The organism is Streptomyces katrae (genome assembly GCF_000717655.1).
GTDB lineage: Bacteria > Actinomycetota > Actinomycetes > Streptomycetales > Streptomycetaceae > Streptomyces > Streptomyces katrae_B.
Genome location: NZ_JNZY01000009.1, coordinates 114,479 through 171,459, shown reverse-complemented (window position 1 = coordinate 171,459; position 56,981 = coordinate 114,479). Strand labels below are relative to the sequence as shown.

General features: G+C 71.8%; 48 protein-coding genes and 1 pseudogene. 22 read left to right on the top strand and 27 right to left on the bottom strand.

What is annotated here, in order from left to right:
- Nucleotides 1-33: 33 nt before the first annotated feature.
- From IF09_RS0113485 to IF09_RS40155, 4 genes are all read left to right on the top strand, one after another.
- Nucleotides 34-573: a hypothetical protein gene (locus tag IF09_RS0113485; RefSeq protein WP_158709956.1), complete on the top strand. Its 540-nt coding sequence runs from the start codon at nt 34-36 to the stop codon at nt 571-573.
- A 157-nt stretch (nt 574-730) separates the two neighbouring features.
- Nucleotides 731-1,579: a 3-hydroxyacyl-CoA dehydrogenase family protein gene (locus IF09_RS0113480; protein ID WP_030295254.1), complete on the top strand. Its 849-nt coding sequence runs from the start codon at nt 731-733 to the stop codon at nt 1,577-1,579.
- 187 nt (nt 1,580-1,766) lie between these two features.
- A complete protein-coding gene (locus tag IF09_RS0113475; protein WP_030153791.1) occupies nt 1,767-2,090 on the top strand; it encodes an STAS domain-containing protein in 324 nt (107 codons plus the stop codon).
- A gap of 192 nt (nt 2,091-2,282) precedes the next feature.
- Nucleotides 2,283-4,745 carry a hypothetical protein gene (locus IF09_RS40155; RefSeq protein WP_051832417.1) on the top strand — a complete coding sequence of 821 codons (2,463 nt, stop codon included), beginning with the start codon at nt 2,283-2,285 and terminating at the stop codon, nt 4,743-4,745.
- Nucleotides 4,746-4,770: 25 nt separating this feature from the next.
- Here the strand turns inward: IF09_RS40155 and IF09_RS41690 are convergent, their stop codons facing one another.
- Complete coding sequence (locus tag IF09_RS41690) at nt 4,771-5,394, bottom strand: DUF4190 domain-containing protein (protein WP_051832415.1); 624 nt, start codon at nt 5,392-5,394, stop codon at nt 4,771-4,773.
- Between the two features lie 372 nt (nt 5,395-5,766).
- The gene (gene nucS / locus IF09_RS0113465) at nt 5,767-6,438 is read right to left on the bottom strand and encodes an endonuclease NucS (RefSeq protein ID WP_030295252.1); all 672 of its coding nucleotides are present in this window, start codon (nt 6,436-6,438) and stop codon (nt 5,767-5,769) included.
- Nucleotides 6,439-6,658: 220 nt separating this feature from the next.
- Here nucS and IF09_RS0113460 point away from each other — a divergent pair, with 220 nt between their 5' ends.
- Nucleotides 6,659-7,051 (top strand): SCO5389 family protein, encoded by a 393-nt coding sequence (locus tag IF09_RS0113460; protein ID WP_030153794.1) that lies wholly within the window; start codon nt 6,659-6,661, stop codon nt 7,049-7,051.
- A gap of 97 nt (nt 7,052-7,148) precedes the next feature.
- Here the strand turns inward: IF09_RS0113460 and IF09_RS0113455 are convergent, their stop codons facing one another.
- A complete protein-coding gene (locus IF09_RS0113455) occupies nt 7,149-8,168 on the bottom strand; it encodes an LLM class flavin-dependent oxidoreductase (RefSeq protein ID WP_030295251.1) in 1,020 nt (339 codons plus the stop codon).
- Between the two features lie 229 nt (nt 8,169-8,397).
- On the opposite strand from IF09_RS0113455, the gene IF09_RS0113450 reads away from it, so the two are divergent.
- The gene (locus IF09_RS0113450) at nt 8,398-8,724 is read left to right on the top strand and encodes a hypothetical protein (protein WP_030295249.1); all 327 of its coding nucleotides are present in this window, start codon (nt 8,398-8,400) and stop codon (nt 8,722-8,724) included.
- A gap of 16 nt (nt 8,725-8,740) precedes the next feature.
- Here IF09_RS0113450 and IF09_RS0113445 read toward each other — a convergent pair whose 3' ends face one another.
- The 7 genes from IF09_RS0113445 to mce all read right to left on the bottom strand — a co-directional run bounded on the left by IF09_RS0113445 (nt 8,741) and on the right by mce (nt 19,138).
- Nucleotides 8,741-9,589 carry an ABC transporter permease gene (locus IF09_RS0113445; protein ID WP_030295247.1) on the bottom strand — a complete coding sequence of 283 codons (849 nt, stop codon included), beginning with the start codon at nt 9,587-9,589 and terminating at the stop codon, nt 8,741-8,743.
- Nucleotides 9,586-10,713, bottom strand: coding sequence for an ABC transporter ATP-binding protein (locus IF09_RS0113440; protein ID WP_030295246.1), 1,128 nt, complete (start codon nt 10,711-10,713; stop codon nt 9,586-9,588). Before IF09_RS0113440 ends, IF09_RS0113445 begins: the two co-directional genes overlap by 4 nt.
- Before the next feature lie 188 nt (nt 10,714-10,901).
- The gene (locus IF09_RS0113435; RefSeq protein ID WP_030295244.1) at nt 10,902-11,678 is read right to left on the bottom strand and encodes an ABC transporter permease; all 777 of its coding nucleotides are present in this window, start codon (nt 11,676-11,678) and stop codon (nt 10,902-10,904) included.
- A 2-nt stretch (nt 11,679-11,680) separates the two neighbouring features.
- A complete protein-coding gene (locus IF09_RS0113430; RefSeq protein WP_037634762.1) occupies nt 11,681-12,712 on the bottom strand; it encodes an ABC transporter ATP-binding protein in 1,032 nt (343 codons plus the stop codon).
- Nucleotides 12,713-12,848: 136 nt separating this feature from the next.
- Entirely contained in the window at nt 12,849-13,787 is a 939-nt protein-coding gene (locus IF09_RS0113425; RefSeq protein ID WP_030153801.1) for a cellulose-binding protein, read from the bottom strand.
- 193 nt (nt 13,788-13,980) lie between these two features.
- Entirely contained in the window at nt 13,981-18,516 is a 4,536-nt protein-coding gene (gene scy, locus IF09_RS0113420; RefSeq protein WP_030295241.1) for a polarized growth protein Scy, read from the bottom strand.
- Nucleotides 18,517-18,709: 193 nt separating this feature from the next.
- Nucleotides 18,710-19,138, bottom strand: coding sequence for a methylmalonyl-CoA epimerase (gene mce, locus IF09_RS0113415; protein WP_030153803.1), 429 nt, complete (start codon nt 19,136-19,138; stop codon nt 18,710-18,712).
- A 137-nt stretch (nt 19,139-19,275) separates the two neighbouring features.
- Here mce and IF09_RS0113410 point away from each other — a divergent pair, with 137 nt between their 5' ends.
- Together IF09_RS0113410 and meaB are read left to right on the top strand one after the other, a co-directional pair.
- Complete coding sequence (locus IF09_RS0113410; protein WP_030295239.1) at nt 19,276-20,472, top strand: acetyl-CoA C-acetyltransferase; 1,197 nt, start codon at nt 19,276-19,278, stop codon at nt 20,470-20,472.
- Nucleotides 20,473-20,530: 58 nt separating this feature from the next.
- On the top strand, nt 20,531-21,490 hold the full coding sequence (gene meaB, locus IF09_RS0113405) for a methylmalonyl Co-A mutase-associated GTPase MeaB (RefSeq protein ID WP_030295237.1): 960 nt from the start codon (nt 20,531-20,533) through the stop codon (nt 21,488-21,490).
- A gap of 110 nt (nt 21,491-21,600) precedes the next feature.
- Here the strand turns inward: meaB and IF09_RS48470 are convergent, their stop codons facing one another.
- From IF09_RS48470 to IF09_RS0113380, 6 genes are all read right to left on the bottom strand, one after another.
- Entirely contained in the window at nt 21,601-21,675 is a 75-nt protein-coding gene (locus IF09_RS48470) for a 50S ribosomal protein bL37 (protein WP_099895366.1), read from the bottom strand.
- Nucleotides 21,676-21,769: 94 nt separating this feature from the next.
- Entirely contained in the window at nt 21,770-22,339 is a 570-nt protein-coding gene (locus IF09_RS0113400) for a PepSY domain-containing protein (RefSeq protein ID WP_051832412.1), read from the bottom strand.
- A gap of 139 nt (nt 22,340-22,478) precedes the next feature.
- Nucleotides 22,479-22,955, bottom strand: coding sequence for a MarR family winged helix-turn-helix transcriptional regulator (locus IF09_RS0113395; protein ID WP_030295233.1), 477 nt, complete (start codon nt 22,953-22,955; stop codon nt 22,479-22,481).
- Between the two features lie 63 nt (nt 22,956-23,018).
- Nucleotides 23,019-23,834 (bottom strand): AIM24 family protein, encoded by an 816-nt coding sequence (locus tag IF09_RS0113390; protein WP_030295231.1) that lies wholly within the window; start codon nt 23,832-23,834, stop codon nt 23,019-23,021.
- Nucleotides 23,835-23,845: 11 nt separating this feature from the next.
- Nucleotides 23,846-24,496 (bottom strand): AIM24 family protein, encoded by a 651-nt coding sequence (locus IF09_RS0113385; RefSeq protein ID WP_030295230.1) that lies wholly within the window; start codon nt 24,494-24,496, stop codon nt 23,846-23,848.
- A complete protein-coding gene (locus IF09_RS0113380; RefSeq protein ID WP_078613225.1) occupies nt 24,496-25,134 on the bottom strand; it encodes an AIM24 family protein in 639 nt (212 codons plus the stop codon). The genes IF09_RS0113385 and IF09_RS0113380 overlap by 1 nt, the downstream gene beginning before the upstream one ends.
- Nucleotides 25,135-25,336: 202 nt before the next feature.
- Here IF09_RS0113380 and IF09_RS0113375 point away from each other — a divergent pair, with 202 nt between their 5' ends.
- Nucleotides 25,337-25,687, top strand: a complete 351-nt coding sequence (locus tag IF09_RS0113375; RefSeq protein ID WP_030295226.1) for a DUF3817 domain-containing protein — start codon at nt 25,337-25,339, stop codon at nt 25,685-25,687.
- Nucleotides 25,684-25,974 (top strand): MTH1187 family thiamine-binding protein, encoded by a 291-nt coding sequence (locus tag IF09_RS0113370; protein ID WP_030295224.1) that lies wholly within the window; start codon nt 25,684-25,686, stop codon nt 25,972-25,974. The genes IF09_RS0113375 and IF09_RS0113370 overlap by 4 nt, the downstream gene beginning before the upstream one ends.
- A 144-nt stretch (nt 25,975-26,118) precedes the next feature.
- On the opposite strand, the gene IF09_RS0113365 is transcribed toward IF09_RS0113370, so the two are convergent.
- Together IF09_RS0113365 and IF09_RS0113360 are read right to left on the bottom strand one after the other, a co-directional pair.
- Nucleotides 26,119-27,144, bottom strand: coding sequence for a glycoside hydrolase family 6 protein (locus IF09_RS0113365; protein WP_030295223.1), 1,026 nt, complete (start codon nt 27,142-27,144; stop codon nt 26,119-26,121).
- A gap of 128 nt (nt 27,145-27,272) precedes the next feature.
- Nucleotides 27,273-28,268 carry an ArsR/SmtB family transcription factor gene (locus IF09_RS0113360; protein ID WP_030295221.1) on the bottom strand — a complete coding sequence of 332 codons (996 nt, stop codon included), beginning with the start codon at nt 28,266-28,268 and terminating at the stop codon, nt 27,273-27,275.
- Nucleotides 28,269-28,510: 242 nt separating this feature from the next.
- Here IF09_RS0113360 and IF09_RS0113355 point away from each other — a divergent pair, with 242 nt between their 5' ends.
- From IF09_RS0113355 to IF09_RS0113340, 4 genes are all read left to right on the top strand, one after another.
- Nucleotides 28,511-29,764: an MFS transporter gene (locus IF09_RS0113355; protein ID WP_030295219.1), complete on the top strand. Its 1,254-nt coding sequence runs from the start codon at nt 28,511-28,513 to the stop codon at nt 29,762-29,764.
- A gap of 21 nt (nt 29,765-29,785) precedes the next feature.
- Nucleotides 29,786-30,295, top strand: a complete 510-nt coding sequence (locus tag IF09_RS0113350; protein ID WP_030295217.1) for a MarR family winged helix-turn-helix transcriptional regulator — start codon at nt 29,786-29,788, stop codon at nt 30,293-30,295.
- Between the two features lie 83 nt (nt 30,296-30,378).
- Nucleotides 30,379-30,708, top strand: coding sequence for a DUF3817 domain-containing protein (locus IF09_RS0113345; RefSeq protein WP_030295215.1), 330 nt, complete (start codon nt 30,379-30,381; stop codon nt 30,706-30,708).
- A gap of 87 nt (nt 30,709-30,795) precedes the next feature.
- Nucleotides 30,796-32,496 (top strand): acyl-CoA mutase large subunit family protein, encoded by a 1,701-nt coding sequence (locus IF09_RS0113340; protein ID WP_030295213.1) that lies wholly within the window; start codon nt 30,796-30,798, stop codon nt 32,494-32,496.
- Nucleotides 32,497-32,588: 92 nt separating this feature from the next.
- Here the strand turns inward: IF09_RS0113340 and IF09_RS0113335 are convergent, their stop codons facing one another.
- Complete coding sequence (locus IF09_RS0113335; protein WP_030295212.1) at nt 32,589-33,215, bottom strand: TetR/AcrR family transcriptional regulator; 627 nt, start codon at nt 33,213-33,215, stop codon at nt 32,589-32,591.
- 260 nt (nt 33,216-33,475) lie between these two features.
- On the opposite strand from IF09_RS0113335, the gene IF09_RS0113330 reads away from it, so the two are divergent.
- The 4 genes from IF09_RS0113330 to IF09_RS0113315 all read left to right on the top strand — a co-directional run bounded on the left by IF09_RS0113330 (nt 33,476) and on the right by IF09_RS0113315 (nt 37,690).
- On the top strand, nt 33,476-34,480 hold the full coding sequence (locus IF09_RS0113330; protein WP_078613224.1) for a tetratricopeptide repeat protein: 1,005 nt from the start codon (nt 33,476-33,478) through the stop codon (nt 34,478-34,480).
- 608 nt (nt 34,481-35,088) lie between these two features.
- Nucleotides 35,089-35,727 carry a DUF6230 family protein gene (locus tag IF09_RS0113325; protein WP_030295209.1) on the top strand — a complete coding sequence of 213 codons (639 nt, stop codon included), beginning with the start codon at nt 35,089-35,091 and terminating at the stop codon, nt 35,725-35,727.
- Nucleotides 35,728-35,841: 114 nt separating this feature from the next.
- Nucleotides 35,842-36,423, top strand: a complete 582-nt coding sequence (locus IF09_RS0113320) for a DUF6114 domain-containing protein (RefSeq protein WP_030295206.1) — start codon at nt 35,842-35,844, stop codon at nt 36,421-36,423.
- Nucleotides 36,413-37,690, top strand: coding sequence for a hypothetical protein (locus IF09_RS0113315; RefSeq protein ID WP_030295203.1), 1,278 nt, complete (start codon nt 36,413-36,415; stop codon nt 37,688-37,690). The genes IF09_RS0113320 and IF09_RS0113315 overlap by 11 nt, the downstream gene beginning before the upstream one ends.
- Before the next feature lie 127 nt (nt 37,691-37,817).
- Here the strand turns inward: IF09_RS0113315 and pyk are convergent, their stop codons facing one another.
- The 3 genes from pyk to pta all read right to left on the bottom strand — a co-directional run bounded on the left by pyk (nt 37,818) and on the right by pta (nt 42,689).
- A complete protein-coding gene (gene pyk, locus IF09_RS0113310; RefSeq protein ID WP_030295201.1) occupies nt 37,818-39,248 on the bottom strand; it encodes a pyruvate kinase in 1,431 nt (476 codons plus the stop codon).
- Between the two features lie 61 nt (nt 39,249-39,309).
- The gene (locus IF09_RS0113305; protein WP_030295199.1) at nt 39,310-40,527 is read right to left on the bottom strand and encodes an acetate kinase; all 1,218 of its coding nucleotides are present in this window, start codon (nt 40,525-40,527) and stop codon (nt 39,310-39,312) included.
- 77 nt (nt 40,528-40,604) lie between these two features.
- A complete protein-coding gene (gene pta, locus IF09_RS0113300) occupies nt 40,605-42,689 on the bottom strand; it encodes a phosphate acetyltransferase (protein ID WP_030295198.1) in 2,085 nt (694 codons plus the stop codon).
- A gap of 309 nt (nt 42,690-42,998) precedes the next feature.
- Here pta and IF09_RS0113295 point away from each other — a divergent pair, with 309 nt between their 5' ends.
- Nucleotides 42,999-44,024 carry an ATP-dependent 6-phosphofructokinase gene (locus IF09_RS0113295; protein ID WP_030295196.1) on the top strand — a complete coding sequence of 342 codons (1,026 nt, stop codon included), beginning with the start codon at nt 42,999-43,001 and terminating at the stop codon, nt 44,022-44,024.
- A gap of 35 nt (nt 44,025-44,059) precedes the next feature.
- On the opposite strand, the gene IF09_RS0113290 is transcribed toward IF09_RS0113295, so the two are convergent.
- Nucleotides 44,060-44,743: a helix-turn-helix domain-containing protein gene (locus IF09_RS0113290; protein WP_199920433.1), complete on the bottom strand. Its 684-nt coding sequence runs from the start codon at nt 44,741-44,743 to the stop codon at nt 44,060-44,062.
- A gap of 359 nt (nt 44,744-45,102) precedes the next feature.
- Here IF09_RS0113290 and IF09_RS40150 point away from each other — a divergent pair.
- Together IF09_RS40150 and IF09_RS0113280 are read left to right on the top strand one after the other, a co-directional pair.
- Nucleotides 45,103-45,526: pseudogene (locus IF09_RS40150) on the top strand (MerR family transcriptional regulator).
- 17 nt (nt 45,527-45,543) lie between these two features.
- The gene (locus IF09_RS0113280; RefSeq protein WP_030295193.1) at nt 45,544-45,900 is read left to right on the top strand and encodes a thioredoxin family protein; all 357 of its coding nucleotides are present in this window, start codon (nt 45,544-45,546) and stop codon (nt 45,898-45,900) included.
- On the opposite strand, the gene glgB is transcribed toward IF09_RS0113280, so the two are convergent.
- The 4 genes from glgB to IF09_RS0113260 form a co-directional block, all read right to left on the bottom strand.
- Nucleotides 45,890-48,217: a 1,4-alpha-glucan branching enzyme gene (gene glgB / locus IF09_RS0113275; RefSeq protein WP_078613222.1), complete on the bottom strand. Its 2,328-nt coding sequence runs from the start codon at nt 48,215-48,217 to the stop codon at nt 45,890-45,892. The genes IF09_RS0113280 and glgB overlap by 11 nt on opposite strands.
- The gene (locus tag IF09_RS0113270) at nt 48,214-49,737 is read right to left on the bottom strand and encodes a maltokinase N-terminal cap-like domain-containing protein (RefSeq protein ID WP_063607370.1); all 1,524 of its coding nucleotides are present in this window, start codon (nt 49,735-49,737) and stop codon (nt 48,214-48,216) included. Before IF09_RS0113270 ends, glgB begins: the two co-directional genes overlap by 4 nt.
- A gap of 153 nt (nt 49,738-49,890) precedes the next feature.
- Nucleotides 49,891-51,585 carry a maltose alpha-D-glucosyltransferase gene (treS, locus tag IF09_RS0113265; protein WP_030295188.1) on the bottom strand — a complete coding sequence of 565 codons (1,695 nt, stop codon included), beginning with the start codon at nt 51,583-51,585 and terminating at the stop codon, nt 49,891-49,893.
- On the bottom strand, nt 51,582-53,576 hold the full coding sequence (locus tag IF09_RS0113260; RefSeq protein WP_030295187.1) for an alpha-1,4-glucan--maltose-1-phosphate maltosyltransferase: 1,995 nt from the start codon (nt 53,574-53,576) through the stop codon (nt 51,582-51,584). The genes treS and IF09_RS0113260 overlap by 4 nt, the downstream gene beginning before the upstream one ends.
- 750 nt (nt 53,577-54,326) lie before the next feature.
- Between IF09_RS0113260 and glgP the strand changes: the two genes are divergently transcribed.
- Nucleotides 54,327-56,981, top strand: a complete 2,655-nt coding sequence (gene glgP / locus IF09_RS0113255; protein WP_030295186.1) for an alpha-glucan family phosphorylase — start codon at nt 54,327-54,329, stop codon at nt 56,979-56,981.

The following is a 56,981-nucleotide window of genomic DNA, read 5'->3' as shown; positions in this document are numbered from 1 at the left end:
GCGGCGCAGGGGCCGCACGGGACACCGGGAGCAGTGGAATTGGCCGATCTGTACGGGATCCGGCTGCGGGCCGAGGCGCTCCAGCAGATCGACCTCCTGGCGGGGTTCCTCGCCACCCGCTACCCGGACGACCCGGACACCCGCCGTGAATTGGCCGGGTACGCCGGGTCCGGGCGCGCGGCGGCGGCCGCCGGGGCCGTGGGCGAGGCGTTCGACCGCCTCCGCGACCTGCGCGACCACGCCGACGACTGGGCCGGTCACCCGCACCATCCGGGGGAACCGGGCGCCGCCGAGCACGATGCACTGGTCTGGGACTACGCGAAGGACCTGGTGCGCGCGGAGGCCCCGCGGGAGCTGGACGTCCCGGAGGCCGGCTTCCTCCTTTCGATGCTCCGCTACCAGCAGAGGGAGGTCTGCGCGCGGGCGGGCGTGGATGCGTCCGCCCGGGCGGACGCCCACTACCTGGCGGGCCGCGGCGCCATGGCCGTCGAGCTGGGCCATCTGCCCGCCGCGCGGCAGGAACTGGAGCGGCTGCGCGGGCTGGCCCGCCGCTTCGCGGCCGGCGACGCGTGAACTGTGGGGCCGTGCACGGGTTCTCGGCCAGACGGTGTGATGTCCGTCAGTTGAGACGTGACGCGTGTTACTTCGCGGTCACACGACCCCGCGCGAGCGCTAGTCTCCGCCGGAGAGGCTACGAAGCTGGGCCGAATTGAAGAACGTGGGGTGTGCAGTGGCTGGGAAGCTCGCCGTCATCGGTGCCGGGCTGATGGGTTCCGGAATTGCTCAGGTCTCCGCTCAGGCGGGGTGGGACGTCGTACTGCGTGATGTCACCGATGCCGCGCTGACCCGCGGTACCGACGGGATCAAGGCCTCGTACGACAAGTTCGTCTCCAAGGGCAAGATGACGGCCGAGGACGCCGAGGCCGCGCTCGCCCGCATCACGACGACCACCGACCTCGACGCCGTCGCCGACGTCGACATCGTCGTCGAGGCCGTCTTCGAGAAGCTCGAGGTCAAGCACGAGATCTTCCGCACGCTCGACAAGCTCGTACGGGACGACGCGATCCTCGCGTCCAACACCTCCGCCATCCCGATCACCAAGATCGCGGCCGTGACGGAGCGTCCGGAGCGGGTCGTCGGCGCGCACTTCTTCTCGCCCGTCCCGATGATGCAGCTCTGCGAGCTCGTCCGCGGCTACAAGACGAGCGACGAGACCCTCGCCGCCACGCGGGCGTTCGCCGAGTCCGTCGGCAAGACCTGCATCGTCGTCAACCGCGACGTCGCCGGTTTCGTGACGACCCGTCTGATCTCCGCCCTGGTCGTGGAAGCCGCGAAGCTGTACGAATCGGGCGTGGCCTCCGCCGAGGACATCGACATCGCCTGCAAGCTGGGCTTCGGCCACGCCATGGGGCCGCTCGCCACCGCCGACCTCACCGGGGTCGACATCCTGCTGCACGCCACCAGCAACATCTACACCGAGTCCCAGGACGAGAAGTTCGCACCGCCGGAGCTGATGCGCCGCATGGTGGACGCCGGTGACATCGGGCGCAAGAGCGGGCAGGGCTTCTACAAGCACTGAGCCGCCGAGCCGTCCGGGCGCCGAGTTCTTGGGCGCCAGTTCGAATATCTGCACCCGCACGGGTGAATTAGGTATCGGTTCGCTCACGGTCGGCAACTTCCCTGCCCGCACGGCAGTCAGTTGCAGTGAGAGTTGCCGACCACGGACCAGTCGGATTCCTACGTACCCAGGACTGCCGGGAGCGCATATGCACATCAGGGGCGACCACGCCGAACTCGCTGTCGGGGGCCGCCTCGACGTGCGCAGCGCGGCGGACGCCCGTACGGCCCTGCACACTGCCCTCGACGACGGCCACGGCGATCTCGTGCTCGACCTCACCGGGCTCGACTCCTGGGACGCGACCGGGCTCGGCGTGATCATGGGAGCCCACCGGCGGGCCGGCCGGACCGGCCGCCGCCTCGTCCTGCGCGGGGTGCCGCCGCAGATGCAGCGGCTCCTCGTCGCCACCCGGCTGCACCGCATCCTCGCGATCGAGGGCGGCCTGGAAGCGGAATCCCTCCCGCGGGTCTGACGCGGCCGGCCGCTCACGCTTCCTGCGGAAACGTAACGGTCCGGTGGTGAAGGCACCCCTGCGGTTCCCCGTACGACCGGGCACCGTCTAGGGTTCGGGCGGAAACCGGACCCGTAGCGACAGCGGAATGTGCGAAGGCCGGACGGTACGACACGACGGCTACGGCGCAGAGCGCGATCGGGGGACCAGGTCATGGACCGCACACAGGGGCAGGCCGAACCGGTGGAGCAGCCCACGGCGGCGTCCGTGCCTCCCGCGGCGGCATCCGAACAGGCAGCCGGGCCGGCGGCCTCCGCCTCCGCCCCCGCCTCCGCTCCCGCCCCCACCCCCGTCGCGCGGATCGTCACCCTCACCGCCGGGGACTTCACGCTGACCGTGAACCCCGTCGACGGCAGCGAGATCGAGCCGCGCCGCCCCGGCACCGGCGCCGCCGCCCCCGCCAAGCGCGACGCCGCCGACCGCAGCGCCCGGGACGCCGCCGCACGGCCGCCCGTCCTGCCCGGACCCGCCGCCCCCGCCCCGCCGCTGCTCGCGCGCGAGGAGGAACGGGAGCGGCTCGTACGGCTGCTGGGCCGCGGCCGCTCCGTGCGGCTGACCGGACCCGCCGGATCCGGCCGCAGCGCCCTGCTCGACGCGGTCGCCGCGGACTGCACGGGCCTGGCGCCCGACGGCGTCGTACGGCTCAGCGGTTACGGGCACCAGCAGCCGGGCGAGCTGCTGCACGCGCTGTACGCCGCCGTGTACGAGGCCTCGGCGGAGCGGCCCGAACGGGCCCAACTCCTGGCCCGCGTACGGGACATCGGCGCCATCGTGCTCCTCGACGACCTGGAGATGGGCGGCACCGCCCTCGACGAGCTGCTGCGTGCCACGCCCGAGTGCGCCTACCTGCTGGCCGCCACCCCCGACACCCGCGCCCCCTCCGACGACTCGCACCTGGAGGAGGTCTTCCTCGGCGGCCTCGGCCATGCCGACTGCATCGAGCTGCTCGAGGCGGGCACAGGACGGCCGCTGACCGAGGAGGAGACCGCCTGGGCGGGAGACCTGCGGTTCGCGTCCGAGGGGCTGCCGCTGCGCTTCGTCCAGGCCGCGGCACTGCTGCGCCAGCGCGACGAGCGCAACCTGTCCTGCGCCGAGGACGACGACGATGAGCCCGGCGTCTTCGAGGAGCGGCCGCGCGACGCCGCGTTCGTGGCGCTGCCGACGCTGGCCGAGGGCGCGGCCCCCGCCGGACTGCTCGCCTCCCGGGTCAGCGAGTCGGCCCGGGCAGCGCTGCGGATCGCGTGCGCGCTGGGCGGGGAGATGCCGCACCACGCCCACCTGCCGGCGCTCGTGGGGGACACCCATGCCGACGCGGCGGTCGCGGAACTCCTGGGCTGCGGACTGCTCACCCCGGTCGGCACGCGCTACCGGCTGGCCGCCGGGGTCGCGCGGCAGCTGGAGGAGGCCGGGTTCGGGGACACCGAGGCGGAGGAGGCCCGTACTGCCGCCCGCCACTACGCCTGGTGGACCGGACACGCCTCGGTGACCCCGGAGCGGGTCGCCTCGGAGGCCGACGCGGTGCTGGCGGCACTGGCCGGCGCCGATGTGGTGGCCGCCGTACTGCTGGCCCGGACCGCGGCCCCGGCGTTCGCGGCCTCGCGGCACTGGGAGGCGTGGGAGCGGGTGCTGCGCTCCGGGGCCGAGGCCGCGCGGAAGGCGGGCGAGGTCGCGGAGCAGGCGTACTTCCACCACGAGCTCGGCGTGCTCGCCCTGTGCGAGGGGCGGTTGGACCGGGCGCGGGCCGAGCTGGAGGCGTCCATCGGCCTGAAGGGTGCGCTCGCCGACAAGCGGGGCACGGTGGCCGGGCGGCGGGCGCTCGCGCTGGTCACGGACCGCGAGAAGGCGGGCGTGGAGGTGTCGCCGCCGCTGCGGCTGGAGCCGCCGGCAGCGGCGTCCGAGGCGGTGACGACGGCGGTCCCGGCGGTGCCGAAGACGGCGTCGGCAGCTCCCGTTGCTGCGGTGACCCCGGTGACCCCGGTGACCCCGGTGACCGCGGTGACCCCGGTCGTGCCGGTGATCGGGCGGGCGGCGGCGCCGACGACGCTGTCGGAGGTGTTCGAGGAGGCCTTCCCCCTCGACCCGAAGCCGGCGGCGGCGGTGGCCGCACCGGCCGTGTCCGCGCCGGTGCGGGCTGCGCAGCAGCGCCGGAAGCCGGTGCTGCTGGCGGCAGCGGGAGCGCTGACGGTGGTGGTGCTGGGCACGGTGGTGAGCATGGCGATGACGGGCTCGGACCCCGGGACCCCGGCGGGCGGGGTCGGCCCGGCGGTGTCGTCGACGCCGACGGCGGGGACGACGGGCGGTGCGGGCGTGCCGGGGACGGGCGGGAACGATCCTGCACCGGATCCGGGGACGACGGATCCGGATGCCTCGGATCCGGCCGCTCCCCAACCGGGCCTCAGCCCGGACCCCAACCAGTCGTCCCGCACTCCGTCACGCAAGCCGTCCACGGGGCCGACGCCCCCGTCCCGTACGCCGTCGACGACGAACCCGACTTCGCCCTCGACTCCGCCGAGCCCGGACCCGAAGCCGACGCCGTCCACGGACCCGACGACCCAGGCACCCCCGACCACGCCGCCGCCCACGACGGGCCCGGTCGGCAGCCCGTCGAGCACGTAGCAACGGGGAGCCCCGCGACAGCGGCTCAGGAAGCGGTGGCGCGGACCGAGCCGGTGCTCGAACCGCTGGGGTCGGCCACGAAGCAGGTGACCTTGTGGTGGCCGACGTCCCAGCTGCTGGACTGCGGGACGGAGTAGTAGGGCTCCAGCGATTCCGGGAGCTCCGCGCCCGCGCCCATGTAATCGGCGAGCGCCGCGCTGTCGCACTTCTCCTCGGCGGTCGAGTGGACCGCGTCCGTGCCCGGGAACGGGCCGTCCTCCAACTCGAAGACCGCGTACGCCTCCCCCTTGTGAGGCTGGTCGCAAGGCACGATCGTCACCGAGAGGGAGGCCTCGGCGTCCTTCTGGCCCTCCGGCATCTTGTCGTCCGTGTTGAAGCAGTCCCCCCTGCGGATGTCCTGAAGTTCGCCGGAGCCCGGGGCGGTCACCTGGCCCGCGGTGTCGCGCTCCGGCCCGTCGTCCAGCACTCCGGTGAACCCGAACGCCAGCACGGCCGCGTAGAACACGAGGGTCAGGCCGTGGATGACGATGGCCGCGATGGCGAAGCCCTTCCCCTTCTCGCCGCGGTCGCGGATCTGGGTGAGGGCGATGATGCCGAGGATCAGCGGGACCAGCGGTATGGCGCAGAGGACCGACATGACGAACGCCACGACGGCCAGCGTGTTCGTCTTCGGCGCCGGCGGCGCCTGCGGCGCGTGCCAGCCCTGCTGTCCGCCGTGGGGTCCGGGAGGCGGTCCGGGAGGCGGTCCGGGAGGCGGTCCGGGCGGCGGTCCGGGTTGCCCGGGCTGCCCCCACTGCGGGTGGGGCTCGGGCGATGACGGCGGTTGCGGTGGTGTGGACATGCGTGTGGCCCTCCTGGTGCAGAAGGTGGGACGCATCCGAGAGCGGCAACCCCGGCGGAGCGGACCGCATGCGCCGTACCACGCCGACGCATGCCCGCCGATGGAGAGTTGTGCCACTTCCACGCTACTGCCGGGCCCTGCACCCGGCGAGCCGAGGGCTCGGGGGAGGGCTCGGAAGGCTCAGAAGAGCCGGAGTTTGTCGTCCTCGATGCCGCGGAGGGCGTTGTAGTCCAGGACCACGCAGTCCATGCCGCGGTCCGTGGCCAGGACACGGGCCTGGGGCTTGATCTCCTGGGCCGCGAAGACGCCCCGCACCGGCGCCAGGTGCGGATCCCGGTTCAGGAGTTCCAGGTAGCGGGTCAGCTGCTCGACGCCGTCGATCTCGCCGCGACGCTTGATCTCCACCGCCACCGTCCCGCCGGAGGCGTCCCGGCACAGGATGTCCACCGGGCCGATCGCCGTCATGTACTCGCGCCGGATCAGCGTGTAGCCGTCGCCCAGCGTTTCGATCCGGTCCGCCAAGAGCTCCTGGAGGTGTGCTTCCACGCCGTCCTTGATCAGACCCGGGTCGACGCCCAGCTCGTGGGAGGAGTCGTGGAGGACTTCCTCCATGGTGATGATGAGCTTCTCACCCGCCTTGTTGACGACCGTCCAGACGCCGGCCTCGTCCCCGGTCCCCTCCTTGAGGGTGCAGGGGGGCGACATCCAGTTGAGCGGTTTGTACGCCCGGTCGTCCGCGTGGATCGAGACACTGCCGTCGGCCTTCACGAGGATCAGACGGGGTGCCGAGGGCAGGTGGGCGGTGAGCCGGCCCGCGTAATCGACGGAGCAGCGGGCAATGACGAGACGCATGGTCGGCAACGCTACTCGACCGACGGGCCTCCACGCGATTCGCCCCTGAAAGCCCAGTTCGCCGATGGCGCGTTGTATGCGCATTCTCCTGGTGCGCCACCCATGGGGCGCCTACCGTGGTGAGCAGGAGGTTGCGGAGCGTGCACGCTGCGTCGCCGCCTCCGTCCCTGCCCGTAAGACTCCGGCAACCCAAACCGCCGGGGTCGCGAGAGGAGAACCCATGTCGCTCGACGTCTCACCGGCCCTACTCGAACAGGCCGAGCGAGGCGAGGTCGACGAAGCCGCTTTCGTCGACTGCGTCCGGACCTCCCTGCCCTTCGCGTGGGAGATGATCAGCTCGCTGGTGGCACAGCTGAAGGTGGACGGCGGAGAGTTCGCCGACAACCAGACGCCGCCGCCCGACGAGCAGGCGCGTGGCCAGCTGCTGCGCGCTCTCGCGAGTGACGCGATACGTGGTGCGCTGCAGCGGCACTTCGGGGTGCGCCTGGCATTCCAGAACTGCCACCGTGTGGCCGTGTTCCCGCTGGATCCTTCCTCGGACGACCGGCTGGCCAAGTTCACTTCGATCCGCGGCCAGCTGCTCAACCAGTCGCCCGAGCTCCGGGACTGCTGACCCGCCTTACGAACCGCATGACATGCACGACCCGCACGACCGTACTCAGCTGCCGCTCCGTATCGCGGGAGGTGCCATTGATACCGGAGCGGCAGCCTCAGCCGAGACGGGGCAGGACCTCGGCGCCGAGGCGCCGTACGTTCTCCTCCGTCGCGGCGAGATCCCCGGAGCCCTCCGTCAGCAGGGCGAACCGGGTGATCCCCGTCCGCTCGGAGGTGGCCGCGAGCCGGTTCGCCGCCAGCCGCGGGGTGCCCACGGGGTGCAGATCACAGAGCAGCTCGGTGTAGGCGACGGGGTCCCGCTTCGCACGCTCCCGGCCGTCGACCGTCACGTGCGCGTCCAGCCCCTGCTTCAGCCAGCCCGGCATCGCCTTCAGCAGGGCCTCGCGGGCGTCGGCCGTCCGGTCCGCCAGCTGGCACACGCCCGCCGACACGTGCGGGGCGTCCGGGCAGTGGCCCGCCGCCGCGGCGGTACGCCGGTACAGCGCGACCATGGCCGCCTTTTCCTCGTCCCCGCAGTGCATGCCCAGCAGCATCGGCAGCCCCCGCTCCGCGGCCAGCCGTACCGACGCGGGGGAGGTGCAGGCGACGATCACTTCCGGCCCTGATCCGTCCCCGTCCAGCGCCTCCGACGGCCGCGGTACGACGGCCACTTCGCGGAACCCGTACCGCTCGCCGGCAGCCGCCACCCGCGGCTCGGTGAGCCAGCGGCGCAGCAGGTCCAGGCTCTCCGGGAACTCCTTCTCGTAGGCGTCCAGGCCGCCGCCGAACACCTCCAGGTCCACCCAGGGCCCGCCCCGGCCCACCCCCAGCGTGAACCGGCCGCCCGAGGTCAGGTGCAGCAGCGCCGCCTGCTCCCCGAGGGCCACCGGGTGCGTGCTCGGCAGCACGCTCACCGCCGTGCCCACCCGCAGCCGCCGCGTCCGCCCCAGCAGCATCGCCGCCAGGGTCACCGCCGACGGGCAGACCCCGTACGGGACGAAGTGGTGCTCGGCGAGCCAGACCGAGTCGAGCCCGGCCTCCTCGGCCACCTCGGCGGTCCGCACCGCCCGGTGCAGAGCCTCCCCCTGTCCCTGGCCCGGGAACTGGGCCGCCAGTACAAACGCTCCTACGCGCATCGCCTTTGCCCTCCTCGTGGCTGACGCGGCCTCCCCCAGGTGGACCGGTTCATCTGATGGCAACAACGTCTGACACGTGCCAAAGGCACGGCCTGACAGGAAAGTTATTGGGATAGTCAGGCCAGTCGGCGTCACCGCGCGGCCTCTGTCAGCCACCCTGCGGTTACCCGCCCCCGCTGCGCGTAGTCTGGGAGAAAGTCACTTCCGTCCGCCCATCCGTGAGGTATACGTGTCACCGCGCCACAACCGCCCCAGGGGCGGCGAGACTCCGGACGAACGCCCCAGCACCGGCCTCGACCGGTTCGGGCTGGAGCGCACCGAGGAGTACCAGGGCGAGGAGTGGAAGGTCCGGCACGTCGCGGGCGCGAGCGCGACGGGCAAGCGCTACCGCTGCCCGGGCTGCGACCAGGAGATCCCGTCCGGCACCCCGCACCTGGTCGCCTGGCCGGAGTACGGCGGCGTGGACGACCGCCGGCACTGGCACAAGGCATGCTGGAACGCGAAGGACCGCCGCACCTCGCGGGTGCAGCGGTCCAGGAACGCTCCCAAGTACTAAGGAGTCCCGCGGGGGTTCAGACGTCGCGGCGGCCGACCACCACGTACGAGCCCGCCACCGCGGCCCCCGTCACCAGCAGGATCAGCAACAGCTGCGCCGCGCTGCCCGGCAGGTCGGCGGTGTCGTTGTTCGGCAGGCCGAACAACTGCATGAGGGCGACCGGGGCGTTGAACTGGAGCACGGCCCGGCCGAGCGAGGCCATGGTCTCCCACATGCTGAGCATCCCGCCTATCACCGGCGGCAGGGTGACGAGCCCCAGCATCACGGCGATCGCCCCGGCGGAGTGCCGCAGCATCGCCCCGACCGCCAGGCCCAGCACGCCGAGCAGGGTGACGTACAGGCAGCCGGCCAGGGCGTCGGCCCATTCCCGGCCGCCGTGCTGCCCTGCGGCGGTGCCGCCCCGCAGGATCGCGGAGGCCAGCCCGACCACCGCCACCGAACCGGTGACGGTCAGGAAGGCGACGGTGAAGAAGACGAGGTACTTCGCGGTCAGCACCCGGGCCCGGTCGGGGGCGGCGGTGAAGGTCGTACGGATCAGCCCCGTGCCGTACTCGGAGGTGATCGTCAGGATCCCGAGCACCATCACGGAGACCTGGCCCACCAGCAGCCCGAACAGCGCGGGCGCGGTGAGCGGCACGTCCTGGTAGTCGGCCGAGCGGGTCTCGGAGACGGCGAGCAGCCCGACACCGACGACGAGCAGCACCAGCGAGCCGAGCGTCCACACCGTCGAGCGCACCGAGATCATCTTCGTCCACTCCGAGGCCACGGCGTGCCCGAGGTGCGGCCGGGGCGTCGGCAGCGGCGAGGTGTAGCTCTTCGGCTGGTCCGCGGTGCTCGTGGGGCCGGTGCTCGTGGGGCCGGTCATCGGGTGTCCTTGCGGGTGTCCGTCGGGGTGTTCTGAGGGGCGCCCGCGAGCTCGCCGGGGCTGCTGGGCATCAGGAAGGGCTGCCCGCCCGCCCCGGGCGGCGGGGGAGCGAAGAAGCCGGTCTGCGGCACCTCCGGGGCCGGGAGCTCGTCCTCCCAGGCGGGGACGCTCAGCGGCTCCGGCTCCCACAGTTCGGCGCGCGGGTCGTCGGTGGAGGTGTACTCCACTGCGGGCTGCGTCATCCGCATGTAGGCCTCCTCGAGCGAGGCCCGGTGCGGGGACAGCTCCCAGAGTCGTACGCCGGCCTCGTGCGCGAGGTCGGAGATGCGGGGCAGCTCCAGACCGGTCACGCGCAGTGCCCCGTCCGGCTCCTGGAGGACCCGGCCGCCCGCCTTGGTCAGCGCCGTACCCAGCGCATACCGGCCATCGTGATCATTGTCGGCCGCGCGCACCCGCGCGAATCCGGCCGAGTTGTGCGCGATGAACTCCTGGGTGCCCATGTCGGCCAGCAGCCGCCCCCGGCCGATCACGATCAGGTGGTCGGCCGTCAGCGCCATCTCGCTCATCAGGTGTGAGGAAACGAACACCGTGCGGCCCTCGGCGGCGAGCCGCCGCATCAGGGTGCGGACCCAGAGGATGCCCTCGGGGTCGAGCCCGTTGACCGGCTCGTCGAACAGCAGCACCTGGGGGTCGCCGAGGAGGGCGGCGGCGATGCCGAGCCGCTGGCCCATGCCGAGCGAGAAGCCCTTCGTACGCTGCCCGGCGACGTCCTGGAGGCCGACCACGCCGAGCACCTCGTCCACCCGCTTCTCCGGGATGCCGGAGAGCTGGGCGACGGAGAGCAGGTGCTTGCGGGCCCGGCGGCCGCCGTGCACGGCTTTGGCGTCGAGCAGGGCCCCGACGTGCCGCTGGGCGTTCGGCAGCTGCCGGAAGGGCACGCCGTTGATCGTCACGTGGCCCGCCGTGGGCCGGTCCAGGCCGAGGATCATGCGCATGGTGGTGGACTTCCCGGAGCCGTTCGGCCCCAGGAATCCCGTCACGTGACCCGGCCTGACCTGGAAGGACAGCTGGTCGACGGCGGTCTTGGCGCCGTAGCGCTTGGTCAGGCCGACAGCCTCGATCATTGCTCTGCCCCTGCTCTGCCCCTTGCCAGGACCGGACGGCTTTCGTCCGCGTAAGGGTTAAGAGGATATCGAGGCGCCCCCGGTTCCATCCCGGACGGATCCCTGAGCTCTCCCTGACCCGGACCCGGAGATGTCCCGTAGTACGCAGGGCGTCCGTCCTGGGACGGACGCCCTGCTCGTCCCGTCCGTCAGGCGTCGCGCTTCTTCAGGACCAGGTAACCCCCGAGCACGGCGGCCAGCACCCACAGCGCCATGATCCCGAAGCCGCCCCACGGCCCGTAGGGCGCCGTGCTGCTGTCCATCGCGCCCGGGACGACCTGCATGATCTTGGAGCCGGCCTGGTCCGGGAAGTACTGGGCGACCTTCCGGGTGGCACTGACGGCCCCGAGGATCGTCGAGACCAGGAAGAAGAACGGCATCAGGATGCCGAGCGACAGCATCGAGCTGCGCAGGATCGTCGCCACGCCCATCGAGAACAGGGCGATCATGGCCATGTAGAGCCCGGCGCCGATCACGGCGCGCAGGACGTTCGGCTCGTCGATGCCGATGCTGCGGTCGCCCAGGATGGCCTGTCCCAGGAAGAAGGACAGGAAGCTGGTGACGAGGCCCACGACCAGCGCGAGGCCGGTGGCCACGATGAGCTTGCCGGCCAGGAAGCTCGCGCGGCGCGGCACGGCGGACAGGGAGGTGCGGATCATGCCCGAGCTGTACTCGGTGCCGACCACCAGCACACCGAAGACGATCATGGCGAGCTGGCCGAGCGTCATGCCGGCGAAGCTGGCCAGGGTGGGGTCGAAGGTGAGCTGCTGCTCCGGCGGCATGTCGTCGAAGGTCGCGTTGAAGACGGCGCACAGGCCGGCGCTCACGCCGACCGTGACCACCAGCGCAGCGACCAGGGTCCAGATCGTCGAGGCGACCGTGCGGATCTTGGTCCACTCGGACTTGAGGACGGCATTGAAGGCCATGGTCACTCGCCGCCCTTGCGCGTCGCCTCGTAACCGGCGCCCCATGCGGGGACGTCGGCCGGCCGGGCCGGGTTGTCGGCAGCCCGGCCGGGCCCGGGCAGCATGCCCGGTGCGCCTGGTGCGCCCGGTGCGTGGGCGTGGTACTCGACGGAGTCGGCCGTCATGCGCATGAACGCTTCCTCCAGTGAAGCCCGTTGCGGGCTGAGTTCGTGCAGCACGATCTGGTGCTGGGCGGCCAGCTCGCCGAGCTGCTCCGCGGCCACCCCGTCGATCTCCAGCGTGCCGGTGGCCGGGACGCTGATGGCGTCGATCCCGGCCTTGTGCAGGACGTCCTTGAGCCGCTCCTGCTGCGGCGAGCGCACCCGGACGTAGCTGCGCGAGTTCTGGTGAATGAAATCAGCCATGGACATGTCGGCCAAAAGCTTTCCCTGACCGATGACGATCAAATGGTCCGCGGTCAGCGCCATTTCGCTCATCAAGTGGGAGGAGACGAAGATCGTCCTTCCTTCGGCAGCCAACCCCTTCATGAGATTCCTGATCCAGAGAATTCCCTCCGGGTCCAGACCATTGACGGGTTCGTCGAACATGAGGATCTCCGGGTCGCCCAGCAGGGCAGCGGCGATTCCCAGCCGCTGGCCCATGCCCAGCGAAAATCCTTTCGACTTCTTCTTCGCCACGGCCGTCAGCCCGACAAGATCCAGCACCTCGGCCACCCGGTTCTCCGGGATCCGGTTCGACTGGGCAAGGCAGAGAAGGTTGTTGTACGCGCTGCGGCCGCCGTGCATGGCCTTCGCGTCCAGCAGCGCCCCGATGTGCTTCAACGGCTCCTGCAGGTCCCGGTAGTGCTTACCGTCGATCCGGACCGTGCCGCTGGTCGGGTTGTCGAGGTCGAGCATCATGCGCATGGTCGTGGACTTCCCCGCCCCGTTGGGGCCGAGGAAGCCCGTCACCACCCCCGGTCTGACCTGGAAGCTGAGGTGGTCCACGGCGGTCTTCGCGCCGAATCGTTTGGTAAGGCCCTCAAGCTCGATCATGCGGCTCACGCTAGAACGCCCGAGGGCCCCACGCCACCTCAAACAGGTGACACAGGGCCCTCGGGCAGGACATTTCGCTACCGGCGGGTATCCGGTGAGTGGCCGACAGGTCGACCGCCGGTGAACTCCGGGCGTACTAGCGGCTCTGCTGCGCCGGGACGCCGCGGGTGACGGGCTCGTCGTCGACGATCGGGTTGGCCGCTGCGACAGCCGCACCGGTCAGCGTCGCCAGCATCTCGCGGACGTTGGTCAGCTGGGCGTTGATGGAGTCGCGGCGGTTGGTGAGCGCCGCCAGCTCGCGCTCGGACTCGCTGCGGATGCGGTCGGCCTTCGCATTGGCGTCGGCGACGATGTCCTCGGCCTGGCGCTGCGCGGTCTCCACGGTCTGGCGGGCGCGGCGTTCGGCGTCCGTACGCAGCTTCTCGGCCTCCAGGCGCAGCTGCTCGGCGCGGTGCTCGATCTCCGCGAGGCGCTTCTCGGCCTTGGCCTGACGCGAGGCCAGGTCGCGCTCGGACTGCTCGCGGCGCTTGGCCAGGTTGGTCTCGAAGTCCGCGGCGGCCTGTGCGGCCTTGGCGCGGGTCTCCTCGAACAGGGCGTCGGCCTCCTCGCGCTTGGAGGCGGCGTCCTTCTGGGCCTCGGCGCGCAGGGTGGAGGCGTCGCCCTTGGCCTTCTCGACGATGCGGACGCCCTCGTCCTCCGCCTTCGACTTGCGGTCGGCGGCGAACGACTCGGCGTCGTTGCGGACCTGCTGGGCAGCCGACTCGGCGAGCTCACGGTGCTGCTCGGCCGCGCGACGGGCCTCCTCGCGCAGGTCCTTCGCCTCCTCCTCGGCCAGGCGCAGGATCTTCTCGACCCGGGCACCGAGGCCGGCGTACGACGGCTCGGCGTCGCTCACCTGGGCCTGGGCGTTCTGCGTCTCGAGGTGCAGCTCCTCGATCCGCTTTTCCAGAGAGTTGATACGTCCAAGGGCGCTGTCGCGGTCGGAGACCAGCTTGGTAATGCGGTCGTCCACCTGACCGCGGTCGTAACCACGCCGCACGAGCTCGAAGCCGAAGGGGGAGGAAGTGTCGCTCATGGGGTTCCTGTCGAATGAGACCGATGAGGTGCTACGTGAGGTGTTAGGGGAATCCTAGGCGCCGAAGCGGCGTGTCTTCGAGTCAATCGACGATTGATCTGGACAATGACACCCCTTTTGAGTGGCAAGGCGGCAGAATGCTTGTCACTCGTTCGCCTGAACCTTCATCAGGAACACACATCTCCCTCGCCGACTAGCCCTCCGACGACTTGCCACCCGAACGAGTGGAACCCGCAGCAGCCCCGGCCTTCACGCCCCCCGCGCCCTGGCCGCCGACTGCGGGCTTTCCGCCACCCGAAGGCGCCTCGAATGATTCCAACGCCTCAAGAACGTCCTGGACACGGGAGATCTCCGCCTGGATGTCCTCGCGCCTGCGCACCAGGACCTCCAGCTCACGGCGCCCCTCGTCGACGAGCCGCTCCGCCTCCGCCTTCGCCTGCGCGAGGGCGTTCTCGGCCTCGCGGGCCAGCTCGGCCTTCTTCTGCTCGGCCTCCTTGAGCAGCGCCTCGGCCTTGCGCACTGCCGCGATCCGGACCTTGCTCGCCTCGCTGCTCGCGTCCGACACCAGGGCCTTGGCCTTCGCCTCGGCCTGGACGCTCTGCTCGGTCGCCGCCCGGACCAGCTTGTCCACGCGCTCGCCGGCCGACTTCATCTGCTCGGCCGACTCCCGGCGGGCCCGCTCGTGCAGCTCCTCGACCTCGCCCTCGACGCGGGAGCGCAGCTCCTCCGCCCGCTCCCTTATGGCGGCCGCGTCGCTGCGCGCGCCGACCAGCAGCTCGTCCGCGTCCGTACGGGCCTTCTCCACCAGGGAGTTGCCCTCGACGGTCGCCTCCGAGGAGATCCGCGCGGCCTCCTTGCGGGCCGCGTCGACCATCGCGTCGGCCTGCTCCTCGGCCGCCGTCGTCGCGGCCAGGGCCTGGGCCTTGGCGTCGGAGGCGAGCTTGTCCGCCTCCGCCGCGGCCTCGGTGATGAGCCGGTCCACCTGCTCCGCAGCCTCGCTGCGCCGCTTGTTGGCCTCCTCGCGGGCCTCGTCCAGCAGCCGCTCCGACTCCGCGCGGGCCTCCGTACGGGTGCGCTCCGCCTCGGTCGCCGCTTCGGCCTTGACCCGCTCGGCCTCCGAGCGGGTACGGGTCGCGTGCTCCTGCGCCGAGGCCAGGGCCTCGGAGGCCTCCGCACGCAGCCGTTCGGCTTCGGCCTGGGCCTCGCCGACCGTGCGCTCGTTGTCCTTGCGGGTCTGCTCGGTGAGCTTGTCCGCCTCGGACGCGGCCTCGGTGATGAGCCGGTCCGCCTGCTCGGCGGCCTCGCTGCGCAGCCGCCCCGCCTCCGCGCGCGCCTCGTCGAGGGTCCGCTCGGACTCCCGCTCGGCGCTCGCGAGCGTCTCGTTCGCAGCGACCGTGACCCGGTCCGCCTCCGCGGTGGCCTCACCGATGATCCGGCCGCCCTCGGCGCGGGCGTCGTCCAGGGTCTGCGCCGCCTCCGTGCGCAGCCGCTCGGCCTCCGCCGCGGCCTCGCCGATGGTGGCCTCGTTGGCCGCACGCGTCTCGTCGACCAGCCGGTCGCCCTCGTTGCGGGCGTCGACCAGGATCCGCGTCGCATCCCGCTCGGCCGCGGCCAGCATGTCGGACGCCTGCCGGGTGAGCCGCTCGGCCTTCGCCGTCGCCTCGCCGACCGTCGCCTCGTTCGCGGCGCGCGTCTCCTCCGTGAGCCGCTCCGCCTCGGACACGGCCTCGGTGACGAGCCGGTCCGCCTGCTCCGCGGCCTCGGTGCGCAGCCGATTGGCCTCCGAGCGCGCCTCGTCCAGCGTGCCCGCCGCCTCGGCGCGGGTGGCCTCGGCCGCCTCGGCCGCCTCGGCGGTGATCCGCTCCGCCTCCGCGGTGGCCTCGCCGACGGTGGCCGCGTTCGCCGCCAGGGTCTCCTCGGTGAGCCGCTCGGCCTCCGCCGTCGCCTCGGCGACGATCCGGCCGCCCTCGGCGCGCGAGGACTCCAGGGAGTCCGCCGCCTCGCCGCGGATCCGGTTCGCGTCGGCACGGGCATCGGCCCGGGTCCGGGCCGCGTCGCGCTCGGCCGCGGCCAGCGCGTCCGTCGCCTCCGTACGCACCCGCTGCGCGTACTCGGCGGTGTCGCTGCGCAGCTGCTCCGCCTCGGCGATCGCGTCGCCGACCGTGCGCTCGGCCAGGGCCTTCGCCGCGTCCGTCTCCGCACGCGCCTCGGTGCGGATCCGGTTGGCGTCCTCGGTGGCCCGCTCGCGCTCGTCGTAGGCGTCCGCGCGGACGCGCGCAGCCTCCTCCTCGGCCTCCGTCTTCGTACGCTCCGCCGCGTGCTCGGCGGCGCTGCGCAGCCCGGTGATCTCCTCCTCGGCCTGCTCGTGCAGACCGGCCACGGCGTCCCGTACCTGCTGGGCGGTGGCCTCCGCCGCCGACACCAGCTCCGCGGCGCGCCGCTCCGCCTCCTCGGTCAGGCGGGCCGCCTCGGCCTGCGCCTCCTCCGAGCGCTTGCGGGCCGAAGCCAGCAGTTCCTCGCTCTGCTCGCGGGCCTGGGCCCGCTCGCTGTCCGCGTCCGTCCGGGCCGACGCGAGGGTCTCCTCGGCCTCCCGGCGGCGCCGGGCGGCCTCCTCCTGCGCGGCGGCCAGCGCCTCGGCGGCCTCCGCGGCGACCCGCTCGGCGGCGGCCTTGGCCTCCGCACGCAGCCGGTCCGCGGTCTCCTGCGCCTCGGTGCGCACCCGCTCCGCCTCGGACTCCGCCTCGCTGCGCAGCCGTACGGCGACCTGCTCGGCCTCCGCACGAGCCCGCCCGGCGTCGTTCGCCGCGTCGGTGCGCAGCTGGTCGGCCTCCGCCTCCGCCTGTGCCTGGAGGCTGCGGATCCGCTCCGCCGCCTCGGCGCGCAGCCGGTCGGCCTCCTCGGTGGTCTCCCGGCGGATGCTCTCCGCCGCCCCGCGGGCGTCGCGCAGCGTCTGCTCGGCCGTGCCCAGCCGGCTCTCGGCCTCCGCGTGCAGGCGTACGAGCTCCTCGTCGGCCTCCGCACGCTTCGCCGCGACGGCCTGCTCGGTCTCCTCGCGCCGCGCACGGGCCGCCGCGTCGGCCTCGGCCCGTACGGCCTCCGCCTGCTCCTCGGCCTCGGCGCGCAGCCGCTCCGCCTCGGCGCGGGTCCGCTCGAGGGTCTCCTCGGCCTGCTTGCGCAGTGTGGTGGCCCGCTCGACGGCCTCGGCGCGGACCCGCTCGCTCTCGGCGCTCGCCCCGCCGCGCAGCTCGTCCGCGTCCGACTTGGCCTTGCCCAGCAGCTCCTCGGCGGTCCGGGCCGCCTCCTCGATCTGCTGGACCGCCTCGCGGCGGGCCTCGCCGCGGATCCGCTCGCCCTCGGCGACCGCCTCGGCGCGCAGCTGCTCGGCCTCGCCGCGCAGCCGCCGGGCCTCCGCCTGGAGTTCGACGGTGCGGGCCCGGTACTCCTCGGTGTCGTCCTTCGCGGCGCCCTTGAGCTCGTCGGCCGTGGCCGCCGCCTGGAGGCGCAGCCGCTCCGCCTCGGACTCGGCCTCGCGGCGGATCCGCTCCGCCTCCTCGGACGCGGCACGGGTGGTGGCCCGCGCGTCCTCCGAGGCCTTGTTCAGTACGTCCTCGGCCGTGCGGGCCGCCTTCGCCAGCTGGGCGGCCGTGTCCTCGGCCGCCGCCGCGCGGGCCTGCTCCGCGGCCTCCGCACGCAGCCGCTCGACGCCGGCGCGGGCGTCGGCGAGGGTCTGCTCGGCCTCGGCCTTGAGGACCTCCGCCTCCTTGGTGGCCTCGCCGACCAGCCGGGCCACCTGCTCCTTGGCGGTGCGGGTGCGCTGCTCGTTGACCGACTCCGCAGAGGCGAGCTGCCGCGCGGCGCTCTCCTTGGCGTCCGCGAGGAGCTTCTCGGCCTCGGCGCGCGCCGAGCGCAGGGCTCCGTCGGCCTCCTGGATCCGCTGCTCGGCCACCCGGCCGAGGTCGAGGGTCTGCTGCCGGGTCTGCTCGGCCTCGGCGGTGGTGCTCGTACGCAGGCGCTCGGCGTGCTCGGTGGCCTCCTGGGCCTGCGCGGAGGCGGCGGTCAGCAGCCGCTCGGCCTCCTTGCGGGCGCGCAGCAGGGTGGCTTCGGTCTCCGCACGGGCGGCCTCGGCATCGGCGGCCAGCCGGCGCCGGGTCTCCTCGGTGACGCGGGCGGCCTCGGCACGGGCCGCGTTCAGGGACTGCTCGGCCTCGGCGCGGGACTCGTCCATGAGCCGGCGGGCCTGGGACTCCGTACGGGCGCGCAGCTGCTCGGCCCAGGCTACGTTCTCGTTGACGTGCGCCTCGACGGTCTGGCGGCGCTCGTTGAGCTCCTGGTCCAGGCGCTGGCGGCGGCTGACGGCCTCGGCGTGCAGCTCGGCCTGCAGGCGCGCCTGGTGCTCGGCGTGCTCCTGCAGGATGCGCTGGGTCTGCGCCCGGGCGTCGCGCAGCTCGCGCTCGGCGTCCGAGCGCATCTGGTCGGCCTGGATCTGGGCATTGCGGAGCAGCTGCTCCGCCTGGTAGCCCATGTCCGCACTGTCGTAGGCAGGGCGGGACGCCAGATTGCGGCGCACCTCGTGGAGCTTGGCGCGCAGCACCTCGACCTGGTACCCGAGGTCTTCGGCGTGCTGGACGGCCTTCCCGCGCTCCTTCTTCAGCCGCTCCATCTCGGCTTCGAAGCGCGAGAGATGGTCGGCTTCAGCCTGATGGCTCTCCTGGCTTTCGTAGCCCCGCACAGCGCGGTCCCATCCGTCCCCTGGTCGCAAGCTCACTCCCAATTGAGCATCGCTCGCCCGCTGAACGACGCCCCCGGGGGAATGGTGTCAGATACCGGGGCAGGGGTCACAGGCCCCGACCCCGTCTCCGCACCGAACCCCGGCCGAGCCATGGCCACTCTACCGGCCGGGGAATCGGGCCATCAGTGGTCCATCAATGGTCGGGGTTGGAGGTGACCAGTTCGGTGAGGACTCCGTGGCAGTCCTTGGGGTGGAGGAAGGTGATCGAGGAGCCCATCGAGCCCGTGCGGGGCTGGTCGTAGAGGACCCGGACGCCCTTGCCGCGGATGGCCTCCGAGTCGCCCAGGACGTCCTCGGTGCCGAAGGCGATGTGGTGCACGCCCTCGCCGTTCTTGGCCAGCCACTTGCCCACCGCGGAGTCCTCGCGGGTGGGCTCGAGGAGCTGGAGGTAGGAGGCGCCGCCGTCGGAGGTTCCGTTGATCTTGAGCATGGCCTCGCGCACGCCCTGCTCCTCGTTGACCTCGGAGTGGAACACCTCGAAGCCGTACGTGGCACGGTAGAACTCGACGGTCTTGTCCAGGTCGAAGCAGGCGATCCCGATGTGGTCGATTCTTGTCAGCATGGGACCAGTGCACCGCCGAGGAGGCCGGTCACGCAACGTGCCAGCGATCACACCGACTGCCCGGTGACGGGGCGGGTACTGCTCAGTACATTCAGGTAAACCCTCGTTCACTCCTCATCTTCAAGGGGCTGTGCTCCATGTCCGGAACGAACAACACCACGTCAGTGATCGTCGCCGGGGCCCGCACGCCCATGGGGCGGCTGCTCGGCTCGCTGAAGTCCTTCTCGGGCGCCGACCTCGGCGGGTTCGCCATCAAGTCCGCGCTGGAACGGGCCGGCATCGCCGGTGACCAGGTGCAATACGTGATCATGGGCCAGGTGCTGCAGGCCGGCGCGGGCCAGATCCCCGCCCGCCAGGCCGCCGTCAAGGCCGGCATCCCCATGAACGTGCCGGCGCTCACCATCAACAAGGTCTGCCTCTCCGGCCTCGACGCGATCGCGCTGGCCGACCAGCTCATCCGCGCCGGCGAGTTCGACATCGTGGTCGCGGGCGGCCAGGAGTCCATGACCAACGCCCCGCACCTGCTGCCGAAGTCTCGAGAGGGCTTCAAGTACGGCGCGATCGAGATGCTGGACGCGATGGCCTACGACGGCCTCACCGACGCCTTCGAGAACATCGCGATGGGCGAGTCCACCGAGAAGCACAACACCCGCCTGGGCATCGAGCGCGCCCCGCAGGACGAGTTCGCCGCCGCCTCGCACCAGCGGGCCGCCGCCGCGCAGAAGAACGGCGTCTTCGAGGCCGAGATCACCCCGGTCGAGATCCCGCAGCGCAAGGGCGACCCGGTCATCTTCTCCCAGGACGAGGGCATCCGCCCGGAGACCACGGTGGAGTCCCTCGGCAAGCTGCGCCCGGCCTTCGCGAAGGACGGCACGATCACCGCCGGCACCTCCTCGCAGATCTCCGACGGCGCCGCCGCCGTGGTCGTGATGAGCAAGGCGAAGGCCGAGGAGCTGGGCCTGGAGTGGATCGCCGAGATCGGCGCCCACGGCAACGTGGCCGGTCCCGACAACTCCCTGCAGTCGCAGCCGTCGAACGCGATCCTGCACGCCCTGAAGAAGGAGGGCCTCGAGGTCTCCGACCTGGACCTCATCGAGATCAACGAGGCCTTCGCGGCCGTCGCCGTGCAGTCAATGAAGGACCTCGGCGTGACCCCGGAAAGGGTGAACGTCAACGGTGGCGCCATTGCCCTGGGCCACCCGATCGGCATGTCCGGCGCCCGCGTGGTGCTGCACCTGGCGCTGGAGCTGAAGCGCCGGGGCGGCGGGGTCGGCGCAGCCGCGCTGTGCGGTGGCGGCGGCCAGGGCGACGCCCTGATCGTCCGGGTTCCTTGAGTAGTTTCGACCGGAGCCGTATCCGCAACCGCAGCGAGAACCGAGGAGCGCAGCACGCATGACGGTGGACGTCCCCCAGCTGGTGGCCCAGGCGCGTGAGGGCAGGCCCAGGGCGGTGGCCCGGCTGATCTCGCTGGTCGAGGGGGCGTCCCCGCAGCTGCGCGAGGTGATGGCGGCGCTGGCCCCGCTGACGGGCGGGGCGTACGTGGTGGGCCTGACCGGATCCCCGGGCGTCGGCAAGTCCACGTCGACCTCGGCGCTGGTCTCCGCGTACCGCAAGGCCGGCAAGCGGGTCGGCGTCCTCGCCGTCGACCCGTCCTCGCCGTTCTCCGGCGGTGCGCTGCTCGGCGACCGGGTCCGGATGTCGGACCACGCCTCCGATCCGGGGGTCTACATCCGCTCCATGGCCACCCGCGGCCACCTGGGCGGTCTCGCCTGGGCCGCCCCGCAGGCGATCCGGGTGCTGGACGCGGCCGGCTGCGAGGTGATCCTGGTCGAGACGGTCGGGGTCGGGCAGTCGGAGGTGGAGATCGCCTCTCAGGCCGACACCTCGGTGGTGCTGCTGGCCCCCGGGATGGGCGACGGGATCCAGGCCGCGAAGGCGGGCATCCTGGAGATCGGCGACGTGTACGTGGTGAACAAGGCGGACCGGGACGGCGCGGACGCGACCGCCCGGGAGCTGAACCACATGCTGGGCCTGGGCGAGGCACGGGGCCGGGACGACTGGCGGCCGCCGATCGTCAAGACGGTCGCGGCCCGCGGCCAGGGCATCGACGAGCTGGTCGAGGCCCTGGAGAAGCACCGGGCGTGGATGGACGAGCGCGGGGTGCTGGCCGAGCGCCGTGCGGCCCGGGCCGCGCGCGAGGTGGAGACCATCGCGGTGACGTCCCTGCGGGCCCGGATGGCCGACGTGCACGGGGACGCACACCTCGGCGCCCTGGCGGCCCGGGTCGCGGCCGGCGAGCTGGACCCGTACGCGGCCGCGGACACGCTCCTGGCGACGCTGACGGAGGCCTGAGGCCGTAGGGCCCGTACCTGCCTCCGCCCTGCCTCCGTCACCGCACGCACGCGAGAGCCGCGCCCCGATCGATCGGGGCGCGGCTCTCGTACGTCTGAGGGGCGGACCGGTCAGGCGTTGGGACGCTTGCCGTGGTTCGCCTTCTTCTTCTTGCGTGCTCGCTTCTTGTTGCCGCGCTTGGCCATGACGCCACTCCCTCGAAGATCGGGGTAATCCGGGCGCTCGCCAGTCTAGGGGCGCCCGGTCCGGTCCGCACCGGAACCCGCGGACCGGCGCGTGTCAGTCGTCGTTGTCGTCGCCGTCCGAGTCCGACCCGGACACCGTGGCCTTGCCCGTCGTGGCGTCGACGTGGACGTCGGTGGTCTTGCCGCCGGACTTGACCTCGACGTTCCAGTAGCGGGAGCCGTTGTCGTCATCGTCGTCCCATTGGACCGACCAGACCTGGCCGGGATGGGCGGCGACGGCTGCCTTCATCGCCTGCTGGGCGGTGACCTTCGCGGCGAGCAGCTCCTTGTTCCCGCCGTCGGCGTCGCTGTCGTCGTCCGCGTTTTCGGTGAACACGTTGCCGCTGCGGGAGTCGACCGTCAGCTCCGCGTGCTTGCCGTCCTTGCCGATGACGTCGACGTGCCAGACGGCGTCGTCCCTCTCGAGGGATTCCACGACACCGGGGTACTTCTTCAGCGCGGCGGCCGCGGCACCCTCGGCGTCCACGTCGGCGCGCGCCGAAGCGGCCGCGGAGGCGGTTCTCGCCGCGTCGGCCGTGTGCGCGGCGGCGGCCGTCACCGGGCCCCCGAACGCCAGGACCACGGCCGCGGCCGCCGCGACGTACGCCTTGTGCTTGCTGTGCATGGCTGACCTCCTCGGGCCGGCCATGCGCTTACGGTTGCTCGGCGGCGGCCGGCGAGCGAGCGTTACCACCCATTCTCCGGGCTGGGGCCGGGGACGGCACCCCGGAGGGGGCGCCGTCCGGGCTGCCGTCCGGCCGGTGTCAGGCCTTGCCGCGCTGGTCGCGCAGGTGGCTCGCGACCGGCTCCAGCGAGGCGCGCAGCGCCGCCAGGGCCTCCGGCGGCAGCAGGTCGATGAAGTGCCGGCGGACGGACGCCACGTGGTGCGGGGCGACCTTCCGCATGAGCTCCATGCCCTCGTCCGTCAGCACGGCGTACAGCCCCCGGCGGTCGGACTCGCAGTTCACACGGACGACGAGGCCGGCCGTCTCCATGCGGGTGATCTGGTGGGACAGCCGGCTCTTGGACTGCAGCGTCGACGTGGCGAGATCACTCATGCGCATCCGGTGGTCCTCGGCCTCCGAGAGGTTCACGAGGATCTCGTAGTCGTTGTTGGTGAGTCCGAAAGGCTGGAGATCCTTTTCCAGCTGGTGCATCAGCAGTCTGCTGACGTCCAGGTGGGTGCGCCAGGTGCACTGCTCGGCGTCGGTCAGCCAGCGCGTGGCCGTCTCGGTCTCCATGGTCTCCATGAGTGAACTCTACCTAAGAAGTTGAATTACGTACAAAAAATGGAAAGCCGGAGATCACAGTCCGAGGCGCCGCTGGATGTCACCCAGCTGTCCCGGCATCCGCGGCACGCCCAGCTGCCCCAGCGGGCCCTGCTGGCCGTGGCCGCCGCCGTACCCGGCTCCGGGGACGCCCGCCGATTCCGCGCCGGCGCCGACCGCTCCGACGGCCTTCTCCGCCATCAGCATCTCCGACGACTGCAGCAGCACCGTCCCGGCCCCGACGAACTCGAACTGGTGCTCCTCGCCGGAGCTGCCGCCGACACCGGTCAGCGAGCGCAGTCCGCCGATGACCCCCGACATGTAGCCGTGGTCGTAGTGGTGGCAGGGGGACGGGCAGTCCGCCCAGCCCACCAGCGCCTGCGGGTCCACGCGCAGCGGCGGCTCCATGAACACCACCGGCCCGTTGGACGCCGCCACGAACTTCCCCGTTCCGATCAGGGTCAGGAATCCCGGCACGATCGACTGCTTCAGGGCGAGCGAGGGCTGGTAGGCCAGGAGGTTGCCCGACCGGATCGTCAGGTTCCCATTGTCCAGGTCGTACGAGTTCACGTCGAAGGCCCGGTCGGCCAGCAGCATCTTGCCCTGGCCCTCGGCCACGACCCAGTCGCTGGCGTGCATCGGCGAGTGGAAGCTGGTGCGCAGCAGCCGGTCGAAGCGGCCGTTGCCGACGCCGTTGAACTCCATGCGCCCGTAGTAGGCGATCATCTTGCCCTTCTGCAGGAACCACTGGCTCCCCTTGAGCTCCACGCAGAAGGTGTACGCGTTCACGTTGTCGTCCGAGGGCAGGGTGTGCGGGTCGAACACCGTCGGGCCTCCCGGTCCGCCGGTCACGGGACCAAAGTTCACAGCTTCTCCTCCGAGGCCTGCACGTACACCGCTCCCTGGCCCGAGAGCTCCAGCTGGAACGCCTCGCCCGAGCCGCGCCCCACCATGTCGCGCCAGCCGAGCGCGGTGGAGAGCTTGTTCCTGACGTCCCCGTGGTGGGCCACGTACGCCTGCGGGTCGACGTGGACCGGGCGGTTCGGGGTGATGGGGAGCTCGATGACCCCGCCGTGGGCCATCACCGCGACCGAGCCGTGCCCCTTGAGGGTGGTCGTGAACAGGCCCTGGCCGGTCACCTGGCCGCGAACCATGCCCATGACACCGCCCTGCGAGCCCATGAACATCGTGCCCTGCTGCAGGGTGCCGTCGAAGGCGAGCAGCCGGTCGGCCTCGACGTACAGGGTCTCCCCGGTCAGGCCGATCACCTGGATGTGGTGGCCGCCGTGGCCGAACATCACGGTGCCGCTGCCCTCGACCGTCATCAGCGGGGTCTGCTCGTTCGCCACGCGGCGCCCGATCATGCCCATCACCCCGCCCTGACCGCCGGTCAGGCTCGGGGTGAAGGAGACCTCGCCGCGGTACGCGAGCATCGCGCCGCGCTGGCTGTACATCCTCTGCCCCGGGATCACCTGGGCCTCGACCATCTTCGAGTTGATCTCGCGGAACGGCATCAGATGTCGCCCCCGATGGTGTTGCGCTCGCTGGGCTGCACGTAGACCAGGCCCTCGCCCTCGAAGCGGATCTGGAACGACTCGCCGGAGCCCTCGCCGATCAGCGTCCGGAAGTTCACCCCGGACTGGAAGGACTGCTGGAGGTTGCCGGTGTGCGCGATGTACGCCCCCGGGTCGACGGAGAGCGGGTACTGGCCGCTGACGCGCAGCACGACCGCCGGGCCGTCGGACATGATCGCCGCCTGGCCGGAGCCCTCGACGGTCGTCGTGAACAGGCCGTTGCCCGTCGTCGCGCCGCGCAGCCCGGTGAAGGTCGTGCCGGTGCGCAGGCCCGCGTCGGTGCACAGCAGGTTGCTGGATTCGACGTGGAGCTTCTCGCCGCGCAGGTTCACTAGGTTGATCTCGCTCGCGCGGTCGGCGAAGAAGCAGGTGCCGTGCCCCTGCACTTCCATCACGGTCATCTGCTCACCCGTCAGTCGACGGGTCACCATGCCCCGGAGGCCTTCGCCGCCGCCGGTCATCTTCTTGAAGGTCATCTGGCCGTCGTACGCAACCATGGAGCCGTTTTTCGCTTTCACGGCACCCCCAGTCAGGTCGACGGCGAGCACCTTGCTGCCTTGGAGTCGGAACTGAGCCACGGGATGACGTTATCGGCAGCGGGCGAAGGCGAACAGGGCCCCGTGGCCCATATCCGGCGACTGCGGCATCTCGCACACCCGCGACACACCCACCGCACACCCGCGCCGGGCCCGCCGGACCCCTGCGGACCCCCGGTCAAGATCCCGCAAAGCGGCTGAGACACTGGGACGGACCCCAGGCCACCACCCCGAAGGTTCACACGTGGACATCAAGACCGCCTCCGCCTTGCACCGCCTCCGCCTCGTCTCCGTCCCGGAGGCGCTGTCGTTCCCGGCGCTGCTGATCTTCGGCTCGCTGCTGAGCCGGATCTCCGACATCGACTACCTGATGATGCCGCTCGGTGGCCTGCACGGGATCCTGTTCCTCATCTACCTGGTCTTCCTGGCCGACGTCTGGAACAAGGCGAAGTGGCCGGCCAAGAAGGCGGCCCTGTTCTTCGTGCTCGCGCTGGTGCCCTTCGGCGGCCTGTACGGAGACAAGCTGCTCAAGCGCGAGGAGGCCGACAGCGTGCTGGCGGCCCGCGCCCGGCGCGAGGCGGCGAACGCCGCGTGATCGTCGCGTTCTCGGTCACCCCGCTGGGGGTCGGCGAAGAGGTCGGCGAATACGTGGCCGATGCGGTGCGCGTCGTACGGGAGTCGGGTCTGCCCCACCGCACGGACGCGATGTTCACGTCGGTCGAAGGTGAGTGGGACGAAGTGATGGACGTGGTCAAGCGTGCGGTGGCGGCCGTGGAGGAGCGGGCGCCGCGGGTGTCGCTCGTCCTGAAGGCCGACATCCGGCCCGGTGTGGTGGACGGGCTGACGTCGAAGGTGGAAACGGTGGAACGCCACCTGGCGTAGCCCTTTCGGCCGAGTCCAGTTCGACATGCTCATGGTTCGTCACCTTTTGTGGTGAGAGAGACCCTGGGCTTCGAGCACTGGAGGGGCCGTGCGGCCGGAAGGCTTTGCGGGTCGGACCAAGCACGGCAACTGCAACCCCGGCTCCTACTCCTTGCTGCGGCTGGCCAGGCCGAGTGCGTAGTCCGCCCACCACTTGCCGGCCCCCGGGCCGCCGCGGCAGGGTCCGTCGGATTCGCCGGGCCGTTTGATCCAGAGGTACGCGTCGACGAGCGGGTCGCCCGTCCTGTCGCTCGGCGGGACGCCGAGGGCGCGGCCCGGCGGATTGCACCAGGCCTCGTGGCCGTCTCCGGGGAGCGGTCCTGCGCCGTTGCGGCTGGTGTCGATGACGAAGTGCTTGCCCTGGGCGGCCCGGGAGATGCTGTGGCCGTACTCCCGGCCGGCCGTGTCGGGCTGGAAGTTGGAGACGTTGAGCGCGAAGCCGTCGGCCTCGCCGAGCCCGGCCTTGTAGAGGGGCCCGACCAGTTTCCTCGGGTCCGGGATCCAGGCCGGATTGCCGGCGTCCAGGTAGACCTTGGTGTTCCGGTTCTTCTTCAGCCGGGTGACGGCCTCGGCGAGGAGCCGCAGGCGCTCGTCGTGGCGGTCGGCCCGGGTGCAGCCGTCCACGATGTGCGGGACGGCGTCCGGTTCCAGGACGACCACGGCCTTGGCGTCGCCGATGCCGTCGGCGAAGGCGCCGATCCACTTGCGGTAGGCAGTGGCGTCCTTCGCGCCGCCGGCCGAGTGCCGGCCGCAGTCGCGGTACGGGATGTTGTACGCGGTGAGCACCAGGACCCGGCCCGCCGACTTGGCGCTCTTCGCGGCCCGGCGGATCTCGGGACCGGGGTCGTCGCCCGGTCCCCACAGGGCCATGGGCCGTTCCGAGATCCGGCGCAGCACCTGGGCGTCGCTGTTGCGGCCCTGGGCCTCCCAGGCGGCGACCTGCCGGGCGGCGTCGCTCTGCGGGTCCACCCAGAACGGGGAAGCGTCGGGCGCGGCCAGGCCCGGTGCCTCCGGCGGAGCCTGCGCGGGGGCGGCTTCCGGACTGCCGCAGGCGGGGGCTGCGGCGAGCAGCAGCGCGAGGCCGAGTGCGGCGGTGAGGGGTCTGGGGCGTGGACGGGGTCGGCCGGGCATCCGGGTTCCTCGGGGCGAAGGGTCGGTACGCGGAATCAAGGACCGGCATATCGTGACATGACGGGCAGTCAGCCCTGCCCCGCGACACCGCGGGTGCCGCCGCCTGGAGGCACCGGAACCGCAACCGGCTACGCCGGCGGGGCGCCCGTCGCCAGGGCGATGCCGAGCGGGGTGCGCTCGTACAGGATCCGGTGGCCGTGGCGGGCCGAGATCAGCAGGCCCGCCCCGTGCAGGGCCTTCAGGTGCGCCGAGACCGTGGCGGGCGCCAGGCCGAGCCGCCGGGCCAGCGCCGTCGTGGAGGCCGGCTCGTCCAGCGCGCACAGCACGTCCGCCCGGCCCCGGCCCAGCAGCCGCGCCAGCGCCAGCGGGGTCGGGCCCGGCGACGCCGTCCACAGGGCGCCGATGCCGCGGGCCGGGTAGGCCAGCGTCGGCTGCCAGGGCGGGTCGTACCCCCCGACCACTTCCGGCCACATGAACGCGCTCGGCATGAGGAGCAGCCCCTGTCCGTCCAGGGAGCGGTCGTGGTGGGCCGGGCGGTCGATGGTGAGCGTGCCGTCCGCCCACCGCAGGTCCGGGTGGAGGCCGTCGAACAGCGCCTCCAGCCCGCCCGCCGCCAGCCGGCGCGTATGGAAGAGGATGTCCGCCTCCAGCAGCTCCCTCAGCCGCGGCCAGTGCGGGGCGATCAGCGCGGCCCACGCCTGCTCGTACAGATCGGCCAGCTCGTGTACCGCCCGGGCCGGATCCGCGAGCATCCGCCGCCCGAGGTCGCTCCCGGCGGCGCCCGGGGTGCAGACGAGGGCGCGCCGCAGGTCCTCGCGCAGGGCCTCCGGATCGGCGGCCGAGGACCGTACGCGCGCCAGCTCTTCCTCGAACGTGACGGAGGGGCCGAGCGGGGGCGGGCTCAGGAAGTCGGGGTTGTGGCCGGTGCGCGGCATCAGCAGCCACAGCGGCCGCAGGTCCAGGCCGTCGGCGGCCGCGCGGATCTGCCGCAGCCAGGGCAGGTGGTACGCCTGCCGGGCGGGTGTCATCAGGGTCCGGACCGCCTCCTGGGTCTCCCAGCGGGGGGAGATCGAGAACCGGCAGCGGAGGAGGTCGGCGGGGCCGAAGCGGAAGTGGAACGCCATGCCCGTCCCTCCGGGGTGGTCTGCGGGTTCCGGGGCTCCGCTGCGCGGAGCCGCCTCTCCCCGCCCTTTCTCCGTATCCCGTATCCCGGGGCAAGGGTCCGGGTGCGGCGCCGTGGCGGGGGTGCTGACGCCCCACCCCCGCGCCTCGAACGCCGACGGGGCCGGTTTTTGCCGGGCCGGATTTGATTCGGTCCGGAGCGAATCACTGTCGTGATCCCACCGTAGTCCCGCAGGGTCACCCCATGGCAACCGTCAACCAGGCCACCTCGCCGACCGCCGGCGGCTACCGGGCCGTTTTCCGGGTGCGGGAGTTCCGGGCCGTTTTCGCCGCGCACCTGTTGTCCGTCCTCGGCATCGTCGTCGCCGAGATCGCCCTCACCGTCCTCGTCTTCCGCACCACCGGCTCGCCCCTGATGAGCGCGCTCGCCTTCGCCCTCGGCTTCCTCCCGTACGCCCTCGGCGGCACCCTCCTCGCCGGGATCGCCGACCGCATGCCCGCCCGCCGGGTCCTCGTCGGATGCGACCTGGTCTGCGCCGCCTGCGCGGCGTCCATGGTCCTGCCCGGCACCCCCGTCGCGGGGCTCCTCGCCCTGCGCTGCGCCATGGCCTTCGTCGCACCGCTGTTCCAGGGCACGCGCAACGCCTCCCTCGCCGACGTCCTCGGCCCCGGCGACGCCTTCGTCCTCGGCCGCTCGCTGATGCGCATGGTGGCCCAGAGCGCCCAGCTCATCGGCTTCGGCCTCGGTGGACTGCTGCTCACCGTCCTCGCCCCGCGCGCGGCCATCGCGCTGACCGCCGCCGGGTTCCTGTGCTCGGCCCTGCTGCTGCGCTTCGGTACGCGGGCCCGGCCGGCCCGCGCCGGCGCCGGCCGCACCTCGCCGCTCGCCGGGCTGCGCGCCGTCCTCGGCGACCGCCGTCTGCGGGTGCTCACGCTGCTGTTCTGGCTGCCGCCCGTCTTCGTCATCGCCCCCGAGGCGCTGCTCGTCCCGTACGCCGACGGCATCGGCGCCGGCACCGCTGCGCTGGGAGCGATGATGTGCGCCCTGCCCGTCGGCACCATCGCGGGTGAACTGTGGGCCGGCTCGGTGCTCGGCCCCCGTACCCGCTCCCGGCTCGTGGCCCCGCTCGCGGCCGCCGGCATGCTCCCGCTGCTCGTGTACGCCGTCCGGCCCGGGGTGGTGACCGTCCTCGCCGCCCTGCTGCTGGCCGGCCTGGCGCACGCGTACACCCTCGGCCTCGACCAGTGGTACGTCGACGCCGTCCCCGACGAGCTGCGCGGCCGGGCCATGACCCTGCTGAGCACCGGGCTGATGACCCTCCAGGGCGTCGGCATGGCGCTGGCCGGGCTGGCCGCCGAGTTCCTGCCGGTGCACGGGGTCGTCACCGGCGCCGCGGTGCTCGGCACGGCGGTGGTCCTGCTCCTCCTCGCCGAACTGCGGTCGGCGAACCGGCGGGAGGGCGGACCGAAGGATGAGACGGGGCCCACGGCCAAATGACCGCCCGGTAGGGTCGGGTACGTGTCCAAGCCGCTCAGCCTCCCGTTCGACCCCATCGCCCGCGCCGACGAACTGTGGCAGCGCCGCTGGGGACCGGTGCCCTCGATGGCAGCGATCACCTCGATCATGCGCGCGCACCAGATCCTGCTCGGCGAGGTGGACGCGGTGGTCAAGCCGTACGGGCTGACCTTCGCGCGCTACGAGGCGCTGGTCCTGCTCACCTTCTCCAAGGCCGGCGAGCTGCCGATGTCGAAGATCGGCGAGCGGCTGATGGTCCACCCGACGTCGGTGACGAACACGGTGGACCGGCTCGTGCGGTCCGGGCTGGTGGCCAAGCGGCCGAACCCGAACGACGGCCGCGGCACGCTCGCCTCCATCACGGACAGGGGCCGTGAGGTCGTCGAGGCGGCGACGAAGGACCTGATGGCGGTCGACTTCGGGCTGCGCGCGTACGACGCCGAGGAGTGCCAGGAGATCTTCGCGCTCCTGCGCCCGCTGCGGATCGCCGCCGCGGACTTCGAGGAGCAGTAGCCGTCGTCGGCCGGGCCCGTCACCGGGCTCCGTCACCGGGCCCCGGTCAAGATCGCGCAAAACGGATGGTTACGCTCGTAGCCATGAAACGAAGCGTGCTGACCCGCTACCGCGTCATGGCCTACCTGACCGCGGTCATGCTGTTGATCCTCTGCACCTGCATGGTTTTCAAGTACGGCTTCGACACCGGCGCCGACCTGACCCTGGCGGTCTCCCAGGTGCACGGTGTGCTGTTCATGATCTACCTGGTGTTCGCCTTCGACCTGGGCTCCAAGGCCAGGTGGCCGTTCCCGAAGCTCCTCTGGGTGCTCGTCTCCGGCACGATCCCGCTGGCCGCCTTCTTCGTCGAGCGCAAGGTCCGCGCCGAGGTCGAGCCGCTGGTCGCGGACGCCGTGGCCACCGTCGACGCCTAGAGCGCCGCTCCTCCATCGGGCACCCCGGGGATACTCCCCGGGGTTTCCCATCGACATTTACTAGGACGTCCTAGTAAATTCATGGGTATGGACGCAGACGCCATCGAGGAGGGCCGCCGCCGCTGGCAGGCCCGTTACGACAAGGCCCGCAAGCGCGAGGCCGATTTCACCACGCTCTCCGGGGATGACGTCGATCCCGTCTACGGGCCCCGGCCCGGTGACTCGTACGAGGGATTCGAGCGCATCGGCTGGCCGGGGGAGTACCCCTACACCCGCGGCCTGCACGCCACCGGATACCGCGGCCGGACCTGGACCATCCGGCAGTTCGCCGGGTTCGGCAACGCCGAGCAGACCAACGAGCGCTACAAGATGATCCTGGCCGCCGGCGGCGGCGGGCTCTCCGTGGCCTTCGACATGCCGACCCTCATGGGGCGCGACTCCGACGACCCCCGCTCGCTCGGCGAGGTCGGCCACTGCGGAGTCGCCATAGACTCCGCCGCCGACATGGAGGTCCTGTTCAAGGACATCCCGCTCGGCGACGTGACCACGTCGATGACGATCTCCGGCCCGGCCGTGCCCGCCTTCTGCATGTACCTGGTCGCCGCCGAACGGCAGGGCGTGGACCCGGCCCTGCTCAACGGCACCCTGCAGACGGACATCTTCAAGGAGTACATCGCCCAGAAGGAGTGGCTCTTCGAACCCGAGCCGCACCTGCGCCTCATCGGCGACCTCATGGAGTACTGCGCGAAGGGCATCCCGGCCTACAAGCCGCTGTCCGTCTCCGGCTACCACATCCGCGAGGCCGGGGCCACGGCCGCGCAGGAGCTCGCGTACACCCTGGCCGACGGCTTCGGCTACGTGGAACTGGGCCTCTCCCGGGGCCTGGACGTGGACCACTTCGCGTCCGGTCTCTCCTTCTTCTTCGACGCGCACCTCGACTTCTTCGAGGAGATCGCCAAGTTCCGCGCCGCCCGCCGGATCTGGGCGCGCTGGATGAAGGAGGTGTACGGGGCGCAGAGTGAGAAGTCGATGTGGCTGCGCTTCCACACCCAGACGGCCGGCGTCTCGCTGACCGCGCAGCAGCCCTACAACAACGTCGTGCGCACCGCCGTCGAGGCCCTCGCGGCCGTCCTCGGCGGCACCAACTCCCTGCACACCAACGCCCTCGACGAGACCCTCGCGCTGCCGAGCGAGCAGGCGGCCGAGATCGCCCTGCGCACGCAGCAGGTGCTGATGGAGGAGACCGGGGTGGCCAACGTGGCCGACCCGCTGGGCGGTTCCTGGTACGTGGAGCAGCTCACCGACCGCATCGAGGCCGACGCCGAGAAGATCTTCGAGCAGATCAAGGAGCGCGGCCTGCGCGCCCACCCGGACGGGCAGCACCCGATCGGGCCGATCACCTCGGGCATCCTGCGCGGCATCGAGGACGGCTGGTTCACCGGGGAGATCGCCGAGTCGGCCTTCCAGTACCAGCGGTCGCTGGAAAAGGGCGACAAGCGGGTCGTCGGCGTCAACGTGCACCACGGGTCGGTGACCGGGGACCTGGAGATCCTGCGCGTCAGCCACGAGGTCGAGCGCGTGCAGGTGCAGCAGCTGGCCGCGCGCAAGGAGCGGCGCGACGACGCCAAGGTGAAGTCCTCGCTGGACGCCATGCTGGCCGCCGCCCGCGACGGGTCGAACATGATCCCGGCGATGCTGGACGCGGTGCGCGCCGAGGCCACGCTCGGCGAGATCTGCAACGTGCTGCGCGACGAGTGGGGCACGTACACGGAGCCGCCGGGCTTCTGATCGCCCGGTCCCCGTCCGTGCGGCGGAAGGCCGGTCGTGGGCGCCCCTGTGCGGGGGTGGCCGCGGCCGGCCTTCGCCGTGCCGGGCGGGGGTCAGGCGGGGGCCGGGCCCTGGAGGCCGTGCATCAGCAGGGCCGTGAAGGTGGCCACCCACAGCTCGTCCACCGGCTCCGAGCTGACCAGCGCCCGGTGCACCACCGTTCCGGCGATCACGTCGAAGATCAGGTCCGTGGTGCGGCAGGCGAGGTCCTCGTCCTCCTCGTACGGGAGTTCGCCGCGGGCCTGGGCCCGTTCGCGACCCAGTACGACGAGACGTTTCTGCCGGTCCACGATCGCCGACCGGATGCGGTCGCGCAGGGCCTCGTCCCGGGTGGACTCGGCGACGACGGCCATCAGGGCGGTACGGGCCTCCGGCCGCCGCAGCAGCGCCGCGAACTGGAGGACCACGTTCTCTATGTCGGCTTCGAGGGAGCCCCGGTCGGGGAGCTCGAGGGAGTCGAAGAGCTCCGCGACGGCGTCCACGACCAGCTCGTTCTTGCCCGTCCAGCGGCGGTAGAGGGTGGTCTTGGCGACCCCGGCCCGGGCGGACACGTCGCCCATCGTCAGCTTCGACCAGCCCAGCTCGACCAGTGCGTCCCGCGTCGCGGCGAGGATCGCCGCGTCCGCGGCGGCGCTGCGGGGGCGGCCGGTGCGTCCGGTCGGGGGGCTGGGCTTGCGCATGGCGCAGACCATACCCGTCGGTAGCGGAACCGGCGGCCCCCGAAATGCTGTGCTTGAGATCACGGGGCACGAATGGCCGCGAGGAGTTACGCTACGGCTCGTAGCGTAAGAGCGACGACCACGCGAAGAGCTACCGGCGCCAGGTGGGGACCCGGCGCCACACCACACGAGCCCCGCACAACCGATCGGTTCGACGCGGGCAAGAAGGCATTTCGGCCGATCTTTTTCGTCGGCGCGCGCACACGGGGGAGGATGTACGCATGCAGCCCAGAAACATGTCCATGAGCGGCGTCGTCGACCTTGCCGCGGTGAAGGCGGCCGGCGAGGCCAAGGCGAAGGCCGAGCAGGCCCGTGCCGCAGCGGCCCGGCAGGCCGCCCAGGGTGGCGCGCCCGCCTCCGCGGGTGCCGTGCCGCCGTCCGCGCTCGTGATCGACGTCGACGAGGCCGGCTTCGAACGCGACGTCCTCCAGCTCTCCGCCGAGGTCCCGGTCGTCCTGGACTTCTGGGCCGAGTGGTGCGAACCGTGCAAGCAGCTCAGCCCGCTGCTGGAGCGTCTGACGATCGAGGCGAACGGCCGCCTGCTCCTCGCCAAGGTCGACGTCGACTCCAACCAGATGCTGATGCAGCAGTTCGGCATCCAGGGCATCCCGGCCGTGTTCGCCGTGGTCGCGGGCCAGGTGCTGCCGCTGTTCCAGGGCGTGGCGCCCGAGCAGGAGATCCGCGCGACCCTGGCGCAGCTGGTCCAGGTCGCCGAGGAGCGCTTCGGGATCATCGGCATCGAGGTGGACCCGAACGCCGTGGGCGTCCCCGCGGCCGCCCCGGCCGCCGAGGCCGCGGCCCCGGAGGGCCCGTACGACGCGCTGCTCGAGGCGGCGGTCGTGGCGCTGGACGCCGGTGACCTGGGGGGCGCGGTGCAGGCCTACAAGAACGTACTGGCGGACGACCCGGCCAACAGCGAGGCCAAGCTGGGTCTGGCCCAGGCCGAGCTGCTCGCCCGGGTCAAGGACATGAACCCGCAGGCGGTTCGCGCCGCGGCGGCCGAGGACCCGAAGGACCCGGCGGCCCAGATCGCCGCCGCGGACCTGGATCTGGTCGGCGGCCACGTGGAGGACGCCTTCGGGCGCCTGGTGGACGCGGTCCGGGTGACGGCCGGCGCCGACCGCGACGCGGTGCGGGTGCGGCTGCTGGAGCTGTTCGAGGTCATCGGGGCGGACGATCCCCGGGTGGCGGCGGCGCGTACGGCGCTCGCACGGGTGCTGTTCTAGAGCCCGCTCCGTGTCTCTTCCGGAGTCGTCCGGCAGGCCGCCGGACCACCGGCGATTTATTGACACGTAGAGAAACAGCGGCCGCACTTTGCCAAAACTTGGCAATTGCGGCCGCTGTTACTCGCAGTAAGAGGAACCCCGTGATCTGTCCGGTGTGTTCATGAATCCGCCGCTCTGTCGTGGCCCTTGGTGACACCCTGCGTCGTCACCCGATGGCGGCCGGTCGATCCCCGGTTATCTTGCCGTTACCCGCCAGTAACGACCCCCCTTGTGCCCCGGCCTGGAATGGACCACGATCGGCGACGCTCGGTCCTTCCCGCAGAGCCGCTCATCCGGAGCCGCGGTGGAGGGTCCCCACCGGGCCGGCCGGTGGCAGTGGCACCGGCCGTGGGACAGGGGGGTCTTCGCCACACCGGCGGAGCCTGTCCTCCTGGTTGCGCGAACGCGTGACCCAGTGGTTGTCGCTCGGGGGTGAACGCCGGTGTACCGGACGCGGCTCTGTCGCGGCTCGGCCGCCTGCGCTCCTTCCCGAGGACGTAGCACTTCTCCCATCCCAGGACGGGTACGGCCCGGACCGGAGATGTACGTCCGAGAAGGAGGAACGAATAATGAGTTCTCAGGTTCGTGGCGGGACCAGATGGAAGCGCTTCGCGCTCGTCATGGTGCCGAGCATCGCGGCAACCGCCGCGGTCGGTGTGGGTCTGGCGCAGGGTGCCCTCGCGGCGTCCTTCAGCGTCTCCGGCCAGGACTTCAAGGTCTCGGCCGACAAGCTCGACGGTGACAACCTCATTCAGTACGGCGGTATCGCCGAGGGTCACGATCTCAAGGGCAACGCTGCGCACCACCCGGTCACCATCTCCGGGTTCAGCCACGCCGAGATCACCAACATGTGCCAGTCGCTGGTGACCCCGACCCCGCTGGGCAACATCACGCTGCAGCTGCGGACGGGCCACAAGGGCAAGCCGGCCGTCGCCGACAACATCTACCTGGATGTTGCGGAGCTCGACACCGACGCCGAGTTCAAGAACCTGGACATCGGTGTCGCCGTGGGCGACTCGAGCCACAAGACCAAGCCGCAGGCCGGTACGGTCGCGAGCCCCTACGCGTTCTCCCAGCGCGCCGACAAGGCGATCCTGACGAACGTGCGCCAGAAGGCGTGGGCGACGACGGCGGGCACGTTCAAGCTGCCCGACCTCAAGCTGCGCCTGCTCGGCGGCGACCAGCCGTGCTACCAGGACGAGAAGTAATCCGTCCCGGAGCGTGACCGGAGGGGCGGTCGGCGCCGGCTGCAGCCGATTCCGCCCGCCCGTCCGGGGCTCCACCTAGTTCTCCGTACCACCGTTTCCAGGGAGCTGTAGTCCATGAACCACCAGGCCCCGGTCTACGTTCGCCGCTCCGATGATGCTCTGCTCACCGTGGCGTATTACCACTTCTACGCCTGGCGCGGCCGCCGCCCCTTCTGGGCAGGCCTGTTCATGCTCCTCGGTGGTGTCCCGATCGTGTACTTCCCGTACGCGGACATGCGATTGGGCAACGTCACTCTCGCGATGGCGACGACGACCGGATCCGGCTCGCTGATCATCGGCATCCTGCTGATGACGCTGGGCCTGGCCCTCTGGTTCCAGCAGAGCATCCGCGTCTTCGCCGGGGTCGCCTCGATCCTGCTGGCCCTGGTGTCCCTGCCGGTGTCCAACCTCGGCGGGTTCTTCCTGGGCTTCATCTTCTCCATGGTCGGCGGCGCCCTCGCACTGTCGTGGGTTCCCGGCAGCACGGAGGGAGAGGCCGCCGTCCCGGACGACGGCACGGGCAAGTCGGCGGCGATGGCGGACAACCGCCAGGATATCCCGGGCATTTCAGGCATCCCGGCGCCCCGTGAGACGGAAACGGCATACGCGAGCGAGACGACTGCCCACGCCGATGGCGGGAGGAACAGTGCGGGGTGACGAGACGCAGCGGGGCGTGGCCCCGAGCGCAGAGTCCCGTGAAAGAAGGGGCCCGCGGCACGCCGCGCCCCGGAAGTCGCTGCTGAACAAGATCCAGATACCCGTCGGCAAGACGATGGCGCTGGCGGCCATGCCCACCGCGGTCTTCGTCGGAATGGGCGTGGCCCCGAAGCTGGCCCTCGCCGACGACCAGGAGATCCCCTTCGCGCCCGGCCCGTGTGTGACGCGGTCCGACGCACCCGCGGAGTCGGCCTCTCCGAGCCCCTCCACGTCGCCCTCGCCGAGTTCGTCGCCCACCGCGACCCCCTCGCCCGGTGCGTCCAAGGCCCCGGCGCCCGGCGTCACCCCGCCGGCCCCGAAGCCTTCCGCCAGCAAGCCGGCCGGTCCCACCACCGCGTCGAAGCAGACCGAGCCGTCGGCCCCGGCCGCCGCGCCGTCCGCGTCCAAGACCCCGAACCCGCTGGACCCGCTGGGCGTCGGAGACGCGCTCAAGGGCATCGTCGACGGGATCACCAAGCCGCTCGAGACAGCGAAGCCGTCGGCGACCCCGACGCCCACGCCGTCCACGACCGCCACGGCGACGCCGACTCCGGCCAAGCCCGCACCGGACCCGGCCGCGGACGCGATCCGCGACGCGGCGAAGAAGGCCGGCGTCGACGTCAAGGAGCTGTCGCAGGACGTCAAGGACACCGCGGCGAATCCGAAGGACGAGACGGGCGCGACGGCGGACGAGGACAAGCCGAAGCCCGAGGAGACGAAGGACGCGGACGGGAAGCAACCCTTCCCCTGCCCGACGTACGACGCCAAGGCGCTGGCCGACGCCGAGCTGGAGCCGGGCATCCCGCTCCTGCCGGACGAGCCCTGGTACCTCGACAGCTCGCTGCTGACCCTCTACGGCCTGGACTACCACGGCATCGTCGAGGTGAAGACGGCCGGCGGCAAGACGAAGAAGGTCCTGAAGTTCACGGCGGACTCGCTGGACATCAAGGACCTCTACCAGACGGTCGGCAAGAGCGGGAACGTCGCCCACCTGAAGTCCCGCTCCGGCTCCACGTCCAAGATCCGCGGCGGCACGGTGACGATGTACACCGAGAGCCTCAAGGGGAACCTGTTCGGCCTGATCCCGATCGAGTTCACCCCGAACAGCCCGCCGCCCCTGAACGTCCCGTTCGCGTTCTTCACGAACGTCAAGGTCGTCCAGGCCGGCCAGTTCGGCGGCACGCTCACCGTCCCGGGCCTCAAGAACTACATGGGCCCGCCGGAGTAGTCCCGTACGGGGCAGTCCCGTACGGCCCCGCGCACCGCGTGCACGCACCGAGGGCGGCACCCCGGATCCCTCCTGGGATCGGGGTGCCGCCCTCGGTCTCTGTGCGGCAGAGTCACACCGTACGGTGTCAGCCCTGGGACTGGCCGCCCAGGTGGTGGACGCGGACCATGTTGGTCGTGCCCGGGACGCCGGGGGGCGAGCCGGCGGTGATGACCATGGTGTCGCCCTCGTTGTAGCGGCCCAGCTTCAGCAGCTCGCCGTCCACCAGGTCGACCATCGCGTCGGTGGTGTCCACGTGCGGGACGATGTAGGACTCGACGCCCCAGCTCAGCGTGAGCTGGTTGCGGGTGTTCACGTCGGTGGTGAAGGCCAGGATCGGCTGGGTCACGCGGTAGCGCGACAGGCGGCGGGCCGTGTCGCCGGACTGGGTGAAGGCGATGAGTGCCTTGCCGTCGAGGAAGTCCGCGATCTCGCAGGCCGCGCGGGCGACGGAGCCGCCCTGGGTACGGGGCTTCTTGCCCGGGACCAGCGGCTGGAGGCCCTTGGAGAGGAGCTCCTCCTCGGCCGCCGTGACGATCTTCGACATCGTCTTGACGGTCTCGATCGGGTAGGCGCCCACCGAGGACTCGGCCGACAGCATGACCGCGTCCGCGCCGTCGAGGATCGCGTTGGCGACGTCGGACGCCTCCGCGCGCGTCGGGCGCGAGTTGGTGATCATCGACTCCATCATCTGGGTCGCGACGATCACCGGCTTGGCGTTGCGGCGGCACATCTCGATGAGCCGCTTCTGGACCATCGGGACCTTCTCGAGCGGGTACTCGACGGCCAGGTCGCCACGGGCCACCATGACCGCGTCGAAGGCGTCGACCACGGCCGCCATGTTCTCGACGGCCTGCGGCTTCTCCACCTTGGCGATGACGGGGACCCGGCGGCCCTCCTCGTCCATGACCTTGTGGACGTCCTTGACGTCGTTGGCGTCGCGGACGAAGGACAGGGCGACCATGTCGCAGCCCATCCGCAGGGCGAAGCGGAGGTCGTCGACGTCCTTCTCCGACAGGGCGGGGACGTTCACGGCGGCACCCGGCAGATTGATGCCCTTGTGGTCCGAGATGACACCGCCCTCGATGACGATGGTCCTGACCCGCGGGCCTTCGACCTCGATCACCCGCAGCTCGACGTTGCCGTCGTTGATCAGGACCTGGTCGCCCTTGGTCACGTCGCCCGGCAGGCCCTTGTAGGTGGTGCCGCAGATGGACTTGTCACCCGGGACGTCTTCGGTGGTGATGGTGAACTCGTCACCGCGCACCAGCTCGACGGGACCCTCGGCGAAGGTCTCCAGACGGATCTTGGGACCCTGGAGGTCGGCGAGGACGCCGACCGCGCGCCCGGTGTCCTCGGAGACCTTCCGGACGCGGTCGTACCGCTCCTGGTGTTCTGCCTGGGATCCGTGGCTGAAGTTGAATCGGGCCACGTTCATACCTGCCTCGATGAGCGCTTTCAGCTGCTCATACGAGTCGACGGCGGGGCCCAGCGTGCAGACGATTTTGGAACGGCGCATGACTGGATCCTATCGGTTTGTTTCGTAGCGGAATATTCCGTCTGGTGGAAAGTCCAAGTGACTACTGAGTAACCAGCGCGTACGCCTGGGTGGCGATCTCCAGTTCCTCATCCGTCGGGACCACGGCCACCGCCACCCGCGCGTGCTCGGGCGACACCAGCCGCGGCTCCGGGGAGCGCACGGCATTGGCCTCCGGGTCCAGGGCGAGCCCCAGTTCCGCGAGGCCCTCCACCGCAGCTTCCCGGACCTGGGGCGCGTTCTCGCCGACCCCGGCCGTGAAAACCACCGCGTCCACCCGGCCGAGCACCGCCGAGTAGGCGCCGATGTACTTCTTCAGGCGGTGGACGTACGCCGCGAAGGCCAGCCGCGCCGACTCGTCGCCCTCGCCCGCCCGCCGCAGCACCTCGCGCATGTCGTTGTCGCCGCACAGGCCCAGCAGACCGCTCTTCTTGTTCAGGAGCGAATCGATCTCATCCACCGAGAAGCCGCCCACCCGCGCCAGGTGGAAGACGACCGCCGGATCCAGGTCGCCCGAACGGGTGCCCATGACCAGACCCTCCAGCGGGGTCAGGCCCATGGACGTCTCCACGCACACCCCGCCCCGGACCGCCGAGGCCGAGGCCCCGTTGCCCAGGTGCAGCACGATCACGTTCACGTCCTCCACCGGCCGGCGAAGCAGCCCCGCCGCCGCCCGCGAGACGTACGCGTGGGAGGTCCCGTGGAACCCGTACCGCCGGATGGCGTACTTGTCCGCCGTCGCGGCGTCGATCGCGTACCGCGCCACGTACTCCGGCATCGTCGAGTGGAACGCCGTGTCGAACACCGCCACCTGCGGGAGGTCCGCGCGCAGCGCGCGGGCCACCTCGATGCCGGTGACGTTCGCCGGGTTGTGCAGCGGGGCCAGCGGGATCAGGCTCCGGATCTCCGCCAGCACCTCGTCGTCGATCACCGTCGGCTGCGTGAACCGGGTCCCGCCGTGCACCACCCGGTGCCCGACGGCGGCCAGCTCGGGGGAGTCCAGGCCCAGCCCGTCGGCGGCGAGCTCCGCCGCGACGGCCCGGAGCGCGGCCCCGTGGTCCGCGATCGCGCCGATCCGCTCGCGCTTGCCGCCCCCGGCGCCCGGACCGGTGAGCGCCTCGTGCACGAGGCGCGAGGTCTCTTCCCCTATCCGTTCCACCAGGCCGACGGCGAGGCGGGCGGAGTCCGCCATGTCGAGCAGCTGGTACTTCAGCGACGAGGAGCCGGAGTTGAGCACGAGTACGCGCGATGCGGTGGTCACGATGAGGGTCTTTCCTTCGGGATGGGGCCCGGCGGTGGCGGGCCGGGCGGGCCGGGGCCCTGCGGGTCGTGCGCGGATCAGGCCGTGGGGACCGGCGTGCCCTGGGCCTGGATCGCGGTGATCGCCACGGTGGTGACGATGTCCTGCACCAGCGCGCCGCGCGAGAGGTCGTTGACCGGCTTGCGCAGCCCCTGGAGCACCGGGCCGACCGCGACGGCACCCGCCGAGCGCTGTACGGCCTTGTACGTGTTGTTGCCCGTGTTGAGGTCGGGGAAGATCAGCACGCTCGCCCGGCCGGCCACGTCGGAACCGGGCAGCTTGGTCGCGGCGACCGAGGGCTCTACGGCCGCGTCGTACTGGATCGGGCCCTCGACGGCCAGGTCGGGGCGCTGCTCGCGGACGATCTCGGTGGCCTTGCGGACCTTGTCCACGTCCGCGCCGGAGCCCGAGGTGCCGGTCGAGTACGAGAGCATCGCGATCCGCGGCTCGACGCCGAAGGCGGCCGCGGTCGCCGCCGACTGGATGGCGATGTCGGCGAGCTGCTCGGCGCCCGGGTCCGGGTTGACCGCGCAGTCGCCGTAGACGAGGACCTGGTCGGCGAGGCACATGAAGAAGACCGAGGAGACGATCGAGGCGTCGGGCTTCGTCTTGATGATCTCGAACGCGGGCCGGATGGTCGCGGCGGTGGAGTGCACCGAGCCCGAGACCATGCCGTCGGCGAGGCCCTCCTGGACCATCAGGGTGCCGAAGTAGTTGACGTCGGTGACCACGTCGAGGGCCAGCTCGACGGTCATGCCCTTGTGGGCGCGGGCCTGGGCGTAGAACTCGGCGAAACGTTCCCGCAGCGGGGAGGCCGCCGGGTCGATGAGCTGCGCGCCGGAGATGTCGAGGCCCAGGTCGGCGGCCTTCTTCAGGATCGCCTGCTCCTCGCCGAGCAGGGTCAGGTCGCAGACCCCGCGGCGCAGCACCACGTCCGCGGCACGCAGCACGCGCTCCTCGCCGCCCTCGGGCAGCACCACGCGGCGGCGCTCGGAGCGGGCCCGCTCCAGCAGCTCGTGCTCGAACATCATCGGCGTGACCCGCTCGGAGCGGGCCACCGACAGCAGTCCTCGCAGCTCGGCGGTGTCCACGTGCCGCTCGAACAGGCCGAGCGCGGTCTCCAGCTTGCGCGGGGTCGCGGAGTTCAACCGGCTCTGCAGCGAGAACAGTTCGGCGGCCGTCGGGAAGCTGTTGCCGGCCACCGAGACCACCGGGGTGCCCGGCGCCAGCTTCGAGGCCAGCGTCAGGATGGCGGGGCCCGGACGCTCGTTCAGCGTCAGCAGCACGCCGGCGATGGGCGGGGTACCCGAGGCGTGCGCGGCCAGCGCCCCGATGACCAGGTCGGCACGGTCCCCGGGGGTGACGACCAGGCAGCCGGGGGTCAGGGCGTTCAGGAAGTTCGGCAGCATGGCGCCGCCGAAGACGAAGTCCACGGCGTCCCGGGCCAGCCCGGCGCCGTCGCCGAGGAGCACCTCGCCGCCGAGCGCCCGGGTGATCTGGGCGACGGTCGGGGCGGAGAGCGACTTGTCGTCCGGCAGCACGTAGCAGGGGACCGGCAGGCGGGCGGCCAGCCGCTCGGCTATGGCGTCCCGGTCCTCGGCGGCCACCCGGTTGACCACCATCGCGACGACGTGGCAGCCCAGGCTCTCGTACGCGCGGAAGGCGCTCTGGGCCTCGGCGCGCACGGCCTCGGCGGGCTGCTTGGTGCCGCCGACGACGGGCACCATCACGGCCCCCAGCTCGTTGGCGAGGCGGGCGTTCAGCGCCAGCTCGTCGGGGAGGTTGGTATCGGCGTAGTCGGTGCCGAGGACGAGCATGACCTCGTAGTCGCGGGCCACCCGGTGGTAGCCGTCCACCAGGCGGGACACGAGCTCGTCGGTGCCCTTCTCGGCCAGGATGGCGGAGGCCTCGTGGTACTCCATGCCGTACGCCGCCCGGGCGTCCTGGTCGATCCGGTAGCGGGCCTTGAGGAGGTCGAAGAGCCGGTCCGGTGCGTCGTGCAGCAACGGGCGGTAGACGCCGACCCGCGCCGTCTGCCGGGTCAGCAGCTCCATGATCCCCAGCTCGACGACCTGCCGGCCGTCCCCCCGCTCGATACCGGTCACGTACACGCTGCGCGTCACGCGTGCTCTCCGTCCCATGGTCTGGATGTGGGTGCCGCCCGCCGGGCCGGCGGGCGGATCCGAGTCGATTTTCCCCGATGGGGTGGGCCTGACCTCTTGACAATACCCCGGCGGGCAGATAGGGCGCCCGCCGAGGTATGGCCTGTCGGGACGGGCCGAAAGGCCTGGTCGGCGGAGCGCCACAGGACGCGCCGCATCCCCGGCCCGTGGAACAATCGGACAGGGCTTCACCAATACGCCCTTCAGATGTACGGCCGTCCGCCCGCACGCGAACGGCCCGGTACGACCAGGAGCAGGAGACACAGCACGATGCGTATCGGAGTTCTCACCGCAGGCGGCGACTGCCCGGGCCTGAACGCTGTCATCCGTTCGGTCGTGCACCGCGCCGTGGTCGGCCACGGCGACGAAGTCATCGGCTTCGAGGACGGCTTCAAGGGCCTCCTGGACGGCCACCACCGGCCCCTCGACATCAACGCCGTCAGCGGCATCCTCGCCCGCGGCGGCACCATCCTCGGCTCGGCCCGCATGGAGCGCGCACGGCTGCACGAAGCCGCCGAGAACGCGCAGGAATTGGCGACGCGCTACGGCATCGACGCCCTCATCCCGATCGGCGGCGAGGGCACCCTGACCGCCGCCCGGATGCTGTCGGACGCCGGGATGCCGGTCGTGGGCGTGCCGAAGACCATCGACAACGACATCTCCTCCACCGACCGCACCTTCGGTTTCGACACCGCCGTCATGGTCGCCACCGAGGCCATCGACCGCCTCAAGACCACCGCCGAATCGCACCAGCGCGTGATGGTCGTCGAGGTCATGGGCCGGCACGCGGGCTGGATCGCCCTGGAGTCCGGCATGGCCGGCGGCGCCCACGGGATCTGCCTGCCGGAGCGCCCCTTCGAGGTGGACGACCTGGTGAAGATGGTGGAAGAACGATTCTCCCGCGGTAAGAAGTTCGCCGTCATCTGCGTCGCCGAGGGTGCGCACCCCGCCGAGGGCTCCATGCCGTACGAGCGCGGCGCGATCGACGCCTACGGCCACGAGCGCTTCGCCGGCATCGGAAACCGCCTCGCCACCGAGCTGGAGCACCGCCTCGGCAAGGAGGCCCGCCCGGTCATCCTCGGCCACGTCCAGCGCGGCGGTGTCCCCACCGCGTACGACCGGGTCCTGGCCACCCGCTTCGGCTGGCACGCCGTGGAGGCCGTCCACCGTGGCGACTTCGGCAACATGACCGCCCTGCGCGGCACCGACATCGTGATGGCCCCGCTGGCCCAGGCGGTCACCGAACTGAAGACGGTCCCGGAGGGCCGCATGTACGAGGCCGAGTCCGTCTTCTGACCCGCCCCGCGTACGCGCAGACGGCAGGACACCCCCTAGCGGGCGCCGCCCGCGAAGGCCCAGAAGTGGGCGACGATGTCGGCCAGGAACTCCCGGCCGGCGTCCCCCGCACCTGCCGCGCCCGAGGCGCCGCCCCAGCTCAAGGTGGCCACCATTTTCGACTGGTAGTCCGCGTGCAGCCGCTCCAGCACCGGCTCCAGGTGCTGCTTCGGCACCGGGAGCAGTTTGGCCAGCGGCTTCACGTACGCCTGCCAGCGCGTGGTCACCGCATTGCGCAGCAGCTCGGCGAGCTCGTCCTGCTTGCCGGTCGCCGCCACGAACTGGGCCAGCGAAAGCCCGAGCACCTGCGCCAGGGCCACGGACTGCCGTTCGTTGCCCTTCCAGCGCCCGGTGTCCTCCATCTTCTGGTACGCGGTCGTCTCCAGCCCGATCCGCCGGGCCAGCTCGTCCGCGGCCAGGCCGCGGGCCATCCGGTGCTCCCGCAAGGTCACGGGCTCCGCGAGCAGCTCGCCGGGGGCGCACCAGAGCACGCCCGCGAGCGCCGTGAGCTCCGCGGAATTCGGCGATATCTCGCCACGCTCCCAGGCCATCACGGTCTCGGGCTCGACGATCAGTCCGTACTGGGCACGCAGGCCATAGGCGACATGACCGGGAGCCATGCCCAGGGCTGCGCGGAGGCGACGCGCTGCGGGGGCATTGAAGGGAGGGCTGGAGTGCACAGGGCACACCGTAGGAGTGCCCAAGGCTTGGCGACTACAGACCGTTCAAACAAGCCCAGAACTCGTAGGAACGTCCTATGAAGTTCGACGCTTTGGCCGGGTTTCCCGGCGACCGTCCGGTAATCGGATCATTTCTAGATCCATTGGCAAGCGTACGGTTCCGGCCTGCCGTTGCGATACCCCTGCGCACGATCTCCACCGATCTCCACGCGATCTCCCGCACCTCCCCTGAACCGCCCTCCGGCCCGGTGCGTGATCCATGGCGGGGGCCCTCGCATACGGGGGTGGCGAGGGCCCCGGCCCCTCACCCCGAAGCCGCTCCTTGCCTTGACGCCGGCGTCAAGGACTACCGTCGGCGCATGCGCATCGGCGAACTGGCGGAGCAGGCGGGGACCACCACGCGGACCCTGCGGTACTACGAGTCGCGCGGACTGCTGCCCGCGCGCCGCACGGACAACGGCTACCGCACCTACGACGGGGACGACCTGCGGCTGCTGCGCCAGATCCGCATGCTCCAGGACTTCGGCTTCGAACTGGAGGAGACGCGCCCGTTCGTCGACTGCCTGCGCGCCGGCCATCCCGCGGGGGACTCTCCCCCAGCTACCGCTGGGAGGTGCCCCCAGTCCCGCGTCCCTGGCGGTGTACCGGCGCAAGCTCGCCGAACTCGACGGGCTGATCGGCCAGCTGGCCGACGTACGGGAGCAGGTCGCACGGCAGCTCACCGCCGCCGAGGAGGCCGCCGGCGAGGCGGCATCGCCGCGCTGTGAAATGACCGGACCGTGAGAAGGGGAAGGGAAGAGATGATCCACGCCAAGGGTGTCGCCGAAGTGACCGACCTGGACTTCGAGGCGGAGGTGCTCGGCGAGCGGGGCCGGCCCGTCCTCGTGGAGTTCACCGCGGACTGGTGCGGGCCCTGCCGGCAGCTCGCGCCCGTGCTGTCCGCCGTCGCAACCGAGCAGGCCGGCCGCCTCAAGGTCGTGCAGATCGACGCGGACGGCAACCCCGCCACCGTCGTCCGGTACGGGGTGCTGTCCATGCCGACCCTGCTCGTCTTCCGTGACGGCGAGCCCGTCAAGCAGATGGTCGGCGCCCGGGCCAAGCGCAAGCTGCTTCAGGAGCTCGAGGAGGTCACCGGGGTCAGCGGCGTCACGGCCTGAGCCAGACCGTCGCCAGGGGCGGGAGGGTCATGCGCAGGCTCGCCGGACGGCCCTGCGCGGGCACGGGCTCGGGCCGCAGGGGCTGCAGATGGCGCACGCCGCTGCCGCCGTACTGCTCCAGGTCCGTGTTCAGGACCTCCCGCCACCACGGCACCTCCTCCGGGACGCCGATCCGGTAGCCGTGCCGCACCACCGGCGAGAAGTTCGACACGCACAGCAGCGGCGAGCCGTCCTGCGCGTAGCGCAGGAACGCGAAGACGTTGTCCTCCGCCGCGTCCGCTTCCACCCAGGCGAAGCCCTCCGGCACCGTGTCCTGCTCCCACAGCGCGGGCGCCGCCGCGTACGTGTGGTTCAGGTCGCGCACGAGGTCGCGTACGCCCCGGTGGTCGCCGGCCGCCGAGTACGAGGAGTCCAGCAGCCACCAGTCCGGCCCGTGCGACTCCGACCACTCCGAGCCCTGGGCGAACTCCTGCCCCATGAACAGCAGTTGCTTGCCGGGGTGGGCCCACATGAAGCCCAGGTACGCGCGGTGTATGGCCCGCTGCTGCCACCAGTCCCCGGGGATCTTCGACACCAGCGAGCCCTTGCCGTGCACCACCTCGTCGTGCGAGATCGGCAGCACGTAGTTCTCGCTGTACGCGTAGATCATCCCGAACGTCATGTCATGGTGGTGGTACTTGCGGTGCACCGGATCCTTCGTCGCGTACCGCAGGGTGTCGTGCATCCAGCCCATGTTCCACTTCAGCCCGAAGCCGAGCCCGCCCGCGTCCGTCGGCCGGGTCACGCCCTCCCAGGCCGTGGACTCCTCGGCGATCGTCACCACGCCCGGACAGCGCCGGTACACCGTCGCGTTCATCTCCTGGAGCAGCGCCACCGCGTCCCAGTTCTCCCGCCCGCCGTGCTCGTTCGGCGCCCACTCGCCTTCGCCCCGCGAGTAGTCCAGGTAGAGCATCGAGGCCACCGCGTCCACCCGCAGCCCGTCCACGTGGAACTCCTGGCACCAGTACACGGCGTTGGCGACGAGGAAGTTGCGGACCTCCTTGCGGCCGTAGTCGAACTCCAGCGTCCCCCAGTCCGGGTGCGCGGCCCGCCGCGGGTCGTGGTGTTCGTACAGCGGCCGCCCGTCGAACTCCGCGAGCGCCCAGTCGTCGCGCGGGAAGTGCGCGGGCACCCAGTCGACGATCACTCCGATCCCCGCCCGGTGCAGCGCGTCCACCAGCATCCGGAAATCGTCCGGGCTGCCCATTCTCGACGTCGGCGCGTAGAACCCGGTCACCTGGTAGCCCCACGAGCCGCCGAAGGGGTGCTCGGCGACCGGCATGAACTCCACGTGCGTGAAGCCGAGCTCCTGCACGTACGGCGGGAGCTGCTCGGCCAGCTGCCGGTACGAGAGTCCCGGCCGCCAGGACGCCAGGTGCAGCTCGTACACCGAGAACGGTGCCTGGTGCGTGGGGCGGGCGCCGCGCCGCGCCATCCACTCCGCGTCCTGCCACTCGTACCGGGACGCGGTCACCACCGAGGCGGTGGCCGGCGGGACCTCCGTGTGCCGGGCCATCGGGTCGGCGCGCAGGGTGTGGCTGCCGTCCGGGCGGGTGATGTCGTACTTGTAGAGCGTGCCCTCGCCCACTCCCGGCAGGAACAGCTCCCACACCCCGGAGGCGCCCAGCGAGCGCATCGGGTAGGCGACCGGGTCCCAGTACGAGAAGTCCCCGGTGACCCGCACCCCCTGGGCGTTCGGCGCCCACACCGTGAACCGGGTGCCGGCCACGCCCTGGTGCTCCATCGGGCGGGCCCCGAGCGCCGTCCACAGCTCCTCGTGCCGTCCCTCGCCGATCAGGTGCAGGTCCAGCTCGCCGACCGCGGGCAGGAACCGGTACGGGTCGTGCACCTCGAGCTCGTCGCCGTCGTACGTGACCAGCAGCCGGTAGTCCGGCACGCCGGTCAGCGGCAGCAGCCCCGAGAACAGCCCGTCGCCGTCGTCGAGGAGCTGGGCCCGCAGCCCCTTGGCGACGACCGTGACCGACTTGGCGTACGGGCGCAGCATGCGGAAGACCACTCCGTCCCGCCGGGTCCGGGCGCCCAGCACCCCGTGCGGGTCGTGGTGGCGGCCCTCCAGCAGCCGGGCCCGTTCCTCGGCGCCGAGCGGGGGCGCCGGCCGCACCCCGTGCGCGGGAGCCCGCCGGGCGCGCGGTGTCTGGGCCTTGCGCGGCGCGGCCGCGGCCGGTGCTCCGCGGTCCTGGGCGGCGGCCGGAGCAGGAGCCTTGGCCGGGGCCGCGGACGGCGGGGTGGTGGACGGTGACTGACGGGCGGGGCTCACGTGTGCGGCCTCCTAGGCGGCTGCGGGCGGGGGTGGGGGGAGAGCGAGGAGAAGCCTTCGCCGGGGCCGGGCCCGGCGCCCGGGCCGGGGCCCGCGGCGGCGCCGGGGCCGGGCCGGTGGGACTGCCCCGGGCGGGCTGTGGACCCCGGGCCCGGCAGCGCCCGGCCGAATCCCCGCTCCGCGCCGGAGGCGAGCCGCCGGATCGCGGCCATGGGGACGTGCAGCCAGTCGGGGCGGTGGCGGGACTCGTAACGCGCTTCGTACACCGCCTTGTCGGTCTCGTAAGCGCGCAGCAGTACGGGGTCCTCGCGCGGGTCGCGGCCGGTGGTGCGGGCGTAGCCCTCGCAGAAGGCGGCCCGGCATGCGTCCGCCCAGGCGGGGGCGAAGGGGCGGTGGGAGCGGGCCGCGTAGTCGAACGAGCGCAGTATCCCGGCGATGTCGCGCACGGCGGGTTCGGGGCGGCGGCGGTCGGCCAGCGGCCGGGCCGGCTCGCCCTCGAAGTCGATCAGCGCCCAGCTGCCGTCGGCGGTCCGCAGCGTCTGGCCCAGGTGCAGGTCCCCGTGGATCCGCTGGGCGGGCACCCCGGCCCCGCGGGAGGCGGCCAGCGCGTCGAACGCCCCGCGCAGCCCGGCCTCGTAGGGCCGCAGCGCGGGCACCTCGCGGGCGGTTGCCGCCAGCCGGGCCGTCATCCCGGAGGCGAGCCGGGCGGTCTGCTCCGGGCCCAGCGCGACCGTGGGCAGGGCGGCGGCCAGCGCACTGTGCACCTCGGCGGTGGCCCGGCCCAGCGCATGCGCCTCGGCGGTGAAGTCGGCCCCGGCGCCGAGCCGGCGCAGCGCGAGCTGCCAGCCGTCGTCGGAGCCGCGCAGATAGGGCTGGAGCACGCCCAGGGTCAGCGGCTCCGCGCCGGGCAGCTCGGCCTCGTACCAGGCGACCGGCGCGGGCACGCGGGCGCATCCGGCGGCGGCCAGCGCCCGGGGCAGCTCCAGGTCCGGATTGACCCCCGGGCCGACCCGGCGGAACACCTTCAGGATGTGTGAATCCCCGTAGATGAGCGAGGAGTTGGTCTGTTCCCCGGACAGAGGCCGGGGGGTGAGCGCCGCCGGGATCAGCGCCATCGGGTCGCGGTCGAACCGCAGAGGGCCGAGGGTGCCGGGTGCGCGCAATCGTTCCAGCAGCAGGGCCGCCAGCCGCGGGTCACCCAGACCCTCGTACACGTACTGGCCGGCGTACGGGCCCTGCTCGGCGCGCCCGATCAGGGCGGGCGCCAGGGCCGGCGGCAGCGCGGGGCGGACGCCGAGCAGCAGTTGGTAGCAGTCGCCGTCGACGTCGAGGAGCAGGTGGACCAGCCGGGGGGAGGACCCCGGCGGCAGCAGATCGGCCGCCGAGATCATCCGGAGCCGGCCGATGCGCCGGCCCTTGCCGGCGAACCAGCGCTGGACCGGCAGCCAGTCCCGCAGCATCGGCTCCAGCGGACTGAGTCCGGTCGTGCTCGTCGTCCCGGCGGATGCAGCCTCCGACATGGCGTCGCGTCCTTTCCCCGGGCCGTCACAGAATGCGGAGAGTGTCCCGGATGGCGTCAGTGCTTCTCCGGTGGTGTACGAGTGTCGGGTCAGGATGATCCGTACAGGGGCGGGCGATTGACCCATTCGCGCCGCCCACCCCGTACTCGGCGGTTACTCGCCCAGCAGGCGGAACCAGTAGAAGCCGTGCCCCGCGAGCGTGAGCAGGTACGGCCACTCGCCGATCGGCGGGAAGCGCACGTCACCCGTGAGCTCCACCGGGACCCGCCCGTTGAACGACCGCAGATCCAGCTCGGTGGGCTGCGCGAAGCGGGAGAAGTTGTGCACGCACAGCACCAGGTCGTCCCCGTACTCGCGCAGGAAGGCGAGCACCGCCGGGTTGGACGAGGGCAGTTCGGTGTACGAGCCGAGGCCGAAGGCCGGGTTCGCCTTGCGGACCTCGATGAGCCTGCGGGTCCAGTGCAGCAGTGACGAGGGCGATGCCATCGCGGCCTCGACATTGGTGACCTGGTACCCGTAGACCGGGTCCATGATGACCGGCAGGTTGAGCCTGCCCGGATCGCAGGAGGAGAAACCGGCGTTGCGGTCCGGGGTCCACTGCATCGGCGTGCGGACGCCGTCGCGGTCGCCGAGCCAGATGTTGTCGCCCATGCCGATCTCGTCGCCGTAGTAGAGCACCGGCGAACCGGGCAGCGACAGCAGCAGGGCGGTGAACAGCTCCATCTGGTTGCGGTCGTTGTCGAGGAGCGGGGCGAGTCGGCGCCGGATGCCGATGTTGGCCCGCATCCGCGGGTCCTTGGCGTACTCGGCGTACATGTAGTCGCGCTCTTCGTCGGTGACCATCTCGAGGGTGAGCTCGTCGTGGTTGCGCAGGAAGATGCCCCACTGGCAGCGGTCCGGGATCGCCGGGGTCTTGGCCAGGATTTCGGAGACGGGGTAGCGCGACTCTCTTCGTACGGCCATGAAGATGCGCGGCATGACGGGGAAGTGGAAGGCCATGTGGCACTCGTCCCCGCCCTTCGCGAAGTCGCCGAAGTAGTCGACGACGTCCTCGGGCCACTGGTTGGCCTCCGCGAGCAGCACGGTGTCGGGGTAGTGCGCGTCGATCTCGGCGCGGACCCGCTTGAGGAGCTGGTGGGTGCGCGGCAGGTTCTCGCAGTTGGTGCCCTCCTCCGCGTACAGGTAGGGGACCGCGTCGAGTCTGAACCCGTCGATCCCGAGGTCCAGCCAGAAGCGGAGGGCGGAGACGATCTCCTCCACGACGGCCGGGTTCTCGTAGTTGAGGTCGGGCTGGTGCGAGAAGAACCGGTGCCAGTAGTACTGCTTGCGGACCGGGTCGTACGTCCAGTTCGAGGTCTCGGTGTCGATGAAGATGATGCGGGCGTCCTGGTACTGCTTGTCGTTGTCGGCCCACATGTAGTAGTCGCCGTAGGGCCCGTCCGGGTCGTTGCGCGACTGCTGGAACCACTCGTGCTGGTCGCTCGTGTGGTTCATGACGAAGTCGATGATCACCCGCATGCCGCGCTGGTGCGCGGCGTCCACGAACTCCACGAAGTCGGCGAGGTCGCCGAACTCGGGGAGCACCGAGGTGTAGTCGGCCACGTCGTAGCCCCCGTCGCGGAGCGGCGAGGCGAAGAACGGCGGCAGCCAGAGGCAGTCGACGCCCAGCCACTGGAGGTAGTCGAGCTTGGCGGTGAGCCCCTTCAGGTCCCCTACGCCGTCGCCGTTGCTGTCGTGGAAGGACCGTACGAGCACCTCGTAGAAGACCGCCCGCTTGAACCAGTCGGGGTCGCGGTCCTTCGCGGGGGTGTCCTCGAACGTGTCGTGGACGGGATCGTTGATCATCATGTGGTGGGTGACCCTCCGGTGGGCGGGGACGGTCGCAGGGCCGCCAGTACGTGCGCGGGCGTGCGGCCCGGTTCCAGGCGCACGTAGTTGGCCCTGCCCCAGTGGTAGGTCTCGCCGGTGAGCTCGTCGCGCACCGCGAGGGACCCGTGCCAGTCGAGGCCGAGTACCGGCATGTCCAACGAGACTGTCGCCTCCTGGGTGTGGTGCGGATCGAGGTTGACGACCACCAGTACGGAATTGGCGCCGGCATGCTTCGAATAGGCGATCACCTGGTCGTTGTCGGTCGTGTGGAAATGGATGTCGCGCAGCTGCTGGAGTGCCGGGTTGCGGCGGCGCATCCGGTTGAGGGCGGTGATCAGCGGGGCGATGGTGCGGCCCTCGCGGTCCGCGGCCGCCCAGTCGCGCGGCCGGAACTCGTACTTCTCGGAGTTCAGGTACTCCTCGCTGCCCTCCCGGACCGGGGTGTTCTCGCACAGCTCGTAGCCGGCGTAGACGCCCCAGGTGGGGGAGAGGGTGGCGGCCAGGACGGCGCGCACCTCGAAGGCCGGACGGCCGCCGTGCTGGAGGTACTCGTGCAGGATGTCGGGCGTGTTGACGAAGAAATTCGGCCGCATGACGGCGGCGGAGCGGGTGTCCGCGAGCTCGGTCAGGTACTCGGTCAGCTCGGCCTTGGTGTTGCGCCAGGTGAAGTACGTGTACGACTGCTGGAAGCCGATCGCGGCGAGCGCGCGCATCATGGCGGGCCGGGTGAAGGCCTCCGCCAGGAAGATCACGTCCGGGTCGGACTTGTTGATGTCCGCGATCACCTTCTGCCAGAAGACGACCGGCTTCGTGTGCGGATTGTCCACCCGGAAGATGCGGACGCCGTGGTCCATCCAGTACCGCAGGATCCGGACCGTCTCCTCGACGATCCCGGCCATGTCGGTGTCGAAGTGGATCGGGTAGATGTCCTGGTACTTCTTCGGCGGGTTCTCCGCGTACGCGATCGTCCCGTCGGCCCGGTGGCGGAACCACTCGGGGTGCTTCTCCACCCACGGGTGGTCCGGGGAGCACTGGAGTGCGAAGTCGAGCGCGATCTCCATGCGCAGCTCGCGGGCGCGGGCGACGAAGGCGTCGAAGTCCTCGATCGTGCCGAGCTCGGGGTGGACCGCGTCGTGGCCGCCCTCGGTGGAGCCGATGGCCCACGGCACACCGGGGTCCCAACTTCCAGCCGAAAGGGTGTTGTTCGGCCCCTTGCGGTACGTACTCCCAATGGGGTGGATCGGTGGCAGGTACACCACGTCGAAGCCCATCGCGGCGATGGCCGGCAGCCGGTCGGCGGCGCTGCTGAACGTGCCGCTCACGGGCTGCTCGCCCGGCTCGACGACGGCCCCCTCGGAGCGCGGGAACATCTCGTACCAGGAGCCGAAGAGGGCCCGCTTGCGCTCCACGACCAGCGGCAGGGCCTTGGAGGCGGAGACCAGCTCCCGGTACGGGCGCCGGGCGAGGGCCGCCTGCACCGGGGGCGCGAGGGCGGCGGAGTAGCGCAGCGACACCGCGCGGTCCTCGTCGCGCATCGCGTCCGCGGCGGCCAGCACGTGCTCGCGCCCGTCCTTCTTGGGGATCCTGGAGCCGGCCCGCTCGTAGAGCTCGGCGCCCTCGAGCAGCGTCAGCCCGGTGTCGATCCCCGCGGGGATCTTGATGGCGGCGTGGGCCTGCCAGGTGCCGATGGGGTCGCTCCAGGCCTCGACGGTGTACGTCCACCTCCCCTCGACCTCGGCGGAGACCCGTGCTCCCCACCGGTCGGTGCCGGGCGCCAGCTCGCGCATCGGCACGGGGGGCCGCAGCCGCCCGCTCGGGTCGCGGAGTACGACATGGGCGGCGACGGCGTCGTGGCCCTCGCGGAACACGGTGGCGGAGATCTCGAAGACCTCGTCCACGACCGCCTTGGCGGGTCTGGCACCGCAGTCGACGGCGGGGCGGACGTCCAGCACGGGAATGCGACCGATCATGATGGGCTCACCTGGGGGCAGTTCGCAGGGCTCGGTGACAACAGCCCAGCCGGAGCACCGGCTGGTCGTGCACGCTCTGTTCGCTCTGTTTCTAGCCGCTCAGAAGACGGCTGGGCTGCGGGCATGGCCGCTCCTGTCCGCGTTCACTCGGGTGGCGGGAGAGGTGGTAGGGCGGGGGTGCCGTGCGTGTACGCGGGGAGCCCTGCCCACTCTCGCCCCGCCCAATCAGTGCTCTTGGTTAACTACTCGTACGTAGTGACGCGGCCCGGACCAAGCCCCTGGCCGACATCCGCCGAGGCTCAGTCAAGTCGGTCACGACTAACGGATGTACGTCGTGACACCCCCGCCCCTCGAGCACCAGAGGCATCATCCGTGACCGGTGATTTGGGGCGGTGAGGGCGGAATATCCGGAGTGACGGCGCTCTCCGGAGGAGGCGTCAAGAGGCCCGTCCCGGTGGATTTGCGTGCCCGTGCCCGTGCCGGAACGGCCTGAATCCGCATCGTCTTTTTTCCCGGAACATTGCCGTTGGGTCCCACTCGTACGGTGGTCCCGCTCACCGCGGGCCCCGTCACTCTTCCCGGTGAGCCGGAGCGGACGGACGGCTCACGGGGCACGGGGGCCGCCGGGTTCGGCGCACGAGGCACCGTGGCAGGGCGGGGCGCGGGGAAGCTAGCCTTCCCGGGGTGATGCGCGGACGCACAGCGTGGTGCGACCGCTTCGATCCGCAATCGCCTGCGAAGGTAGAACGTGTGAAGGCTATCCGTCGATTCACCGTGCGCCCCGTTCTCCCGGAACCATTGCTGCCGCTGGCCGACCTCGCGCGCAATCTGCGCTGGTCGTGGCATGCCGAGACCCGTGAACTCTTCCAATCCGTCGACCCCGAGGGCTGGCAGGCCGCCGGCGGCGATCCCGTCCGGCTGCTCGGCGCAGTCTCCGCCCCCCGGCTCGAGGAACTGGCCGGCGACCGGCGGTTCCTGCGCCGGCTCGCCGTCGTCGCCGCCGACCTCGACGACTACGTCCACGGCGGGAGGTGGTACCAGAGCCATGAGAACGGCCCCGAGCTGCCCGCCGGGATCGCCTACTTCTCTCCCGAGTTCGGGATCACCGCCGCCCTGCCGCAGTACTCCGGCGGGCTCGGGATCCTCGCCGGGGACCACCTCAAGGCCGCCAGCGACCTCGGCGTCCCGCTGATCGGCGTGGGACTGCTGTACCGCCACGGGTACTTCCGCCAGTCCCTCTCCCGTGACGGCTGGCAGCAGGAGCACTATCCCGTCCTCGACCCCAACGAGCTCCCCGTGTCCCTGCTGCGGGACACCGACGGGGCACCGGCCCGGGTGTCCCTGAGCCTGCCGGGCGGCCGGGCCCTGCACGCGCACATCTGGCAGGCCCGCGTCGGCCGGGTGCCGCTGCTGCTCCTGGACTCCGACGTCGAGGACAACGACGCCGGCGCCCGGGAGGTGACCGACCGGCTCTACGGGGGCGGCAGCGACCACCGCCTCCTCCAGGAGATGCTGCTCGGCATCGGAGGCGTGCGCGCGGTGCGCACGTACTGCCGGATCGCCGGGCACCCCGACCCCGAGGTGTTCCACACGAACGAGGGCCACGCGGGGTTCCTCGGACTCGAACGCATAAGGGAACTGGAAGGGGAGCAGGGACTCGGCTTCGACGCAGCCGTCGAGGCGGTGCGCGCCGGGACCGTGTTCACCACGCACACACCGGTCCCCGCCGGCATCGACCGCTTCGAGCGGGCCCTGGTCGCCCGGCACTTCGGGCCCGGCGCGGAGCTGGCCGGGCTCCCGGTCGACCGGATCATGGAACTGGGCGCCGAGTCCTATCCCGGCGGTGACCCCGGGGTGTTCAACATGGCGGTGATGGGCCTGCGCCTGGCCCAGCGCGCCAACGGGGTCTCGACCCTGCACGGGGCGGTCAGCCGGGGCATGTTCGCCGGGCTCTGGCCGGGCTTCGACCCGGCCGACGTGCCCATCACCTCCGTGACCAACGGCGTGCACGCCCCGACCTGGGTGGCCCCCGAGGTCGTCCGCCTCGGAGCCCGCCAGATCGGCGCCGGGCGGACCGAGGACGCCCTGTCGGTGGGCGGCTCCCAGCGCTGGGACGCGGTCGCCGACATCGCCGACCAGGACATCTGGGACCTGCGGCGCGGGCTGCGCGAGCAGCTGGTGCAGGAGGTGCGCGACCGGCTGCGGGCCTCATGGCTCCAGCGCGGGGCCGCCGAAGCCGAACTCGGCTGGGTGGACTCCGTACTCGACCCGGACGTGCTCACCATCGGGTTCGCCCGGCGCGTGCCCTCGTACAAGCGGCTCACGCTGATGTTGCGCGACCCCGATCGGCTGCGCAGGCTGCTGCTCGACCCCGAGCGGCCCGTCCAGATCGTGGTCGCGGGCAAGGCGCACCCGGCCGACGACGGCGGCAAGCGGCTCGTGCAGGAGCTGGTGCGGTTCGCGGACGACCCGCGGGTGCGGCACCGGATCGTCTTCCTGCCCGACTACGGCATGGCCATGGCGCAGAAGCTCTACCCGGGCTGCGACGTCTGGCTGAACAACCCGCTGCGCCCGCTGGAGGCCTGCGGGACGAGCGGGATGAAGGCGGCGCTCAACGGCTGCCTCAACCTGTCCGTGCTGGACGGCTGGTGGGACGAGTGGTTCGAGCCGGACTTCGGCTGGGCCATCCCGACGGCCGATGGGCTCGGGACGGACGAGGACCGGCGCGACGACCTGGAGGCGGGCGCCCTCTACGAGTTGATCGAGGGCCGGGTCGCGCCGCGGTTCTACGACCGGGCGGGCCGCACCGGACTGCCGGTGCGGTGGATCGAGATGGTCCGGCGCACCCTCGTCTCGCTGGGGCCGAAGGTGCTCGCGGGGCGCATGGTGCGGGAGTACGTGGAGCGGCTGTACGTGCCGGCCGCGCGTGCCCACCGGGCCCTGCACCCGGACGCGGCACGGGACCTGGCCTGGTGGAAGGGCCGGGTCCGGGCGGCCTGGCCGCGGGTCGCCGTCGAGCACGTGGAGGCGCTGGCCGCGGCTCCCGTGAACGGCACCGCCGAGCTCGGGGCCACCCTCACGCTGCGGGTACGGGTGGCGCTGGACGCGCTCACCCCCGAGGACGTGGAGGTGCAGGCCGTCGCCGGCCGGGTGGATCCGCACGACGTGATCCGCGACGGGCGGACCTTCCCGCTCAAGCCGGCCGCCGGGCCCGACCTGGAGGGCCGCTGGATGTACGAGGGCCCGCTCGCCCTCGACCGCACGGGGCCCTACGGCTACACCGTGCGCATCCTGCCCGCGCACCCGCTGCTGGCGACGCCGGCCGAACTGGGGCTGGTCGCGGCCCCGGTGGAGGCCGACGCGGCCGGTGACACGGGCGCGGGGGGCGGCGTAGTGCTGCGTTAG

What these genes read in the sequence shown, in the direction of transcription:
- IF09_RS0113270 (WP_063607370.1), bottom strand. Translation starts at nt 49,737, where the DNA reads ATGTCGGAGGCTGCATCCGCCGGGACGACGAGCACGACCGGACTCAGT.
- IF09_RS0113440 (WP_030295246.1), bottom strand. Translation starts at nt 10,713, where the DNA reads ATGATCGAGGCTGTCGGCCTGACCAAGCGCTACGGCGCCAAGACCGCC.
- treS (WP_030295188.1), bottom strand. Translation starts at nt 51,585, where the DNA reads ATGATGATCAACGATCCCGTCCACGACACGTTCGAGGACACCCCCGCG.
- IF09_RS0113340 (WP_030295213.1), top strand. Translation starts at nt 30,796, where the DNA reads ATGGACGCAGACGCCATCGAGGAGGGCCGCCGCCGCTGGCAGGCCCGT.
- IF09_RS0113365 (WP_030295223.1), bottom strand. Translation starts at nt 27,144, where the DNA reads ATGCCCGGCCGACCCCGTCCACGCCCCAGACCCCTCACCGCCGCACTC.
- IF09_RS0113330 (WP_078613224.1), top strand. Translation starts at nt 33,476, where the DNA reads ATGCAGCCCAGAAACATGTCCATGAGCGGCGTCGTCGACCTTGCCGCG.
- IF09_RS0113395 (WP_030295233.1), bottom strand. Translation starts at nt 22,955, where the DNA reads ATGGAGACCGAGACGGCCACGCGCTGGCTGACCGACGCCGAGCAGTGC.
- IF09_RS0113445 (WP_030295247.1), bottom strand. Translation starts at nt 9,589, where the DNA reads ATGACCGGCCCCACGAGCACCGGCCCCACGAGCACCGCGGACCAGCCG.
- IF09_RS0113435 (WP_030295244.1), bottom strand. Translation starts at nt 11,678, where the DNA reads ATGGCCTTCAATGCCGTCCTCAAGTCCGAGTGGACCAAGATCCGCACG.
- IF09_RS0113455 (WP_030295251.1), bottom strand. Translation starts at nt 8,168, where the DNA reads ATGCGCGTAGGAGCGTTTGTACTGGCGGCCCAGTTCCCGGGCCAGGGA.
- IF09_RS0113260 (WP_030295187.1), bottom strand. Translation starts at nt 53,576, where the DNA reads ATGATCGGTCGCATTCCCGTGCTGGACGTCCGCCCCGCCGTCGACTGC.
- IF09_RS0113475 (WP_030153791.1), top strand. Translation starts at nt 1,767, where the DNA reads ATGCACATCAGGGGCGACCACGCCGAACTCGCTGTCGGGGGCCGCCTC.
- IF09_RS0113345 (WP_030295215.1), top strand. Translation starts at nt 30,379, where the DNA reads ATGAAACGAAGCGTGCTGACCCGCTACCGCGTCATGGCCTACCTGACC.
- pyk (WP_030295201.1), bottom strand. Translation starts at nt 39,248, where the DNA reads ATGCGCCGTTCCAAAATCGTCTGCACGCTGGGCCCCGCCGTCGACTCG.
- IF09_RS40155 (WP_051832417.1), top strand. Translation starts at nt 2,283, where the DNA reads ATGGACCGCACACAGGGGCAGGCCGAACCGGTGGAGCAGCCCACGGCG.
- IF09_RS0113410 (WP_030295239.1), top strand. Translation starts at nt 19,276, where the DNA reads ATGTCCGGAACGAACAACACCACGTCAGTGATCGTCGCCGGGGCCCGC.
- IF09_RS0113355 (WP_030295219.1), top strand. Translation starts at nt 28,511, where the DNA reads ATGGCAACCGTCAACCAGGCCACCTCGCCGACCGCCGGCGGCTACCGG.
- IF09_RS0113425 (WP_030153801.1), bottom strand. Translation starts at nt 13,787, where the DNA reads ATGAGCGACACTTCCTCCCCCTTCGGCTTCGAGCTCGTGCGGCGTGGT.
- meaB (WP_030295237.1), top strand. Translation starts at nt 20,531, where the DNA reads ATGACGGTGGACGTCCCCCAGCTGGTGGCCCAGGCGCGTGAGGGCAGG.
- IF09_RS0113325 (WP_030295209.1), top strand. Translation starts at nt 35,089, where the DNA reads ATGAGTTCTCAGGTTCGTGGCGGGACCAGATGGAAGCGCTTCGCGCTC.
- IF09_RS0113360 (WP_030295221.1), bottom strand. Translation starts at nt 28,268, where the DNA reads ATGGCGTTCCACTTCCGCTTCGGCCCCGCCGACCTCCTCCGCTGCCGG.
- IF09_RS0113385 (WP_030295230.1), bottom strand. Translation starts at nt 24,496, where the DNA reads ATGCCGTTCCGCGAGATCAACTCGAAGATGGTCGAGGCCCAGGTGATC.
- IF09_RS0113280 (WP_030295193.1), top strand. Translation starts at nt 45,544, where the DNA reads ATGATCCACGCCAAGGGTGTCGCCGAAGTGACCGACCTGGACTTCGAG.
- IF09_RS0113400 (WP_051832412.1), bottom strand. Translation starts at nt 22,339, where the DNA reads ATGCACAGCAAGCACAAGGCGTACGTCGCGGCGGCCGCGGCCGTGGTC.
- mce (WP_030153803.1), bottom strand. Translation starts at nt 19,138, where the DNA reads ATGCTGACAAGAATCGACCACATCGGGATCGCCTGCTTCGACCTGGAC.
- nucS (WP_030295252.1), bottom strand. Translation starts at nt 6,438, where the DNA reads ATGCGTCTCGTCATTGCCCGCTGCTCCGTCGATTACGCGGGCCGGCTC.
- IF09_RS0113460 (WP_030153794.1), top strand. Translation starts at nt 6,659, where the DNA reads ATGTCGCTCGACGTCTCACCGGCCCTACTCGAACAGGCCGAGCGAGGC.
- IF09_RS0113335 (WP_030295212.1), bottom strand. Translation starts at nt 33,215, where the DNA reads ATGCGCAAGCCCAGCCCCCCGACCGGACGCACCGGCCGCCCCCGCAGC.
- IF09_RS0113430 (WP_037634762.1), bottom strand. Translation starts at nt 12,712, where the DNA reads ATGATCGAGCTTGAGGGCCTTACCAAACGATTCGGCGCGAAGACCGCC.
- IF09_RS0113320 (WP_030295206.1), top strand. Translation starts at nt 35,842, where the DNA reads ATGAACCACCAGGCCCCGGTCTACGTTCGCCGCTCCGATGATGCTCTG.
- IF09_RS0113295 (WP_030295196.1), top strand. Translation starts at nt 42,999, where the DNA reads ATGCGTATCGGAGTTCTCACCGCAGGCGGCGACTGCCCGGGCCTGAAC.